Here is a 57,502-nt window from a genome sequence, read left to right as displayed (position 1 = left end):
CCGCGGGCGGGACGGCGGATCCGTGGCGCGCCACGGATCCGTCAGCCGGGGCCGTCCGGCCCCCGGAAGGTGGTGAGGACCGAGCCGGCGCACACATGCACCAGCCCTCCTCCCGCCGCGCTCCCGCACGGCTCGTCCCGGACCTCGAAGGGCACGGCCCACAGCAGTGCGCCGGTCGCCGGGTCGAGCGCGTGCAGCCCCCATCCCGGCCCGCCCAGGGCGAGCCGGTCGCTGCCCGGCTCCGGCCCGGTGACGTACAGCCGTCCCTCGCACAGCAGCGGCGGCACGTCGGCCCCCTCGCCGAGCCGCCGCACTTCGGTGCGCAGCCAGCGGGTGCGGCCGGTCGCCGCGTCCAGGGCGCTGACCTCAGCGGGCGAACCGGCGTGCACCAGGCCGCCGGTGGCCCGCGGGGTCACCGACACCGAGCCGGTCACGCCCCGGGACCACAGGGTGGTCCGGGTCGCCAGGTCCACGCTGCTGACCGCCTCGCCGAGCGCGAAGTAGCCCGTGCCGCTCGCCCCCGGGTGGGCGTCCGGCCTCAGCGCGCCGCCCGCCAGGGTCGTCTCCGGCCGTCCGTCGCGGGCCCGCAGCACATGGAGCGCCCCGCGCGCCCCGCGCTCTTCGGGCCCGTTCGGCGGGGCGGAGGCGGCGATCGCGAACCGGCCGCCCGCGTGCCGCACCGCCGTCGCCGCGGCGGCCGTCCCCTGGTGGTACCACAGGCCCTCGCCGGTCGCCGGGTCGTAGCCGTACGCGCGCCAGGGCCGCCCCCGCGCGGCGTCCCCGAGGGCGCCGTACGGCTCGTACGTGACCAGGCACGCGACCGTGTCGCCGAGCGCGAGCTGGGCCCGGGAGCCCTCCGGTCCGGCGTCGGCGGGCAGCGGCGAGGCGTGCGGGCGGAGCCCTTCCGCGCGCGGGTCGCGGGTCTCCCAGCGGATGTCGCCGGTGGCGGAGTCGAGCGCGGCCAGGACGGGGGCGGCGCCGGGCGCGGTCCGCACCATGTGCACGGTGCCGGTGCCGTGCGGCACGACCTGGCTGACGCCCTCGGCGTCCCGCCGCCAGCGGACGGAGCCGGTGGCGGGGTCGAGGCAGGTGAGGGAGGCGTCGTCGTGGACGTAGAGGGCGTCGCCGTGGCGCACGAGGGCGCCGTGGTGCGCGGTGGCGCCCAGGTCGCGGGTCCACAGGGCGCGCCCGCGGGGCCACGCGGTCCCTTCGCCGGGCGCCGCGCCTTCGGCGCCGTTCGCCCGGTGTGCGACGGCGGTGGAGATTCCGGCGGCGACGGCGCCGGAGGCGGACCACAGCAGGAAGCGCCGCCGCGAGGCCGGGGAGTCGGCGGGGGCGGGCGCCGCCTCGACCAGCTCGGCGGTGGCCTCCTCGTGCTGGCGTATCAGTCCGGTGACCGGCTCCCGCTCCCACCAGGGCTCGCGGGCGCCGCGCTCGGCGCACCAGGCCAGGGCCTGCTCGACGGTGGGCCGCTCGGCGGGCTCGCGGGACAGGCACCGCCCCAGGAACTCCCGCCAGTCGTCGTCCGGTACGCCGTCGAGGTCCGGCTCCTCGTGGAGCGTGCGGTGCAGGACCTTCCCGGCGCCGCCCGTGCCGAACGGGTTGCGGCCGGTGGCGCAGAGGGCGAGCAGCCCGCCGAGCGCGAACACGTCGGCGGCCGGGCCGGGTTCGCCTTCGCGGGCGAGCTGTTCGGGGGCGATGAAACCGGGGGAGCCGGCGGCGGCGCCGGTGCCTTCGTCCGCGGCCCCCGCGGCGATCCTGAGGCCGATGACCTTCGGCCCGTCGCGGGTCACGAGTACGTTGGCGGGCCTGAGGTCGCGGTGGAGGAGCTGCGCGGCGTGCACGGCGGCCAGCGCCTCGGCCAGCAGGGCGCCGAGGGCGGCGAGTTGCCGGGAGCCGAGGGGGCCGAGCGCGGAGACGGCCTCGGAGAGGGCGGGGCCCGCGGCGTACGCCGTGGCCAGCCACGGGGGTTCGGCGTCCGGGTCGGCCGCGAGCACCCCGGCGGTGTACGGGCCGTCCACCGCCTCGGCCGCCGCCACCTCGCGGCGGAAGCGCTCGCGGAAGAGGGGGTCGGCGGCGAGGCGCGGATGCACGGTCTTCAGGGCGACGAGCCGGCCGGAGGCGGTCCGGGCGAGGTGCACCTGGCCCGTGCCGTCGTCGCCGAGCAGGGCGACGAGCTGGTACCCGCCGATGTTCCGCACCGCGCCTCCCCGTCGTCCCTCTGACCTTATGGTCGTCAGGATGTGCGACGCGACGGGGCCCCGTCCGGTTGCGCCAGGAGGAGGTCCGCGGCTGGTCGGGAGGCCGCCGGTGCGGCTTCCCACGCCCCTCGGGCGCCCCTCCGGAAGCCGTGACTCCAGGAAATACCGGGCCCGGGGCCCCCGCCCGCGGACTCGGGGCGAAGGTCGGGGTGGGGAAAGTCACCCCACCGCCCCCGACCTCCGTACCGCCTCCAGGTCCCGCGCCGAGGCCAGCCCCCCGTGGTAGAGCCGCAACTCGGTCGCCCCGGCGGCCGAGGCGCGCACCGCGTCCTCCCGGAGGCTCCCGGGCCGGCCGCCCATCCCCGCCACCACCGTGAAGTTGGCCGCCACCACCGCCCCCTGGCGCGCGTGTTCCGCGAACGGCCGCAGCAGATCCACCCGGCCCCCCGCGCACGGAACCACCACCCCGTCCGCGAACCCCAGGACGGCCGCCGCGTCCACCCCCGCGTTCGCCCCGCACCGGTGCGGGGCGGGGTCCGCGTGCAGCAGCACCTCGAAGCCCGGTCCCGCCGCCCCGCGAACCGCCCGCACCACGTCCTCCTGGAACGAGCGCGCCACGCAGGCCCGGTAGCCGACGGTGGCGTCGAGGAGCTTCTCGCCGCCCGCGCACGGGCCCTGGGCCCACACCGGTTCCAGCGCGCCCCGCACCTGTGCCGCGAGGCGTTCCGCGTCCAGGCCCGTTTCCCCGTACCCCTGCCGGCAGACGTCGCAGAAGCACAGCGACATCAGATACTGGGCGATGTCGTCGAGCGGCACCCCCGCGATCTTGTCGTGGGCGTGCAGATGCGCCAGTCCGTACCAGCCGCACGACTCCAGTTCCGTCCCGCGCGCCCCGGGCCGCACCGCCGCCTCCGCCGCGAGCGCCACCAGATACGCGCGGACCTCGGGCCGCGCTATGCAGGGCGCCCAGGGGTAGCGGTCGCCGTACGCGTTGACCACCGACGTTCCGGGGTGCTCCGCGCCCAGGCGGGAGTTGTGGGCGAGGACGACCCAGGAGCGGACGTCGAGACCGGCCGCCGCCAGCGCCTCGGCGGCCTCGCCGTACGCGTCACCGGGCGCCCACCGGCCGGCCGGGTACGGCCGCAGCGCACGGCCGGACCAGCGCCGTTCGTCGACGGGGTACAGGACCGCCGCGTGCTCGGCGGTGACCACCCGGTGGCGCGGGTGGTGGGGGGTGAGCGCCCGGGTCGAGTGGTAGGCGGCGGCGAGCGTCACCCGGCGGGCCCCGAGGGCGGCGATGCGCGCGGGCGCGTCCGGGTCGCCGATCACGTCCCAGGGATAGAGGAAGACCGACGCCTTCACGCGCCCGCCCCGTCCCGTACGGGCCCGCCCTGCGCCAGCAGCGCCCGGCCGCGCTCGATCAGCGCGGCGAGCTGCTTGACGTGGGCCGCGTCGGGCTCGCTCAGCGGTGGCCGCACCTCGCCCACCTCCAGCCCGGACAGCCGTACGCCCGCCTTGACCAGCGAGACGGCGTACCCGCGGCCCTGGTTGCGCAGCTCGACGAGCGGCACGAAGAAGCCGTCCAGGAGGCGGTTCACGGTGGCGTCGTCACCGGCTTCGAGCGCCCCGTGGAAGGCGAGGGCGATGTCCGGGGCGAAGCAGAAGACCGCCGAGGAGTAGAGGGTGACGCCGATGCCCCGGTAGGCGGGGCCGGTGAGCTCGGCGGTCGGCAGCCCGTTGAAGTACAGGAACGTGCGCTCCGGAGCCTCACGGCGGACCGTGCTGACGATCCGCTGCATCAGATCGATGTCCCCGATGCCGTCCTTGAGGCCGATGACGCCGTCGGTGCGGGCCAGTTCGACGGCGGTGGCGGGCGTGAGGACCGCGTTGTCGCGCTGGTAGACGATGACGTCGAGGGAGGTGGCGGAGGCGAGGGCGGTGTAGTGGCGCAGCAGCCCCTCCTGGTCGGTGGCGACGAGGTAGGGCGGCAGCGCCAGCAGACCGTCGGCGCCCGCGTCCTCGGCGAGCCGGGCGTACTGGACCGCGAGCGCCGTCCCGTATCCGGCGCCCGCCACCACCGGGACGCGGCCGCCGGTTTCGGCCACGGCGGCGGCCACGCACGCGTGGAACTCCTCCGGGCTGAGCGCGTGGAACTCGCCCGTCCCGCAGCAGGCGAACACCGCGGCCGCGCCCGCGTCCACGCCGCTCCTCACATGGGCGCGGAAGGCGTCGAGGTCGAGGGCGCCGTCCGGGCCGAAGGGGGTGACCGGGAAGAAGAGCAGGCCGTCCAGGCGGGCGGCGAGCGGGGAAGGGTTCTCGGGCGTCACGGGCGCTCCCAGGACAAATGGCCGTCGGCACGGGCTGCCGGCGCACTCTGCAAGGCGCACCAGCGTGCACAATTCTGATTGGCGTCTATATTTCTGAACAAGACCACGCTAAGGCAGCCCGCCGACGGGGGTCAAGGCGCGCAGCCTCGGCGCGTGGGTGTTCCGGCTACAGGTGGCACTCCGGACCTTGGTGCCGCCCGGGGCTCCGCGCCACGCTTGACGGCCCGGGAGTCGCTCCCTAGCGTGTCCATACATATGAATGACATCCATAGTGATGTCCCTGCGGCCCGCTTCCGCGCACGGGCCGCAGGGCCGCCCGCCCCTCCCGCCGCACCGAGGAGATTCCCCATGCCCGCTGCCCCTACCGTCCTGCTCACCGGCGCCGCCGGGGGGCTCGGCACCCTGATGCGCGGGCTGCTCCCGGCGTACGGCCACGACCTGCGCCTCCTCGACTCGCGTGCCGTCCCGGGCGAGCCGGACGCGATCACCGCGGATCTCGCCGACCGGGACGCGCTGCGCGAGGCGGTCCGGGGCGTGGACGCGGTGCTGCACCTCGCGGGCATCTCGCTGGAATCCACCTTCGACAAGATCGTGCGGGCCAACATCGAGGGCACGTACAACCTCTACGAGGCCGCGCGCGAGGAGGGCGTCGCGCGCGTGGTCTTCGCCTCCTCCAACCACGCGGTCGGCTTCACCCCGCGCCCGCGCGGCGCGGCGCCGCTGGCGCGCGAGGCCCTGATCCCCGTCGACACCCCCCGCCGCCCCGACACCCTCTACGGCCTGTCCAAGTCGTTCGGTGAGGACCTGGCGCAGTTCTTCTGGGACAAGTACGGCCTGGAGAGCGTCTCGGTGCGGATCGGCTCCTGCTTCCCGGAGCCCACATCCGTACGGATGCTGTCGGTCTGGATGAGTCCCGGCGACGGCGCCCGCCTCTTCCACGCGGCCCTCACCGCCGAGAACGTCGGCCACACCGTGGTCTACGGCTCCTCCGCCAACACCCGGCTGTGGTGGGACCTCTCGTCCGCGCGGGCGCTCGGTTACGAGCCCGAGGACGACTCCGAGCGGTACGCCGAGAAGCTGATCGCCGAGCAGGGCGAGCTCGACCCCGACAACCCGGACCACGCCCGCCTCGGCGGCCACTTCACCACCAGTCCGCCGGTGTGGCCGTACTGAGTCGGGCGGGGCGCGGCCGGGAGGGGCAGGGCGGGGGCCGGGGAGCCGGCGGTGGTCCCGGAGGCGGTTTCCGGCGGGTCCCCGAATTGGCGGGACGTTCAAGGAACCGTAAAGCCGTGCCGCTCGTTTCCGGGACATGACCGCAATGACATCTGGCTCGAACCTTCCGCTCCCGACCGCCCGCGTGGCGGTGGACGTCTCCGCCCCGGTGCGGCTCGACGTGTCGGGCCTGTTGCTCACCGCCGACGGCAAGGTGCGCTCGGACGACGACTTCATCTTCTACAACCAGCCCTCGGGCCCCGGCGTCACCTACCGGTCCGGCGGCGGCACCGCGCCGGACGCGATCGTGGTGGACACCGCGGCGGTGCCGCCCGGCATCGAGAAGATCGTCGTCACCGCCAGCCCCGACGCCGCGGGCCAGACCTTCCAGGGCATCGAGCCCACCGCCACCCTGCGCAACGCCGACGACGGCAGCGTGATCGCCACCTTCGCGCCGCCGCAGCTCGGCAGCGAGACCGCGCTCGTCGTCATGGAGGTCTATCTGCGCGGCGGTGCCTGGAAGGCCCGCGCGGTGGGCCAGGGGTATGCGAACGGGCTGGCGGGCATCGCCACCGACTTCGGCGTCTCGGTCGAGGAGCCGCAGGCCGCCGCCGCGCCCGCCGCCCCGGCGGCCCCGGCCGCCCCCGTGGCCGCGCCCCCGATGCCCGCCGCTCCTCCGGCCCCGGCCCCTGCCGCGCCGGCCGCCGCGTCCAGTGGGAAGGTCAACCTGGACAAGGGCCGGGTCAGCCTCCAGAAGAACCAGACGGTCTCGCTGGTCAAGGGCGGCCGCCCGCTGCTCTCCCAGGTCAAGATGGGGCTCGGCTGGGAGCCCGCGTTCCGGGGCAAGAGCATCGACCTGGACGCGTCGGTGATCGCGTACGGACCGCAGCGCAACCATCTGGACAGCTGCTACTTCGGCAAGCTCTCCATCCTGGGCGGCGCGGTCAAGCACTCCGGCGACAACCTCACGGGCGAGGGCGCGGGTGACGACGAGGTGATCGTCGTCGACCTGGGCCGCATCCCGGCGGACGCGACGGGTCTGGTTTTCACGGTGAACTCGTTCTCCGGCCAGAAGTTCACCGACGTCGCCAAGGCGTACTGCCGGCTGATCGACGGGGCGACGGGCGAGGAGCTGGTCCGTTTCGACCTCACCACCGCCGAGCCGCAGACGGGCGTGATGATGGCGAAGCTGATCAAGCAGTTCTCCGGGGAGTGGGAGATGACTGCGTTGGGGAGTTTTGTGAAGGCACGGACGGTGCGGGGGATGGTGAAGCCTTCGGCCGAGGCGCTCTGAGGCCCCCGCGCCCCTGTTCCGCCCGGCCTTCGTGTGCGACCCGGTGGTGGGCTGGCCGCGCAGTTCCCCGCGCCCCTATTGGGCCGGGGGTTCGTGTGCGGGCGGGTGGTGGGTTGCTCGCGCAGTTCCCCGCGCCCCTGGCCGGGTTGGGGTTCGTCTGCGGGCCGGTGGGTGGCTGGTCGCGCAGTTCCCCGCGCCCCTCATAGGGCCGGAGCTTCGTGTGCAGGCCGTCTTGGGTTGCTCGCGCAGTTCCCCGCGCCCCTTCAGGGCTCGGGTGTTGTCCGCGGGTTGTCTGTGGCTGCTCGCGCGGTTCCCCGCGCCCCTGACTGCCTGGGGGCGCGGGGAACTGCGCGACCAGCCACCCACGGTCCGCAGGCGAAAGAAGGGCACAGGGGCGCAGCCCCGGGATGCTCGGGGGCGCGGGGAACTGCGCGGGCGACCCACCACCGGCCCACAGGTGGAAAAAAGGGGGCCGGGGCGTAGCCCTGGTGTGGGCGCGGGGCGTGCGGCCCGTGGGTCAGTTCGGGGTGGTCCGGGCTGGAGGCCGCAGCGTCAGGGAGGCCGCCAGAGCCATCGCCCCCACCAGCGGCAGCAAAACCCCCACCCCCACCACCCCCACCACCCCCGCCCCCACCCCCAACCCCACCGCGTTCGGCACGAACAGCAGCGTGTTCGCCGTCGCCGCCGTGCGGCCGAGCACCGCGTCCGGGACCGTCCGCTGGACCGCCGTCATCGACGCCACCAGCACGCACGGCAGCCCGAGCCCGATCCCCGCGCCGCACACCAGCACCACCGCGTCGTACGGAAGAACCCGCGCGCACACCGAGAGCGCGAACACCGCGATGCCGGCCGCGGCGTAGCGGTGGACGGGCAGGCGGCGCAGGAGCGGGCCCGCGAGCAGCCCGGACACCACCGAGCCCACGCCCTGCACCGCGTACAGCACGCCCACGAACGCCGCCGAGTGGCCGAGCCGTTCGTCGGTCACCGCGTAGATCGCCGCCCCGTTCAAACCGGCGCACAGCATCGCCGCCCCGCCCGCCAGCACAAGCGGCCGCAGCACCGGCGAGCGCCACACCGTACGCGTGCCCGCGGCCAGATCGGCCGCCCAGGGGCCACCCCGCACCGGCCGCGCCTCCCGTACCCGCAGCAGCGCGAAGATTCCCCCCGCCAGGAGAAACGTCACCGCGTCCAGCACCGCCACCGCCGGCCCGCCGTACCGCGTGTACAGCCCCGCCCCCACCAGCGGAGCGAGCAGCTTCATGCCCTCGTTGGCCGTCATCCGCAGGCCGTTGAAGTCGCCCAGCAGGTCGCGGTCGACGGCGGCGGCCACCAGGGCGGTCTCGGCCGCGTCCTGGACGACGCCGTTCACGCCGTACAGCACGAGCACCGCGAACAGGATCCAGATCCGGTCCGTCGAGTCCAGCGCGAGCAGGGACGTCAGCAGGGCCGCCATCGCGAGGTTGAGTCCCACCAGGAGGGGGCGCCGGCGCACCCGGTCCGCGACCGTGCCGAGCAGGGGGCCCACCAGGGTCGGCGCCCACATGGCGAAGACGGTGAGCGCCGCCAACGCGTCGGATCCGGTCAGTGATTTGGTCCAGATCCCGGCCGTCAGCCACATCGCCGACGTCCCGAACCCGGACACCACCACCCCGGTCAGATACAGCCCCGCATCGCGGTCGGTCAGGACCCGCCGCAGCGGGCCGCCCCGGACCGCGCCGTTCATCCCTGTCGTGTTCACAGGGGAAATCTCGCCGCTGAGGCGGCCCCGGCGGATCCGGCCGACGCCTTGTTCCCGGCCGCCCCGATGCCCTAGGACGCCCGTAGCGCCGCCCGCATCATCTTCTGCGCCACCGGCGCCGCCAGGCCGTTGCCGCTCACCTCCGAGCGGGCCGCGCCCGAGTCCTCGACGAGCACGGCCACCGCGACCTGCTTGCCGGTGGCGGAGTCCTTGGCGTACGAGGTGAACCAGGCATACGGCGTCTTGGAGTTGCCCACGCCGTGCTGGGCCGTGCCCGTCTTGCCGCCGACCTCCGCGCCGCTCACCCTGGCGTTGGAGCCGGTGCCCTCCTCGACGACCGTCACCATCGCGGAGCGCAACTGCCGTGCCGTCTGCGCGGAGACGATCCGTTCGCCGTCGCCGTCCGCGTACGACTGAAGGGTGGTGCCCTCCGCGTCCGTCACCTGGGAGACCATATGCGGCGCTGCCATGACACCGTCGTTCGCTATGGCGGCGGACACCATGGCCATCTGGAGCGGTGTCGCCGTCACCTCGAACTGGCCGATGCCGGTCAGCGCGGTCTGCGCCCGGTCCATTTTCGCGGAGGCCTTCGGATACACACTCGCCGAGGCCCGCACCGGTACGTCCTGCTTGACGTCGTTGAAGCCGAACTTCTCCGCCGTCGCCCGGACCTTGTCCTGGCCCAGCCGGTCCGCCAGCCTCGCGAAGACGTTGTTGCACGAGTACTGGAGCGCCGTGCGGATCGTGGCGTTCTCGCACGGGGCGGACGGGTTCTCGTTGGGCAGCACCGTCCGGGTGCCGGGCAGGGTGTACGGGCTGGGGCTGTCGGTCCTGGTGTCCACCGACGGGTAGAGGCCGTTCTCCAGCGCCGCCGCGGCCACCACCAGCTTGAACGTCGAACCCGGCGGCAGCGGCTGGCGCAGCGCCCGGTTGACCATCGGTTTGTCCGGGTCCTCCGACAGCGCCTTCCAGGCGGCCCCGTCCCCCGAACCGGCGATCTTCGAGGGGTCGTACGAAGGCGTCGAGACCATGCCGAGGATGCGGCCGGTCTTCGGGTCGATGGCGACGGCCGCGCCCTTCTTGCCGCCGAGCGCCTCGTAACCGGCCTTCTGCACCGCCGGATCGATGGTGGTCAGCACGTCGCCGCCGGGTGCCCGCTCGCCGGTGAGCGCCGAGAGCGGGTCCTTCATCCGGGTGTCGGTGCCGTCCAGCACCTTGCCGTAGATCCCCTCCAGCTGGGTCGCCCCATACACCTGCGAGCTGTAGCCGGTCACCGCCGCGTACAGCTCGCCGTTGCGGTACGCGCGTTTGTACGCGAGATCACCTGTCGTCCGCACCGATCCGGTGACCGGCGAACCGGCCACGATGATGTCCCCGAGCGGGTTCGCGTAGCGCGCGATGGTGTTCCGCCGGTTCAGCTTGTCGTCCGCGAGCGCCTGGCCTTGGTAGAACTGCACATAGGTCGCCCGGCCCAGGAGGGCCAGCACCATGAGCAGACAGAAGACCGCACTGCGCCTGATCGTCTTGTTCATCCCACTCGCAGGACGAGCCGGGTGCCGTGAGTCGTTCCCTTCGGCCGCCTTTCTCAGAAAGCTCTCATGACCCGGCGGGCCGGTGCTGCCCGTGCGGGATCAGAGCCGGCGGGTGGCCAGCGTCAGCCGGTCGCGGGCGTCGAACAGGGCGTCCTTCACCATCTGCTCGTGTGCCGGAGTCAGCCGCGCCACCGGGACCGAGCAGCTGATCGCGTCGCGCGCGGGGGTCCGGTAGGGGATCGCGACGCCGAAGCAGCGCAGCCCCAGCGTGTTCTCCTCGCGGTCCACCGCGTACCCCTGCTCCCGGATCTGGTGCAGCTCCTCGATGAGCTTCTCGCGGTCGGTGATGGTGTTCTCGGTCAGCTGCTGGAGGGTCTCCGGTAGCAGCTTGCGCACCTGCTCGTCGCTGTGGGTGGCCAGCAGCGCCTTGCCCAGCGAGGTCGAGTGCGCGGGCAGCCGGCGGCCGACGCGGGTGAAGGGCCGCAGATAGTGCTGGGACTGGCGGGTGGCGAGGTAGACCACATTGGTGCCGTCGAGGCGGGCGAGGTGGATGGTCTCCGTGGTGTCGTCGGAGAGCCGGTCCAGCGTCGGCCGGGCGGCCGCGACGACCTCGTCGCCGTCGATGTACGAGGTGCCCACCAGCAGGGCCCGCACCCCGATCCCGTACCGCGTGCCGGTGGCGTCGGTCTCCACCCAGCCGAGCTCCACCAGGGTGCGCAGGAGCATGTAGAGGCTGGACTTGGGGTAGCCGACCGCCTCCTGGACCGCCGCGAGGGAGTGCATTCCGGGGCGCCCCGCGAAGTACTCCAGCAACTCCACCGTGCGCACGGCGGACTTGACCTGGGCCCCACCTGTCTCGACAGCCGACATCCGACCTCGCCCCTTCTTGCCTGCGTGTCTTGCCAACGCAGAACGCCCGTCAATAGAGTCCAGCTTATTCATCAGCGGGAACTCTGTTCAGAATACCGAACAACCCGGGTGGGCGGCGCAGGACCAGCGGAACGACCGCCCAGGGACCTCGGGCAGGACCGGAAGCCGGAAGGACGTAGCGGTGAGCACAGCACCAGTCTGGAGTGTCGACCCCCGTACCGGGAAGCCGCGGGAGCAAGTCGCGGCGGAGGCGTCCGAGCGTGAGGTCGACGAGGCGGTGCGGGCCGCGTGGTCGGCGCGGGACGCGCTCGCCGACCGGGGCGTACGGGCCGCCCTCCTGCGGACCGCCGCCGAGCTGCTCGACGAGGCCGCGGAGCACGTGGTGGAGGCCGCCGACGCCGAGACCGCCCTCGGGCCGGTCCGGCTCACCGGGGAACTCGCCCGGACCACAGCCCAGTTGCGGGCCTTCGCGGACGTGGCGGACGAGGGCGCCTTCCTCGACGTGCGCATCGACCACGCCGACGCGAGCCGTACGCCGCCGTGGCCGGACCTGCGGCGGATGAAGATCCCGCTGGGCGTGGTCGCCGTGTACTCGGCGTCCAACTTCCCACTCGCCTTCTCCGTCCCCGGCGGGGACACGGCGAGCGCCCTCGCGGCCGGGTGCCCGGTCGTGGTCAAGGCCCACCCGGACCACCCGGCCACCTCCGAGCTGTGCGTCTCGCTGCTGCGGCGGGCGGCGGTACGGGTCGGGCTGCCCCAGGAGGTGGTGACGCTCGTCCACGGCTTCGACGCCGGGATCGCGCTGGTGCGCCACCCGCTGGTCGCGGCGGCCGGCTTCACCGGGTCGGTACGCGGCGGACGCGCCCTCTTCGACGCGGCGGCGGCCCGGCCGGTGCCGATCCCCTTCCACGGCGAGCTGGGGTCGCTCAACCCGGTCGTGGTCACCGAGGCCGCGGCGCAGGAGCGGGGCGAGTCGATCGGGGCGGGCCTGGGCGCCTCGATGGCGCTGGGGGTCGGTCAGTTCTGCACCAAGCCGGGCTTCGTGCTCGCGCCGGCCGGGGCTGCCGGGGACGTGCTACTGAAGGCGCTGACCGCGACGGTGAGCGACGCGGAGGCGGGGGTGATGCTGGACCACCGGATGCGGGAGGCGTTCGTGGCCGGGGTCGCCTCGCGGGCCACACTGGAGGGGGTCGACGCGCCGGTGACGCCCGGGTCCGGCGGGGAGCACACGGTCAGCGCGGGGTTCCTGACGGTCGCGGCGTCGGCGCTGGCCGCGGAGGGTCCGCACGATCTGCTCCTGGAGGAGTGCTTCGGGCCGGTGACGGTGGTGGCGAGGTATGAGCACCCGTCCGAGATCGGAGCGGTGCTCTCGCGGCTGCCGGGGAACCTGACGGCGACGCTGCACCTGTCGGCGGGCGAGGGGGCGGGGCAGGACGGCGGCCGGGCCGCGTCGCTCCTCGCCACCCTGACGGGGCTCGCGGGGCGGGTCCTGGTGAACGGCTGGCCGACGGGGGTGGCGGTGGCGCCCGCCCAGCACCACGGCGGTCCCTACCCGGCGACGACGTCGACGTCCACGTCGGTGGGGGCGACGGCGGTGGAGCGGTGGTTGCGGCCGGTGACGTATCAGGACGTGCCGGAGGGGTTGCTGCCGGGGGAGTTGCGGGAGGGGGGTGGGGTGGGGGTGCCTCGCTGGGTGGACGGCTGCTGGGAGGCGCCCGCCCCGCCCGCTCCCTGAACTCTCCGGGGGTGAGCCGGGGGTGAACGCGCTCCCCCGCGGCTCCGCCCCGGCCCCCTGCCCCACACACGGGGCTCCGCCCCGGCCCCCTGGCGGGACTCGAGGCCCCGGCACTCCACCTCCGGGGCTGGGGCCCCGACTCCCCGATGGGGCCCGACCCCTTCGGGGCTGGGCCGCCCCGGCCCTCTCGTTCTGGCCCGCGGGCCCGGTGGGGGCCGGCCGCGCAGTTCCCCGCGCCCCTGGGCGGGCCTGCGGCCCGGGGGTGGGCCGGGTGCCGGGATTTGTCTGCGGACCGTGGTGGGCTGGTCGCGCGGTTCCCCGCGCCCCTGAGGGGGCTTGCGGCCCCCGGGGTGGGTTGCTTCGGGTGGGGTGTTGGTCTGCGGACCGTGGTGGGCTGGTCGCGCAGTTCCCCGCGCCCCTAGGTGGCCAGGGGCGCGGGGAACTGCGCGCCAAGCCACAGATGGCCCGCAGACACATCCCGCACCCGGCCCGCCTCGCAGGCGCATGCCGGGCTGCTCCCAACCCCTCAAGGGGCGCGGGGAACTGCGCGAGCAACCCCCACCGGCCCGCAGGTGAACCTCGGGCCACGGTGCGAGCGGCCACAGACGGCCCCCGCACAAAACACCCCCCGCACCCCCTACCCCCTCCGCCCCCACACCCCCAAAACCACCACCCCCATCAACCCCGCCACAACCCCCATCCCCACCCGCATCCCGGACACGAACCCCGCCCCGTCCCCGGACACCAGCGCCCCGCAGCCCGCCACGCTCAGTGCCCCGGCCACCTGGCGGGCCGCGTTCAGGACGCCCGCTGCCAGGCCTGCCCGGTCCTGCGGGAGGGACTCCATCATGGTCGCCGTCAGGGCCGGGACCGCCAGGGCGCAGCCCAGGGCCAGGGGGATCAGGAGGAAGGACACCAGCAGCGGAGGCGTCCCGGCGTCGGGGACCAGGAGCAGGAGCAGGCCCGCCAGGGCCAGGAGCAGGCCGAGCAGCATCGGGCGGCGCGGCCCGTAGCGCGCGGAGAGCTTGCCCGACAGGACGTTGGTCACCGGGATCAGCGCCGTCATCGGCAGGAACATCAGCCCGGCCACCAGCGCCGACTCCCCCCGTACCCGCTGGAAGTACAGACTGAAGACGAAGATCACGCCGTAGAACGCGGCGCTCGCCGCCACCCCCGCCGCGACGGCCCCCGCCACCGCGGGCGTACGGAACAGACCCAGCGGCACGACCGGATGCGCCACGCGCGACTCGATCACCCAGAAGGCAGCCCCGGCGAGCAGCGCCACCACCCCCGCCACCACCCGTACCGGCCCGGACTCGATCACCGCGAAGGCGAGCGCGGCCAGCGCCACCACCGCCGTCAGCTGCCCGGGCAGGTCGAGTGGTGCGGGACGGCGCCGCGAGCGCGGGGCGCGGGCCGTCAGGACCAGGGCCGCGAGGCCCAGGGGGAGGTTGATGAAGAAAATGCCGCGCCAGTTCCACGCCGTGGTGAGCGCCCCGCCCGCGACCGGCCCGAGCGCCACCGCCACCGATCCGCCCGCCGCCCACAGCGCCACCGCGCGGGCCCGGCGCGCCGGATCCGCGTACGCCTGCCGCACCAGCGCCAGCGAGGCGGGCAGCACCACGGCCGCGGCCGTGCCCTGCACCACCCGGGCCCCGATGAGCACCCCGAGCCCGGGGGCGAACCCGCAGGCGGCAGAGGCGAGGACGAAGACGACGGTGCCGAGCGCGTACGCCCGGGCCGATCCGATCCGGTCCGCGAACGCGCCGGTGGACAGCATCAGCGCCGCGAACGCGAGCGTGTACGCGTCGACCACCCATTGCAGCCCCGACATCCCGCCGCCCAGCTCCGAGCCGATCGCGGGCAGCGCCACGTTCACCACGGACGCGTCCAGCGTGATCAGCGCGAACCCGAGGAGGGCGGCGGCCAGGGTGAGCCCGGGGGAGGAGCGACGGCCCCGCTTCGCCGCCGCCGCCCCGCCGCCGGTGGGTGCCAAGCGATCGGTGGACGCCGAGGGGTCGGTGGACATCTGCCGGGCGGTCGGCGTCAACGGCCCGCTCGGCCCGAGCCGGTCCGGCAGCGTCGGCATTTCGGGCAACGGGCTTGTGGCGGGCTCGGGTTGGCGTATGGCTTCGCGTGACATGCCCTCAGCCTGGCGATCCCCGGCCGGTTACAGTAGTGGCCCGAACGCCATGCAACCGGAGGTTCTGGCCATGAAGTCCGACCGGCGGACCCACCCGCGGCGGCCCCACCGGATCGTCGTCGTCGCGCCCTCCCCGGTGTCGATGTTCAACCTCGCCATCCCCGAACTGCTCTTCGCCAAGGTGGAGATCGACGGCGCCCCGGGGTACGAGCTGACCGTCTGCACCCCCGAGCCCGGCCCGGTCGTCACCACCGGCGGGCTCGACCTGTACGTGGCCCGGGGCCTGGACGCCGTGGCGGAGGCCGACACCGTCCTGGTCGCGGGGACCGGGCAGCGCTACGCCCCCGATCCCCGCACGGTGGACGCCGTCCGCGCGGCCGCCGCCGACGGGCGCCGGATCACCTCCATCTGCAGCGGCGCCTTCGTCCTCGCCGAGGCCGGACTCCTCGACGGGCGCAGCGCCACCACGTACTGGGAGCTGGCCGAGGAGCTGCGCCGGCGCTATCCGACGCTCGACCTCAAGGGCGACGTCCTCTATGTGGAGGACGGGGACGTCATGACCTCGTCCGGATACGCGGCCGGGATCGACATGTGCCTGCACATCATCCGTACCGACTACGGCGCCGCCGTCGCCAACCAGGTGGCCAGGGCCGCGCTGGTCGCCCCGGTGCGGCCCGGCGGGCAGACCCAGTTCACCCAGACCCCGCTGCCCGCCGAGCGGGGCGTGGTCTGCGCCGACACCCGCGGCTGGGCGATGCGCAACCTGGACAGGCCGCTCACCCTCACCGACCTGGCCCGGCACGCGGGGGTGAGCGTGCGCACCCTGACCCGCCGCTTCCACGCAGAGAGCGGGGTCAGCCCCTTGCAGTGGCTGCTGCACCAGCGCATCGAGCGGGCGAAGGAGCTCCTGGAGACCACCACGCTCCCCATGGACCGGGTCGCCGAGGCCAGCGGCCTGGGCAGCGCCGACTCGCTCCGCGCCCATCTGGTCCGGCGCACCGGCCTGACCCCGAGCGCGTACCGGGCCACGTTCAGCAGGCTGGAGCAGGCGGCCTGACCAGGGAGCGCGCGACGGGAGCGGGCGCTGGGGAATGTGGTGGAGATCCCGTACGTTGGCTTGCTTGAAAGTGATACAAACTAGGTGAGAGAAGTGACATGCGCGTCGAGATCTGGAGCGACATCGCCTGCCCGTGGTGCTACATCGGCAAGGCCCGGTTCGAGAAGGGCCTGGCCGAGTTCGCGCACCGCGACGACATCGAGGTCGTCCACCGCTCCTTCGAGCTCGACCCGAACCGCCCCAAGGGCGCGGTCGGCCCGGTGATCCCGATGCTGGCCGAGAAGTACGGCCGGACGCTGGAGGAGGCCCGGGGCATGGAGGAGCACGTCGCCTCCGCCGCGCACGCCGAGGGCCTGGGCTACCTCACCGAGGGCCGCGACCACGGCAACACCTTCGACCTCCACCGGCTGCTCCACCTGGCCAGGGCCCGGGGCCGCCAGGAGGCGCTGCTCGACCTCGCCTACCGGGCCAACTTCGCCGAGGAACGCTCGGTCTTCGACGACGGCGTGCTGCTGGAGCTGGCGGTCGAGGCCGGTCTGGACGCCGAGGAGGTACGGGCGGTGCTCGCCGACGAGAGCGCGTACGCCGACGAGGTGCGCGCGGACGAGGCCGAGGCGGCGGCCCTCGGCGCGAACGCGGTGCCCTTCTTCGTGGTCGACCGCAAGTACGGGATCTCCGGCGGCCAGCCCGCGGAGGTGTTCACGCGGGCCCTGGAGCAGGCGTGGCAGGAGCGTACGCCGGTCCTCACCCCGCTCGGCGCGGCCGGTGCCGGTGGTGACGGTGAGGCGTGCGGGCCGGACGGGTGCGCGGTTCCGGGCGCCTGACCCCCGGCCCTCGTACGGCCGCCCCGGGACGGGCACGCATCCGCGTGGCCCAACCCCGCGGCGACCGTTGGCGGTTCCTCCGGCCCTCTGCCGATTGACCCCGGCCGCGGGGGACCGCAGGGTGGGATCATGGAGATCCTGGAGCCCCTGTCGGGCGACGCGTTCGCGCCCGAGACGACGTATCTGAACACTTCGAGCTGCGGGCTGCTGCCCCGGCGCGCGGTGGACGCCATCACGCGGCTCGCCGGGGAGAACGCGGCGGGCACCCGCCTGGGCGCGGGCGGCTTCGACGCGCTCGCCGCCGCCCGCGAGTCGTTCGCCCGGCTCGTCGGGGTCGGCGCCGGCCGGGTCGCGCTCGGCTCGTCGGTCTCGGTGCACGTCGCCCTCGTCGCCCACTCGCTCCCCGCCGGGGCCGAAGTCCTCGCCCCCGAGGGCGAGTTCAGCTCGGTGGTGCAGCCCTTCGCCGTACGGGGCGACCTCAGGATGCGGTACGTGCCGCTGGAGTCGCTGGCCGAGGAGGTGCGCCCGGACACCGCGCTGGTCGCCTTCTCGGCCGTGCAGTCAGTGGACGGGCGGGTCGCGGATCTCGCGGCCGTACGGGCCGCGGCGGCCGCGCACGGGGCTCGTACGCTCCTCGACGCCAGCCAGTCGGCGGGGTGGCTGCCGTTGGACGCGGGCGCGTACGACTACACGGTCACCGCCGGGTTCAAGTTCCTCACCTGCCCGCGCGGTACGTCGTTCCTGACGGTGACCGAGGAGGCGCAGGAGGAGCTGGCCGCGCTGCACTCGGGGTGGTTCGCGGCGGAGGACCTGGGTGACAACTACGGCCCGGTCCGCGCGCTCGCGGGGAGCGCGCGGAGGTACGACGAGCCCGGCTCGTTCCTGTCGTACCACGCGGCCGCGGAGTCGCTGGCGATGCTGGAGTCCGTGGGCATCCCGGCCGTGCACGCACACGCCGTGGCGCTCGCCGGACGGCTGCGGGACGGGCTCGCCGCCCTCGGCCACCGGGCCGTGGCACAGGACTCGGCGATCGTCGCGGTGCCCGGACTCGGCGGGGCCCAGCCTGAGTTGCTGCGGGCGGGGGTGTACGCGTCCGAGCGGGGCGGCAACCTGCGGCTCGCCGTCCACCTCTACAACTCGTCCGCCGACGTGGACCGCGCACTGGAGGTGCTGGGCGCGGTGCGCTGAGTGGGGTGGGGCGTGGGTTTCGGGCGTGGGCTGCGGGCGGCTGGTCGCGCCACTGCCCGCGCTCCTTGGGGGGGGCTGCCCCCCTGCGCCATGGAAAACCCGTGGTCACGGCCGGTTCGGGGGGGAGATGATCAGGTCGTGACCATGGACACCGAGCAGGACATACGGGTGCGCGCCGCCGCCCGCAACAACGCCGAGTGGTGCGAGGCGCTCTGCCGCGCCCACGGCGTCACGGGTGCATGGGGCCCCCACGCCTGGACCAGCGCCCGGCGCACCCCGCCGTACTACCCCGACGCGGTGACCCTCGACCCGGGCGCCGGACCGCGCGAGATCGTGGAGCGGATCGACGCCTCGCCGGGCGCCTCCGTCAAGGACTGCTTCGCCGCCCTCGACCTGAGCGGCGAGGGCTTCGAGGTGCTCTTCGACGCCCAGTGGATCCACCGTCCCGCCCCCGAGCCGGGCGAAAGGGAGGGGGAGGAGTGGGAAGCGGTGCGTACGGAGGCGGAGTTGGCGCTGTGGGAGCGGGCCTGGTCGGACGGGGACGATGACGGGCTCTTCCCGCCCGCGCTCCTCGCCCGGGGCGCCCACACCTTCCTCGCCGCGCGGGACACGGCGGGCCGGATCGTCGCGGGAGCCGTCGCGAGTACGAGCCCGTCTGCGGCGGGCGCGTCGGTGGCGGGCCCTTCGGTGGTCGGTGTCTCCAACCTCTTCGCGGCCGACGGCGACCTCGACGCCGCCTGGGCCGGCTGCCTGGGCACGCTGGCCCGGCAGCGGCCCGGTCTCGACGTGGTCGGCTACGAGAGCGGCGACGACCTCGCGGCCGCCGTCCGCGCCGGGTTCACCCCGGTCGGCGGGCTCAGGATCTGGCTGCGTCACTGAGCGGTTCGCCGTACCAGCGCCAGGACTCCTGACGCGGCAGGTCCGCCAGTTCGGCCCGGCCGGTGGCCCACAGCAGTACGCGCCACCGGTCCGGGTCGTCCGGGACCTCACGGAACAGCCGGGCCAGCACCCGGTCGCACAGCCCGCCGGGCGGCGCCCAGGTGACCCCGAGGCCCTGGGCCACGTCATGGGTGTGCAGCAGCGTCTCGACGATCCCCATCGCCGCGAAGCCCTCCGGGTCCGAGACGCCGAAGGTGTGGTGGGCGCGGACCTCGGGGGAGACGACGCGCACCATCGCGGTCAGCAGGGCGCCGCACGCCTCCAGGGTCATCAGGAGCCCGGCGGGCCCGGCCGCGCGGTCCGCGTGGACGGCGTTGCGCGGTCCGCCGGGACGCCTCGCCTCCCACAGGAAGGGCACCTCGCCGCCGAGCGGCGGCTGCTGCGGGCCGAGCTGCACGGCGTACGCGAAGAGGTCGTCCGAGAGATGCTCGACGGTCTCCCAGCAGTCCCACTCCAGGGATCCGGCCCTCGCGCCCCAGTCCGCGCCGAGCCCGGCCCGCAGCGCGGTGACCGAGAGCCGTACGGCGTGTTCGACGTCGGCCGCGGTGACGGGAGTCCGTGAGGATGCATCAGCCATGCGCCCGACCGTACCAACGATCACCGTACGGCCGGACACGGCCCTTTGGCCGTACGGTCCGCTCAGCGCACCGGTGTGAAGTCCCTGGCACCGATGAACTCCGGACGGCGGACGGGGGCCGCGAACGGCTCGACCGCCGCGTTCTCCACGCTGTTGAAGACGATGAAGACGTTGCTGCGCGGATACGGGGTGATGTTGTCCCCGGAGCCGTGCATGCAGTTGCAGTCGAACCAGGTCGCCGAGCCCGCGCGGCCGGTGAAGAGCCGGATCCCGTGCCGGTCCGCCATCTTCGTGAGCGCCTCGTCGGACGGCGTGCCCGCGTCCTGCATCTGGAGCGACTTCTTGTAGTTGTCCTTGGGCGTGGCCCCGGCGCACCCGAGGAAGTCCCGGTGCGAACCGGGCATGATCATCAGACCGCCGTTGGTGTCGTGGTTCTCGGTGAGCGCGATCGACACGGAGACGGTCCGCATGTTCGGCAGGCCGTCCTCGGCGTGCCAGGTCTCGAAGTCCGAGTGCCAGTAGAAGCCCGACGCGCCGAACCCCGGCTTCACGTTGATGCGCGACTGGTGGACGTACACGTCCGAGCCCAGGATCCGCCGGGCGGTGCCGACCACGCGCTCGTCGCGCACCAGGCCCGCGAAGACCTCGCTCAGCTTGTGCACCTCGAAGACCGAGCGCACGGACTGGGACTGGGGCTCCACGATGGACCGCTCGTCGGCGCGGATCGCCGGGTCGGCGATCATCCGCTCCAGCTCGCGCCGGTAGAAGGCCACCTCGTCGTCGGCGAGGAGCTGGTCGACGGTGAGGAAGCCGTCCTTCTCGTACGACTCGAAGCCCTCGGACGGCCCCCAGACGACGGGGTCCCGACGGGGGGTCAGCACCTCGGTGGCGCCGCGGGTGGGATACAGGTCCTGCATGATGATCAGCCCTCCTCGGGTTCGGTCAACAGGGGGTAGACGCCGTTCTCGTCGTGGTCCTCCCGCCCGGTGACGGGCGGGTTGAAGACGCAGACGCAACGGAAGTCGGTCTTGGGGCGCAGGGTGTGGCGCTCATGGCCGTTCAGCAGGTACATCGTGCCGGGCTCGATCCAGTGGGTCTCGCCGGTCTCGTGGTCGGTGAGCTCGGCCTCGCCCTCCACGCACAGCACCGCCTCGATGTGGTTGGCGTACCACATCGACGTCTCGGTGCCCGCGTACAGGACCGTCTCGTGGAGGGAGAAGCCGACCTTCTCCTTGGCGAGGACGATCCGCTTGCTCTCCCAGGTGCCGGAGGCGGCGCGGACGTGGCGTTCGGTGTTCTCGATGTCCTTCAACGAGCGGACGATCACAGGGGGTTGCTCCCTTTCCTCGTACGTGCGGCGTTTTCCTCGTACGCGCGGCGGTCAGGCGGCCGTCTCACGGACGGCGCGGGCCAGGGTGCGCAGCCCCTCGTCGAGCTCGTCCTCGGTGATGGTCAGCGGCGGCAGCAGCTTGGTGACCTCGCTCTGCGGGCCCGACGTCTCGACCAGCAGGCCGAGCTCGAAGGCGCGCCGCGCCACCTTGCCCGCCCGCTCCTTGTCGTGGAACTCCAGGCCCCAGACCAGGCCGTGGCCGCGGTACTCCTTGACGTCGACCAGGTTCTCCTCGGTGATGGAGATCAGCGCCTGCTCGACCTGCTCGCCGCGGGCCCGGGTCTGCTTCTCCAGGGCGCCGGCGTCCGACCAGTACGCCTGAAGGGCCGCGGTCGCGGTGACGAAGGCCGGGTTGTTGCCGCGGAAGGTGCCGTTGTGCTCACCCGGCTCCCACACGTCCAGCTCCGGCCGGAACAGGCAGAGCGACATGGGCAGTCCGTAGCCGCTGATCGACTTGGACAGGGTGACGATGTCCGGGGTGATGCCCGCCTCCTCGAACGAGAAGAACGCGCCGGTGCGCCCGCACCCCATCTGGATGTCGTCGACGATCAGGAGCATGTCCTGGCGGCGGCAGAGGTCGGCGAGCGCGCGCAGCCACTCGGGGCGCGCCACGTTGATGCCGCCCTCGCCCTGCACGGTCTCCACGATCACGGCGGCGGGCTTGTTGAGCCCGGAGCCCTGGTCCTCCAGGAGCCGCTCGAACCACAGGAAGTCGGGGACCTGCCCGTCCAGGTAGTTGTCGAACGGCATCGGTGTGCCGTGGACCAGCGGGATGCCGGCCCCGGCCCGCTTGAAGGCGTTGCCGGTGACGGCGAGCGAGCCCAGCGACATGCCGTGGAAGGCGTTGGTGAAGGAGACGATCGACTCGCGGCCCTTCACCTTGCGGGCCAGCTTCAGCGCCGCCTCGACCGCGTTGGTACCGGTCGGGCCGGGGAACATCACCTTGTACGGCAGGTCGCGCGGGCGCAGGATCACGTTCTGGAAGGTCTCCAGGAACGCGCGTTTGGACGTGGTCGCCATGTCCAGGCCGTGGGTGATGCCGTCGCGTTCGAGGTAGTCGAGCAGCGCGCGTTTGAGCACCGGGTTGTTGTGCCCGTAGTTGAGTGAGCCGGCCCCGGCGAAGAAGTCGAGGTACTCGTGGCCGTCCTCGTCGGTGAGCCGGGCGCCCTGGGCGCGGTCGAAGACGGCGGGCCAGCCGCGGCAGTAGCTGCGGACCTCCGACTCGACGGTCTCGAAGACGCTCAGCGCGGGCGGGGTGATGGTCACAGTCGTACTCCCAGGTCGATCCGGTAGAGGACTTCCGCCTGGTGCCCCTCGTCGGGGAACAGGCCGCTGTCGAAGAGCACTTCGCGGCGGGGCGCGGTGCCGCGCCGCTCGGCGAAGGAGGTGAACAGCCGGTCGGAGGCGGTGTTGTCGGGGGTCACGGTCGTCTCGACCGAGCGGACGCCGTGCGAGTCGGTGACCTTCGCGGTCAGCGCTTCGAGCAGGGTCCCGGCCAGGCCGCGGCCCCGGTGCTCGCGATCGACGGCCACCTGCCAGACGACGAGCGTCTCGGGGCGGTCCGGCCGGACGTAGCCGGTGACGAAGGCGATGGGCTCCCCGGTGGCGTCGCGCGCCACCAGGGAGGTCGCGGCGAAGTCACGGCACCAGAGGAGATAGCTGTACGAGGAGTTGAGGTCCAGGACTTGGGAGTCGCGGGCGATACGCCAGATCGCGGCGCCGTCCTCGACGCGTGGGGTGTCGATATGGACAACGGTCTGTGCGGCGGTCATGCGGAGGGAATTTACCCAGCGGAAATTGAAATCGCATTCCCGTCAGGGGGTGTGTGCGGCGACGATCTGTGTTATCACGCAGGTGTATGCGCGAGGCGTTTTGTCCGGTAATTACCGGACAAAACGGAGCCGCTGTGGAGTCGATCACACCTGATCAGGCCCCGAAAAACCTTCTTGAGTTCGTGTGTTTGAGATCAACCGGATGGGGCAGAAGAAAACGGGAAGCTACTCGGTATAAAGCAGCTTCCCGTTTAGCGGAATTCATTGGCTATTTGTCTGCGGTAAAGGTGTCACCAGGTTTGGGAAACGGCCTTGAGGGCAGCTTCCGTATCGACCGCCACGCCCCGCGCGCCCAGCGCCGCCCCCAGCGCCGCGAGCGAGCGCCGGACCGTCTCCTCCGTGGCGTCGGCCCCGTAGTGATTGACCCGGACCATCTCCTTCGCCAGCGCCCCGCCGCCCGCGATCAGCGGCAGCGAAGGATCGGCCGCCAGCGCGTGCGCGACCAGCTCCGAGGCGTCGACGTCCTCGGGCACGCGCAGTGTCGTGGCCACCGGTGCCGCGTCCCGCGCGTCGTGCACATACGGCCGCAGCCCGCCGCCGAGCGCCGAGGCGCCGGCCCGGGTCGCGGCGGCGGCGCGGGCGTGCCGTGCCATCACCGCCTCCAGGCCCTCCGCCTCGATCCGCTCCACACACGCCTCCAGGGCCAGCATCTCCAGCTGGGCCGGGGCGTGCAGCAGTGCCTTGCGGCCGCCGTCGATCCAGCGCTCCTTCCAGTCCAGGAGCGAGAGGTAGGAGCGGCGCGGGGCCTTCGGGTTGGCGGCGATGCGCGCCCAGGCGCGCTCGCTCACCGACACCGCCGAGACGCCCGCCGGGCCGCCCATCGCCTTCTGCGCGCCGATCACACACAGATCCACGCCCCACGCGTCCGGCAGCAGCGGCTCGGCGGCCACCGACGCCACCGCGTCCAGCATGAACAGCGCGCCGTGCCGGCGGACCACCTCACCGATCTCCGCCACCGGGTTGGTGTTCCCGGTCGCCGCCTCCGCGTGCACCAGGGAGACGAAGTCGATCTCCGGGTGCTCGGTGAGGGCCCGGTCGATCTGCTCGGCGGAGACCGCCGTGTGGAAGGGGACCGCCAGGTCGACGACGTGCGCGCCGCAGTCGCGCAGCCAGTCGCCGAAGGTCTGCCCGTACGGGCCGGTCACCACGTTCAGCGCGGTGGAGCCCGGGTGCGCGGCGCCCCGGATGCAGCCCTCCAGCGGCAGCAGCGCCTCGCCCTGTGTGATCACCACGTCCTGCTCGGTGGCGAGCAGCGCCGCCACCCGCCGCTCGATGGCCGCGAAACGGGCGGCGGTCAGCGGGGGCAGGTCGAGGAACGGGTGCGTCACAGCGGTGCCTTCTTCACATCAGCGGGTGCTCGGTGCCCGGGTGGGTGTACCCGGTCGAGGGTACCCAGCGCCTCGTACAGTGCTGACCATGAGCGATCACGTGGTGCTGCATGTGAAGGGGCGGGTGCTCGTCGGGCCGCAGGAGGTGCGGGACGAACTGTGGGCGGTGGACGGCCGGATCACCTACGAGCGCCCGCCGGGCGCGGTGGAGGCCGTCACGGTCACCGGCTGGGCGCTGCCCGGCCTGGTCGACGCGCACTGCCACGTCGGGCTCGACCGGCACGGCCCGGTCGACGACGAGACCAGCGAGAAGCAGGCGCTGACGGACCGGGAGGCGGGCACCCTGCTCCTGCGGGACGCGGGCTCGCCGTCCGACACCCGCTGGATCGACGACCGCGAGGACCTGCCGAAGATCATCAGGGCGGGCCGCCACATCGCGCGCACCCGCCGCTACATCCGCAACTACGCCCATGAGATCGAGCCCGGCGACCTCGTCGCGTACGTGGCCCGCGAGGCGCGGCGCGGCGACGGCTGGGTGAAGCTGGTCGGCGACTGGATCGACCGCGAGGCGGGCGACCTCGCGCCGTGCTGGCCGCGCGGGGAGGTGGAGGCGGCGATCGCCGAGGCCCACCGGCTCGGCGCCCGGGTGACGGCCCACTGCTTCGCCGAGGACTCCCTGCGCGACCTGGTGGAGGCGGGCATCGACTGCGTCGAGCACGCCACGGGCCTGACCGAGGAGACGGTCCCGCTCTTCGCCGAGCGCGGCGTCGCCATCGTGCCGACCCTGGTCAACATCGCCACGTTCCCGCACCTCGCGGACGGCGGGGAGGCCAAGTTCCCCCGGTGGTCGGCCCATATGCGCCGGCTGCACGCCCGCCGCTACGACACCGTCCGCTCGGCCCACGACGCCGGTATCCCGGTCTTCGTCGGCACCGACGCGGGCGGCTCTATGGCGCACGGCCTGGTCGCGGCGGAGGTCGCGGAGCTGGTCAAGGCCGGTATCCCGCCGGTCGAGGCCCTCTCCGCCACCGCCTGGGGCGCCCGCGCGTGGCTGGGCCGCCCGGCCCTGGAGGAGGGCGCTCCGGCGGACCTCGTGGTGTACGAGGGGGACCCGCGTGCGGACGTACGGGTGCTGGCGGCGCCGAGCCGGATCGTGCTGAACGGGCGGATCGTGGGGTGACGGGGGCCGGGGGCTGAGGGCCGGGGTCGGGGTCGGGGCGGGAGGTTGACGCGGAGGGTGACGGTCCGGGGGAGTGGCTCGTTGTAGCCGTTTCGACTGTGGTGGCGCGTACGCCGGGGCAGGCCACCGGCGTACGCCGCCGGAGGGACGAGGGGGCCCGTGGCTGGGAACGGATGCGCGACGAACATCGAACGGATGGCCGGTACGACCCCCCTTGGGGTGAACTGACCGCGCGTAGGCGCAGTTTCACTCTCCGTGCGTAAAGATTCCGGTGTCTCCAGTCACCGGAGCGCCCCTGGCTCACACGAGCCCACGAGTCCCCGTGGTGGGCGCGCGCCGGGTGACGGCTCATGTCTCCTGTGGGGGTTCCACCACCGTGAACACGATCAACTTCCGCCTGCCCGCACGCACCTCGGCCGCGCTGGCCCTGACCCTCGGCTCCCTGGCCCTCGCGACGCCCGTCCCGGCGTACGCGACGGGGCCGGGCGCCGGTACGGGCACGGTCGCGGTGACGGGCGGCGGCCAGGGGCGGGCGAGCGCGGTGGTGCTGCGCACCGCCCTGGACGTCTCGCTCCTCAACAGGACGATCGACGTCCCCCTGAAGGCCACGCTCAACGAGGTCCAGGCACCGGCCGGTTCGGGCACGGCGGGCAGGACGGCGCTGGACGTCAGGCTCGACGGCGTCGAGAAGGGCCGGCCGGTGAACGTCCTCAAGGCGGACGTGGCGACCGCGACGGCGACCGTGGGGGCGGGCAGGGCCGAGGCCACCGCCCGCCTCCTCCACGCCCGGCTGCACGTCCCCGGTCTGCCGCTGCTGTCCCTGGTCGAGATCGAGGACGTGACCTCCAAGGCGGTCTGCGAGGCGGGCGCGCGCCCGGTGGCGTCCTCCAACCCGCTGGGCGCGGTGACGGTCCTGGGCCGGAGGCTGAACCTGACGACGGCCGGGACGACGCGGGTGGCGGTGCCGGGGGTGGGCGAGGTGCGCCTGGACCTGTCGTCGACGCACACGACGTCGCGGACGGCGGCGGCGACGGCGCTGCGGCTGCGGGTGTCGGTGAATCCGCTGAAGCTGAATGTGGCGGAGGTGGAGGGGGAGGTGACGCTCGGGGAGGCCCGCTGCGAGTCCCCGTCCCCGGCACCGTCTTCCGGCCCGGTTGCGCGTACGTCGAGTACGGGGGCGGGTGCGCGGACACAGACGGTGGCGGAGCCCAGGCTGGCGGAGACGGGCGGGGGTTCGGCGGCGGGCTATGTGGTGGGCGGGGCGGTTGTGCTGGTGGCGCTGGGCGGGGCGGGGGTGGTGCGGGCGCGGCGGGGCTGAGGGGGGTTGCCCGCACCGTGCCCTTTCCCCGGATGCCCAGAGCCGACCACCGGCGGGCGGGGTGCCACAGGCCCCACCGGTCCACGGCGCACGCGGAGTTCGGGGCGGCGGGCTAGTGGCTCGTCCACCAGGCGGCCCCGGTGCCTGTGGCTGTGGTCACAAGCGTGATGAGCCAAGCGGGTACGCGCTGAAGTGTCATGCGAAATCCACCGATACGGATGTCCAGCGCCGGTGGCGTGCGGTTTGGCCGCATCAGCTGATCCTCCAGCAGGTTGGTGTCTGACAGGGGCGTTTGGGGCCGGTCCCATGTCTTCACCATCCCCGAAATCGCACCGGAGAGTGCACTCGGGGCTCACCATTGGGCTTAAAGGCGGCACTCAGTGTCACTGCGATATGACCCATTTACCCATTGATATCGCCTTTGGGTAATGACTCGGGGACCCCTCGCTCTGTCACGCCGTGACGGTGCGGTGCGCGTGAGGCCGCGCCCCGTCCGAACGGAAGGCCCTCCATTCCCCGACGACCCCGCCTCCCGTGCTCTGTCACCGGCTGCCCCGAGCTGACCCGCGGTGCCCGACATGAGCGAGAAGCGAATGCTCTGCGTGTGACACCGGGAACCAGCTTGTACGGTCCTCCGTGGCCGTCCCATACCGCCGAGACCGGTCAAGCGGTCTTTCGCGCTGCGCGGCACGGTGGCGAGCCCCACGGACGAGCAAGGGGGCCTCCCTGAACCCTCCGGGGGATCGCGCCGCGTCCGCCGGCCGGTGCGGGCCGTCGCGGCTTGCTCGCGCGGTTCCCCGCGCCCCAGGTACTCAGGGGCGCGGGGAACCGCGCGCTCAGCCACTGACGGTCACCAGGCGAAATCCGTACCTCCCCCGGGTCGAGCCCGGACCCCCAGGGCGGCGGGGGTCGGCTCAGGGAAGGTGGGGGCCAGGGCCTGGGCCCCCGCTGGGGGACGCCAGCGTCAACGCCTGGTCCAGGGCCTGGAGGAAACGATTCGTCGTCGCGCGGTCCCGGATCGCCAGCCGCAGCCACTCCGGGCCGAGGCCCGGGAACGTGTCGCCCCGGCGGGCCAGGAACCCCAGGCCCCGCAGCCGCGCCCGCACCTCCACCGCCGCCTCCATCCGTACCAGGACGAACGGCCCCTCGGCCGCCCCCACCACCCGTACCTCCTCGAACTCCCCGAGCCCGGCCACCAGGTGCGCCCGGTCCGCGGCGAGGCGGTGGGCCGCCTCCTCCGCCTCCGCCAGCGCCCGCGGCGACACGCACGCCTGCGCTGCCACCAGGGCGGGCGTGGAGACGGGCCACAGCGGCTGGGCCCGGGAGAGCGCGGCCACCACGGACGGTTCGGCCAGGACGTAGCCGATCCGCAGGCCCGCCAGGCCCCACGTCTTGGTGAGGCTGCGCAGGACCACCAGGCCCGGCACGTCCGTACGCCCCGCCAGCGCCTCCCGCTCGCCCGGCACCGCGTCCATGAACGCCTCGTCCACCACCAGCGTCCGCCCGGGCCGGGCGAGCGCGGCGAGGACCCCGCCGGGGTGCAGCACCGACGTGGGGTTGGTGGGGTTGCCCACCACCACCAGGTCCGCCTCCTCGGGGACGGCCGCCGGGTCGAGCCGGAAGCCGTCCTCCGGGCGCAGCAGGACCCGCCGGACCTCGTGCCCGGCGTCCCGCAGCGCCGCCTCGGGCTCGGTGAACTGCGGATGCACCACCACGGGGTGGCGGACCGGGAGCGCCCGCGCGAGCAGCACGAACGCCTCCGCCGCCCCCGCCGTCAGCAGCACCCGCTCCACCGGCAGCCCGTGCCGCTCCGCGACCGCCGCCCGGGCCGCCCGCCCGTCGGGGTAGGCGGCGAGCCCGGTCAGGGACGCGGCGATCCGCTCCCGCAGCCACTCCGGAGGAGTGTCCGCCCGTACGTTGACCGCGAGGTCGGTGAGACCCGCGCCGGCGTCACGGACCTCGGCGTCCCCGTGGTGGCGCAGATCGTGCTCAGTGATGTGCGTGCGCATGGCTGCCATGGTGGTGATGATGGTGGCCGTCGTCGTCCGGGTGGAAGTGGGGCTGCTGGGGCATTCCCACCTTGTCCTCGAATCCGGGCAGCGCGATCCGGTAGACGCAGGAGTCGCAGTTCATCCGCAGATCCCCCTTCACCGCCTCCTCGTACCGCTCCATGACCAGCGTGTGCAGCTCCTCGGCCGCGCCGATGACCTCGGCGGACCGCACGTCCAGAGCGGGGTGCGCCGCCGCCCACTCCTCGGTCTGCTGCCGCACCCGGTCCGGCAGGATGCCGGTGAAGAGGAAGTACGGCAGGACGACGACCGTCCGCGCGCCCAGCCTCTCGCAGCGGTCCAGACCGGCCGGGACGTCCGGCGCCGCGAGCGAGACGAACGCCGTCTCCACGCCCGCGTAACCGCGCCCCTCCCAGAACAGCCGGGCCGCCTTGTGCACCTCGGAGTTGGCGTCGGGGTCGGTGGAGCCCCGGCCGACGAGGAGGACCGTCACCTCGGAGCGGTCGAGGTCGCCGATGACCTCGTCCACCCGGCGCTCCAGGACCGCGAGCAGCGAGGGGTGCGGCCCGAGCGGGCGGCCGTAGGTGTAGGAGATGCCGGGGTGGCGCTCCTTCTCGCGGGTGAGCGCGGCCGGGATGTCGCCCTTGGCGTGTCCGGCCGACACCAGCATCAGGGGCACCGCGGCGAACCGCTTCACCCCCCGCTCGACGAGCGAGGTCACCGCGTCGCCCAGCGGGGGCGGCGAAAGCTCGATGAAGCCGCCCGCGACGGGCAGTTCGGGGTGGCGGCGGCCGAGCTCCTCGACGAACGCGCGGAACGCCTCGGCCCCGGCGTCGTCCCGGGTGCCGTGCCCGGCGATGAGCAGGGCGGGCTTGGTCTGGGGGGTGGTCACTGCTTCTCCTTGGCGAGGGGGTGGTACAGAAGGGCGTTGAGCGCGGCGGAGGCCACCGCCGAGCCGCCCTTCTCGGAAACGTTGCTGACTGCGGGCAGGCCGCTCTCGCGCAGCGCCTGCTTGGACTCCACGGCTCCGACGAAGCCGACCGGCAGGCCGATCACCAGCGCGGGCGCGGCGTCGAGGGTGAGGAGCTCCTCCAGGGCGGTGGGCGCGTTGCCGATCACCCAGAGCGCGCCGGGGCCCACCTGCTCGTATGCGAGCCGGATGGCGTGCGCCGAACGCGTGAGCCCGGGACCGGACTCGGCGTCCCGGAGGCGGCAGACCGTCTCGCGCCGGGTGATCCCGGCCGCGACCATCTCCACGTCGGTGACGACCGGCGCCCCCGCGTGCAGCGCGGCATGGGCCTTGACCAGGGCGTCCTCGTCCATGACGAGGTCCGTGGCGTAGCCGAGGTCGGCGGCGGAGTGGACGACCCGCTCCACCACGGCCCTCGTCAGCGGCGCGAGGTGCGAGGTGTCCAGGCGGGCACGCATCCGCCGGTAGGACTCCACCTCGATGGGGTGGACCGTACGCTCCCAGGGCCTGCTCACCTGGCCTCCCCGGGGGCGGAGTTCTGCCAGCGGTAGCCGCGCGGGGTCACCATGCGGCCCGCGATCTCCCGGGTGGCCGTGTTGCCGACGGTCACCACCGTCATCATGTCCACGGTCGCCGGGTCCAGCGCGCCGAGCGTGGTGAGCCGGCTGCTCTCGTCGGGACGCGAGGCGTTGCGCACCACGCCGACCGGGGTGTGCGGGGCGCGGTGCCCGGCGAGGATGCCGAGCGCCTTGGGCAGCTGCCAGTCGCGGCCCCGGCTGCGCGGGTTGTAGAAGGTGACCACGATGTCCGCCTCGGCCGCCGCCCGTACGCGGCGCTCGATGACCTCCCACGGCGTGTGCAGGTCCGAGAGCGAGATGGAGACGTGGTCGTGGCCCAGCGGCGCGCCCAGGATCGCGGCGGCGGCCAGCGCGGCCGTCACGCCCGGCACGCCCACCACCTCGATGTCGTCGGCGGCCTCGGCGAGCGCGGGCGACGCCATCGCGTACACCCCCGCGTCGCCGGAGCCGATCAGCGCGACCGCGTGCCCGGCGCGCGCCTGGGCGACGGCGGTACGGGCCCGCTCCTCCTCGGCGCCGAGCCCCGACTCCAGGACCGTGGTGCCCGGCCGCAGCAGATCGCGGATCTGGTCCACGTACTGGTCGAGCCCGACGAGCACCGAGGCCCGGCGCAGCTCGTCCTTGGCGCGCGGGGTGAGCAGGTCCCGGGCGCCGGGGCCGAGCCCGACGACCGCGAGCCGTCCGCGCGGAGCGCGCCGCACCACCGCGCAGGTGGCCATCGCGGCACGCCCCTCGGGGCTCGACTTCCGCTTGGGCACCAGCAGTTCGCCCCCGCCCGCGAGCGCGGCGGCCTCCGCGACGCTCGGCGTCCCGACGGCCTCCAGCGGCGCGTCGGACGGGTTCGGCACGGTGATCCCGGCGAGCTCTTCGGCGCTGTACGTGGTGAGCGGCACCCCGAGACGGGAGGCGGCCTCCACGATCCCCGGCTCCTCGCGCTTCGCGTCCACGGTGGCCAGCGCGGCCACACTCAGCGCGCTGAGACCGGCGCCCGCGAGGGTGTCCTCGATCAGGCCGAGCACCTCCTCGACGGGGGCGCCCCTGGACGCGCCGACGCCGACGACCAGGGACTTGGGCCGCAGTACGGCCTCGTCCGGGCCCAATTCCAGCAGCCGGTCGGTGAGGTGGAGGGTGGCGGGGCCCCCGGCGTCGGGGCGCACGTTCGGCGGGAGGGCGGGCAGCGGCCACACCCCGTCCGCCCGCAGCGCCACCGGCGAGCCGTCCAGGACCGCGCGCGAGACCGCCGCGACCGCGCCCTCCACCGGCAGACCGAGGGTGTCCAGGCCCGGCACGCCCACCGCGTCCGTCGCCGTGGTCACCACCGGCGTACAGCCGAGGACCTCGGCGACCTCGGCGGCCAGCGCGTTGGCACCGCCCCCGTGGCCCCCGAGCAGGGAGACCGCGAAGCGCCCGGCCTCGTCCACGCAGACCACACCCGGGTCGGACGCCTTGTCCGCGAGGAGCGGGGCGAGCAGCCGGACCGTGGCACCGGTGGCGAGGAAGCACACCAGCGCCTCGCACTCGGCGAAGGCCCGCTCGACGGCCTCCCGCACGGGTCCTTCGTACACCCGGACCCGGCCGGGCCAGGCCGCGGCCAACCGGTCGCGGGCGGTGGCGCCCGCCGCGGTGGCGGAGATCAGGCCGATCACTGAACAGCTCCTTCGACAACCGATACGGCAGAGGGTGCGGGGCGGTCGCCCCACAGGAGGAAGACGGGGTTGGCGGCGGCGAGGCGGGTCACATCGCCCGGCAGCGGCGCGAGCCGCGAGGCCTGGAGCAGCACCCCGTCGGTCTCCAGACCGGCACCGGCCAGTGCCGCCCGCACCGCCGGGACACGGTCGAGCGCGGCCAGCGCCACCACCACCGTGCGCCGGGCGCGACGGGCGCACGCGGTGACGATCGCGGGCAGCTCGCGGCCGCCCCCGCCGATGAACACCGCGTCCGGGTCGGTGAGGTCCGACAGGACCGTGGGCGCCGCGCCGTGCACCACCCGCACGTCCACGTGGTGCGCCGCCGCGTTGGCCCGGACGTGCTCGCAGCCCTCGGCGGTCTTCTCGACCGCGACCGCCGCCGCCCCGAACCGGGCGCACTCCACGGCCACCGAGCCCGATCCGGCCCCTATGTCCCAGACGAGATCGCCCAGGCGCGGGCCGATACGGGCGAGCGCGAGGGCCCGGACCTCGGCCTTGGTGATCATCGAGTCGCGGTGGGCGAACGCGCTCTCCTCCAGCGCCCAGCGGTCGGGCGTGGCCCGCCCGCCAGCGACCGTCCGCAGCGGCGAGAGCGCCTGCTCCTCGTCCAGGCAGATGATCACGCTGACCGCGTCCCACTCGCGGGCCGCGGCCTCGGCCGGGGTCACCTTCACCAGCCGCTCCCGCCGCGGGTCGCCCAGGGCGGAGGCGACCACCAGGACGCGTTCGGGCGCCCGGCGGGCGAGCTCCGCGCCGAGCTCGGCGGGCCCGGCGCCGGGCCCGGTGAGCACGGCGGTCTTGGGGTGCGCCCGGCACACATTGGCGGCCGTGCGCAGGTCCCGCCCGTGCGCGCTCACCACCAGCGCGTCGTCCCAGGGGAGCCCCAGCCGGGCGAAGGCGACGGCCACCGAGGCGGTCCCCGGCCGTACGTCCAGCTCACGCGGGCCGAACCGCTCGCCCAGCGCCCGGACGATCCCGAAGAAGCCGGGGTCGCCCGAGGCCAGCACCACGACCCGGCCGCCCCGCTCGCGGTGCTCGGCGATGGCGTCGAGGGCGGGCGCCAGCGGACCGAGCACCACCTGCTCGGCGCCCGGCGGGATCTCGGCCGCCGCGAGATGCCGGGCCGCCCCGGTGACCAGCGTGGCCTCGGCGAGCGCCGCCAGGGCGTCCGGGGCCAGCGGTGCGCCCGTCCCCGTACCGATGACGGTGATCATGACGGGGAGCGCTCCGTCTTCTGGGCGTTCTCGGCCTTCAGCGCGCGCCGGGCCGCCGGATCGGCCCGGCGGAAGCCGTGGAAGTGGCCCGGGTGGTACAGGTGCGAGCGGGTGCCGGACGCCGACAGGGCGGGGCCGACCAGGAAGAGCGTGTGCTTCCAGAGTTTGTGCTCCTTGACCGTCTCCTCCAGCGTGCCGATCGTGCAGCGCAGCACCAGCTCCTCGGGCCAGGTCGCCTGGTACGCCACGACGACCGGGGTCGACGTCGGGTAGCCGCCCTCCAGCAGCTCCTCGACCAGCTGCCCGGAGCGGGCGGCGGACAGGAAGACGGCCATGGTCGTGCCGTGCCGGGCGAACTCGCGCACCTCCTCGCCGGGCGGCATCGGCGTCTTGCCGCCGCCCAGCCGGGTGAGGATCACGGACTGGGCCACCTCCGGGATGGTCAGCTCGCGCTGGGCGATCGCCGCGACCGCGGAGAACGAGGAGACACCCGGGACGATCTCGACCTCCAGGCCGAGCCCCGCCACCCGGTCGAGCTGCTCCTGGGTGCCGCCCCACAGTGCCGGGTCGCCGGAGTGGATCCGGGCGACCTTCAGACCCTCGCGGGCGGCCCGCTCGTACACGCCGACGACGTCCTCCAGGGACATCGCCGCCGAGTCCAGGATCTCGGCGTCTTCGCGCGCGTGGTCCAGGACCTCGGCCTGCACCAGGCTCGCGGCCCAGATGACCACATCGGCCTCGGCGATCGCCCGGGCGGCGCGGAACGTCAGCAGGTCGGCGGCGCCGGGGCCGGCGCCGACGACGGTCAGCCTGCCGGTGGGGGCATCGGCCATGGGAGGGGTCCTCTCGTACGTCACACAGTCGGTAAAGCGAAATGCGCGGGGGTGGGTCAGTCGGTTAGCAAGGGCGCATGGTGGTGATCGTGGCGCTCGGCGCCTTCCTGATGACACTGGTCGGCGGCTGGACGGCCCAGCGCGTCACCGACCGGCGCCATCTGGTGCTGGGACTGGCGGGCGGCCTGATGCTCGGCGTGGTCGGACTCGACCTCCTGCCGGAGGCGCTGGACGCGGCGGGCGACGACGTCTTCGGCGTACCGGCCGCGCTGCTTCTGTTCGTGGGCGGCTTCCTCCTCGCCCACTTGGTGGAACGCCTGCTGGCCGTACGCCGGGCCGCCCACGGGGCGGACGAGAGGGCACCGCAGGTGGGGCTGACGGCCGCCGCGGCGATGGTCGGGCACAGCCTCATGGACGGCATCGCGATCGGCGCCGCGTTCCAGGTGGGCGGCGGCATGGGCGCGGCCGTGGCGGTCGCGGTGATCACCCATGACTTCGCCGACGGCTTCAACACCTACACGATCACCAGCCTGTACGGGAACGACAGGCGCAGGGCCGTGGCCATGCTCGTCGCCGACGCGCTCGCTCCGATGGCGGGCGCCGCCTCCACCCTGCTGTTCACCCTTCCGGCCGAGCTGCTCGGTGGCTATCTGGGTTTCTTCAGCGGAGTGCTCCTGTATCTGGCCGCCGCCGAGATCCTGCCCGAGGCGCACCACGACCACCCGGCCCGCTCGACCCTGCTGTGCACGGTCGCGGGCGTGGCCTTCATCTGGCTGGTGGTGGGCATCGCGGGATGAGCCCCGCGGCGCCCGGGGCGGGGGCGGCGGCGGGGTCACAGCTTGCCGCCGCGTCCGCCCTCGCGCCGCGCGGGCGCGATGAGCGTCGAGAGGTAGGGCAGCGCGCGGCCGTCCAGCTCGGCGGCCGGGCTGATGAACTCCTCGTCCAGGCCCAGCGCCGAGCCCCACACCGCGTCCTCGATCCGCCCGGTCGCGCGCAGCGCCGCCGCCACCTCACCGGCCTGGCGGCCGAACTTGTACGCCACGACCGTGCCCGGCCCCTCCAGCGCGTCCTTCAGGACGGTCGCCCCGGCGGTGACGGGGACCAGCGTGAGCGGCTCGGTGCCCTCGGTGAGCACGGCTCCCGAACGCGCGGCGAGGTCCTGCATGGCGGTGATCCCGGGCACGGTGACGATCTCCGTGCCCGGCACCAGCTCGGTGATGGTCTGGGCGAGGTAGGTGAACGTCGAGTACACATTGGGGTCGCCGATGGTCGCGAAGGCGACGCGCTCGTGGGCGCGCAGCAACGCGGCGACCGTCTCGCCCGCCGCGTCCCACGCCGCCTCGCGCCGGCCGCGGTCGGTGCGCTCGTTGAGCGCGAAGACGACCCGGACGATTCTGGCGCCGTCCACGTAGTGGAGTACGGTCGCCTCGGCGCGGCCGCGCTCCCCGGTGTCCATGACGGGCACCACGACCACATCGGCGGCCTGGAGCGCCTTGACGCCCTTGACGGTCACCAACTCCGGGTCGCCGGGCCCCACTCCGACTCCGACCAGCTTGCTCATTGCGGGCACCTCTCGACGAACCGACGGGCGATGGCGGGCCTGGCGGCCCAGTGCGTGTGCAGATAGCTCGCGTGCACGCCCTGCTGTACGAACCCTTCGACCCGGCGCTCCGGGTGCACCAGACCCCACGCGGGCGCGGGTCCCGCCCCCGGGTCCAGGACGGTCCGGTGGAACTCGTGGCCGCGCAGCCGGGTTCCGGCGTCGGCCAGGCAACTGTCGCCCACGGCCACGGCTTCGCGGTACCCGAGTGTCAGCCGTTCCGACATCCGGGCGTCGGCGTCCAGGACGCCGCACATCGGCTGCCCGTCGAGCGAACGCGCCAGATAGAGCAGCCCGGCGCACTCGGCGGCGACGGGCGCCCCCGACCGCGCGAGATCGCCGACGGCCTCGCGCAGCGGCTCGTTGGCGCTGAGCTCGGCCGCGTAGACCTCGGGGAAGCCGCCGCCGATGACGAGCCCGGCGGTGCCGTCGGGCAGCGCCTCGTCCCTGAGCGGATCGAACACGACGACGTCCGCCCCGGCGGCGGCCAGGAGTTCGCCGTGCTCGGCGTACGAGAAGGTGAAGGCGGGGCCGCCGGCGAGGGCGACGACGGGGCGGGGACCTTTGCCGTCCACGGGCCGGGGCGCGGCCCCGCCGGGGGCGGAGCCCCCGCCCGAGAGGTCCGGGGGCGTAACCCCCGGGAAACCGCCTTCTCCCACCCCTGCCCCCGGAGGGTTCAGGGAAGGGGCGGGGTGGGGGAGCAGCGCCGTCGCCGCGTCCCACGGCTCGCACCCGAGGTGCGGCGCCGAGCGCGCCAGTGCCACCAGCGCGGCCAGATCGCACCCCTGCCGCACCTGCTCCGCCATCGCCGCCACCGCGGCCACCGCGTCCGCCCGCCGCTCGGCCACCGGCACCAGGCCCAGATGGCGCGACGGCGTCGACAGCGGGGCCGCGCGCCGCAGGGCGCCGAGGACCGGGACACCGGACTCGTCCAGCGCCTCCCGCAGCAGCGCCTCGTGCCGGTCCGAGGCCACCTTGTTGAGGATCACCCCGCCGATCCGCACCCCCGGATCCCAGGACGCGAAGCCGTGCACCAGCGCCGCCACCGACCGCGACTGCGAGGACGCGTCGACCACCAGCACCACCGGCGCCCGCAGCAGCTTCGCCACCTGGGCGGTGGAGGCCTGCTCACCGAGCCCGGCCGCTCCGTCGTACAGCCCCATCACGCCCTCGACCACCGCGACGTCGCACCCCCGCGCCCCGTGCGCGAACAGCGGGGCCACCAGCGCCTCCCCGTACAGGTACGCGTCGAGGTTGCGCCCCTGGCGCCCCGTGGCCAGGGCGTGGTAGCCGGGATCGATGTAGTCGGGGCCGACCTTGTGCGGGGACACGGTCAGCCCGGTCGCGGCGAGCGCGGCCATCAGGCCCGTCGCGACCGTGGTCTTCCCGCTGCCCGACGAGGGGGCCGCGATGACGAGACGTGCTACCACTCGATGCCCCGCTGCCCCTTCTGGCCGGCGTCCATCGGATGCTTGACCTTGGACATGTCGGTCACCAGGTCCGCGAAGTCCACCAGCTTCTCCGGGGCGTTGCGCCCCGTGATCACCACGTGCTGGGTGCCGGGACGGTCCCGCAGCACCGCGACGACCTCGTCCGTGTCGATCCAGCCCCAGTGCATCGGGTAGGCGAACTCGTCGAGCACGTACAGCTTGTACGTCTCGGCCGCCAGGTCCCGCTTGACCTGCTCCCAGCCCTCGCGGGCCTTGTCCTCGTTGGAGAGTTCGCCCTCCGAGGGGGCGCGCTGGATCCACGACCAGCCCTCGCCCATCTTGTGCCAGGCCACGCTGCCGCCCTCGCCGGAGGCGCCCAGCACCTTCAGCGCGTTCTCCTCGCCGACCTTCCACTTCGCCGACTTGACGAACTGGAACACCCCGATCGGCCAGCCCTGGTTCCAGGCCCGCAGCGCCAGCCCGAACGCGGCCGTCGACTTGCCCTTGCCGATGCCCGTGTGCACCACGACCAGCGGCCGGTTGCGCCGCTGACGGGTCGTCAGGCCGTCCTCCGGCACCACACTCGGCTGTCCCTGCGGCATCAGGCGGCCCTCCTGTTCGTCCCCTGCACGTCCTTGACCAGACCCGCGATCGAGTCGGCCCGCAGCTCGTCGAGCGTCACCGCCGGGCCGCCCAGCTCGCGCGCCAGCTCCGCCGCGAGCCCCAGGCGCACCGCGCCCGCCTCGCAGTCCACGACCACCGACGCGACCCCTTCGGCCGCCAGCAGCCGGGCCGAGCGGCCCGCCAGCGCCACCGGGTCCACGCCGCCGGTTGCCCGCCCGTCCGTCACCACCACGAGCAGCGGCCGCCGCGAAGGATCGCGCATCCGCTCCACCCGCAGCACGTCGTGCGCCTTCAGCAGCCCCGCCGCCAGCGGGGTGCGCCCGCCCGTCGGCAGCGTCTCCAGACGGACCGCCGCCGCGTCCACGGACGACGTCGGCGGCAGCGCCACCTCCGCCTCCTTGCCGCGGAAGGTGATCAGACCGACCTTGTCCCGCCGCTGATAGGCGTCGAGCAGCAGTGACAGCACCGCGCCCTTGACCGCGCCCATCCGCTGCCGGGCCGCCATCGAGCCGGAGGCGTCGACGACGAAGAGCACCAGATTGCCCTCGCGGCCCTCCCGGGTCGCCTGGCGCAGATCGTCGCGCCGCACGACCAGTCCGCGCCCGGAACGCCCCCGCGCCCGCTGGTGCGGCGCGGCCGCCTGGACCGTCGCCGCCAGGTGCAGCTTGGTGAGGGCGCCCTGGGGGCGACGGGCCCCGGTGGTGCGCCCGTGGGCCGTACGCGCCCGCGAGCGGCGCCCGGCCGCGCCCTCGCCGAGGCCCGGCACGCTCAGCATCTTCGTACGGAACGGCTCGCCCGCCCGGACGGCCTGCTGCTCGCCCGCGCCGGACGGCTGCGGTTCGCCGCCCTCGCCCGCCTCGGGGCGCGCGGGGGTGTCCCCGGCGCCCGCGTCCGGCGTCGGGCCACCGTCCTGCGGGGGCTGGCCGCCTCCGCCGCCCGGCCCGTCCGGATCCGGGTCGTCGTCCTCGCCCTGGTCCCCGAACTCCTGGAGCGTGTCGTCGAGCTTGTCCTCGTCGAGGCCCGGGGCATCGAAGGGGTTGCGTCGGCGCCGGTGGGGCAGCGCGAGCAGAGCCGCCTGCCGCACGTCCTCGGCGAGCACCTCCGTACGCCCCGCCCAGGCGGCCAGCGCCGTCGCGGTGCGCGCCATCACGATGTCGGCGCGCATCCCGTCGACCTCGAAGGCCGCGCAGGTCGCGGCGATCTGCCGGAGCGCGGCGTCGCCGAGGCGCACCTGGGGCAGCAGGGCCCGCGCGGCGATGATCCGCGCCCGGACCGCGCTCTCCTCGTCGGCCCAGCGCGCGGCGAACGCGGCGGGCTGGTCGTCGTACGCGAGTCGGCGGCGGACCACCTCGACCCGCTGGTCCGGCTCCCGCGAGGCCTTCACCTCGACGGTCAGCCCGAACCGGTCGAGCAACTGCGGCCGCAACTCGCCCTCTTCGGGGTTCATGGTCCCCACCAGCAGGAACCGCGCGGCGTGCCGTACGGAGACGCCCTCGCGCTCCACATACGAGGCACCCATCGCGGCGGCGTCGAGCAGCAGGTCCACCAGGTGGTCGTGGAGGAGGTTGACCTCGTCCACGTAGAGGATGCCCCGGTGGGCGTGGGCCAGCAGGCCCGGCTCGAAGGCCTTCACGCCCTCGGCGAGCGCCCGCTCGATGTCGAGCGCGCCCACCAGACGGTCCTCGGAGGCGCCCACCGGCAGCTCCACCATCCGCGCGGGACGGGCGGCCCCGGTCCCGGCCTCGTGCGGCCCGTCGGGGCACGCCGGATCGGGCGCGGCCGGGTCACAGGAGAACCGGCAGCCCGTGACCACCTCGACCTCGGGCAGCAGTGCCGAGAGCGCCCGCACGGCGGTCGACTTGGCGGTGCCCTTCTCACCCCGGACGAGCACGCCGCCGACCGCCGGTGACACCGCGTTCAGCAACAGCGCGAGACGTAGATCGTCCTGACCGACGATCGCGGTGAACGGATAAGGCGTGCTCATGCGTCGTCACCCTCCAGGTCGCCCTCGAGCTGCAGATAGGTCGCGCGGAGCTGCTCCAGCGTCTCCGCGTCCGGTTCGGCCCACAGGCCCCGGTCGGCCGCCTCCAGCAGCCGCTCGGTGATGCCGCGCAAGGCCCAGGGGTTGGACTTCTTCATGAAGTCCCGGTTCGTCTCGTCGAACACGTACTCCGCGCTGAGCTTCTCGTACATCCAGTCGTCCACCACGCCGGCCGTCGCGTCGTACCCGAACAGGTAGTCCACGGTCGCGGCCATCTCGAAGGCGCCCTTGTAGCCGTGGCGCCGCATCGCCGCCATCCAGCGCGGGTTGACCACGCGCGCGCGGAAGACGCGGTGGGTCTCCTCGCCCAGGGTGCGGGTCTTGATCTGATCGGGGGTGGCCGAGTCGCCCACATACGCCTCGGGGGATTCGCCCGTCAGATGGCGGACCATGGCGACCATGCCGCCGTGGTACTGGAAGTAGTCGTCGGCGTCGACCAGGTCGTGCTCGCGGGTGTCGACGTTCTTCGCCGCCACCGCGATCCGCCGGAACGCCGTCTCCATGTCGCCGCGCGCCGCCCGCCCGTCCAGGCCGCGTCCGTACGCGTAGCCGCCCCACACCGCGTACACCTCGGCGAGGTCTGCGTCGCTGCGCCAGTTGCGCGCGTCGATCAGGGGGAGCAGGCCCGCCCCGTACGCCCCCGGCTTGGAGCCGAAAATACGGGCCGTGGCGCGGCGGCGGTCGCCGTGCTCGGCGGTGTCCTCGTCGGCGTGCGCCCGTACGTAGTTGGACTCGGCCGGCTCGTCCAGCTCCGCCACCGTCCGCACCGCGTCGTCGAGCAGCCCGACGACGTGCGGGAACGCGTCCCGGAAGAAGCCGGAGATGCGGACCGTCACATCGATGCGGGGACGGCCCAGCTCGGCGACCGGGACCACCTCGAAGCCGGTGACGCGGCGGGACGCCTCGTCCCACACCGGACGGCAGCCGAGCAGCGCCAGGATCTCGGCGATGTCGTCGCCCTGGGTGCGCATCGCGGAGGTGCCCCACACGGTCAGGCCCACCGACTTCGGGTACGCGCCGGTGTCCGCCAGATAGCGCGCGACCAGCGAGTCGGCGAGCGCCTGGCCGACCTCCCAGGACAGCCGGGACGGGATGGCCTTGGGGTCCACCGAGTAGAAGTTGCGGCCGGTCGGCAGGACGTTGACCAGGCCCCGGGTGGGGGAGCCGGACGGGCCCGCCGGGACGTATCCGCCGTCCAGCGCCCGCAGGATGTGGGTGATCTCGTCGGTCGTGCGCGCCAGGCGCGGCACCACCTCGCGGCAGGCGAACTCCAGGACCGCCACCGCGTCCGGCAGCTCGGTGCCCACGACCTCGGCGACCAGCGGGCGGCAGGCCGGTACCGCCCAGTCGCGCTCCTCCATGCCCTGCGCCAGGCGGCGGCACAGGTGCTCCAGCAGGTCGATCGTGTCGGCCGCCGTACGGGCCGGGCCCTCGACCAGGTCGGTGAGCTCCACCGGGACCTTCACCGGCGCGCCCGGCTCGGCCAGCAGCTCCTTCTCCACCAGGCCGAAGTGCTCGGCGAGCGAGGCGCGCAGTCCGGGCAGCGCGTTGGCCTGCCCGCCCCACACCTGGGAGGCGCGCAGCACCGCGAGCACCAGGTTGACCCGGGGCTCGGCCTCGGGGCCGCCGCCCAGGATGTGCAGGCCGTCGCGGATCTGGACGTCCTTGATCTCGCAGAGGTAGCCGTCGATGTGCATGACGAACTCGTCGAAGTCGCCGTCGTCGGGCTGTTCGTCGACGTGCAGGTCGTGGTGGAGCTCGGCGGCCTTGACCAGCGTCCAGATCTGGGCCCGCACCGCCGGGGCCTTCGTCGGGTCGAGGTCGCTCACCAGCGCGTACTCGTCGAGGAGCTGCTCCAGTTTGGCCAGGTCGCCATAGGTGTCGGCGCGGGCCATCGGCGGGACGAGGTGGTCCACGACCGTGGCGTGGCCGCGCCGCTTGGCCTGGGTGCCCTCGCCCGGGTCGTTGACGATGAACGGGTAGACCAGCGGCAGGTCGCCCAGGACCGCGTCCGGGCCGCAGCCCGAGGACAGCCCGAGGCCCTTGCCGGGCAGCCACTCCATGGTGCCGTGCTTGCCCATGTGGACGATCGCGTCGGCGCCGAAGCTGTTCTCCAGCCAGCGGTAGGCCGCCATGTAGTGGTGCGAGGGCGGCATGTCCGGGTCGTGGTAGATCGCGATGGGGTTCTCGCCGAAGCCGCGCGGCGGCTGGATCATCACCACGACGTTGCCGAACCGCAGGGAGGCGAGCACGATCTCGTCGCCGTCCACGTACAGCCCGCCCGGGGGCTCGCCCCAGTGCTCCAGCATGCCCTCGCGCAGCTCCGGGTCCAGCTTCTCGAACCAGGCGCGGTAGTCCGCGAGCGGCACGCGCGCGGGGGCCGCCGCGAGCTGCTCCTCGGTGAGCCACTCCACGTCGTGGCCGCCCGCGTTGATCAGCCGGTGGATCAGCTCGTCGCCGTTGTCCGGGTGGCCCTCCACCGCGTAACCGGCGTCCCGCAGCGCGTCCAGGACCCGGACCGCGGAGGCGGGGGTGTCCAGACCCACCGCGTTGCCCACCCGGGAGTGCTTGGTGGGGTAGGCGGTGAAGACCAGGGCCAGCTTCTTCTCCGCGTTCGGCTTGTGCTTCAGACGGGCGTGGCGCACCGCGATCCCGGCGACCCGGGAGGCCCGCTCGGGGTCGGCGACATAGACCGGAACCTCGTCGGGGCCCTGCTCCTTGAAGGAGAACGGGACGGTGATCAGCCGGCCGTCGAACTCGGGGATGGCGACCTGCATCGCCGCGTCCATGGGGGAGAGGGCGGCGTCCGACGCCTCCCAGGCGGCCTTGGACGAGGTGAGGCAGAGCCCTTGCAGCACCGGCACGTTCAGGTCGGCCAGGGCGCCGATGTCCCACGCCTCCTCGTCGCCGCCCGCGCTCGCCTGCGAGGCGGTGGTGCCGCCCGCCGCGAGGACGGTGGCGATCAGCGCGTCCGCCCGGCCCAGCGTCTCGTAGAGCGCCGGGTCCGCGCCGCGCAGCGACCCCACGTACACCGCGAGCGCGTTGGCGCCCTGGGCCTCGATGCGGTCGCAGAGCACGTCGACGAAGGAGGTGTTGCCCGAGAGCTGGTGGGCGCGGTAGAAGAGCACGCCCACCGTGGGGCGGCCCTCCACGTACGCGCGCGTGCCGTGCACGCCCCACTCCGGCATCTTCTGCGGCTCAGCGAAGCCGACGCCGGTGAGCAGCACGGTGTCGGAGAGGAAGCGCGACAGCTCCACGAGGTTGCCGGGGCCGCCCTCGACCAGATAGCGCAGGGCCTCGGCGACCACGCCCGCGGGGGCCGACGACTCGGCCATCAGCTCCGCGTCCGGCACGGACTCGCCGCCCAGCAGCACCGTGGGGATCCCGGACGCCTTCAGCGCGGCCAGACCGTCCTCCCAGGCGCGTTTGCCGCCCAGCAGGCGCACGACGGCCACCGACGCGCCCTCGATCAGCGCGGGCAGCTCCTCCGCCACGTCGATACGGGTCGGGTTGCCGATCCGGAAGGGCGCCCCGGAGGCCCGGGCCGCCAGCAGATCCGTGTCGGCGGTCGACAACAACAGCACAGTGCTCATGCGGGTGCTCCAGGTGCGATGAAGGGAAGTCCTGCGGGCGCGCCCTGCTCGATGAGCCGCAGCAGCGCGTCCGTGTCCGCGTGTTCTTCGATGAGGTCGCCGAGGCGGTCCAGCTGCTCCTCGCGCAGCACGCCGAACGACGTGTCCGGGGCGGGCACGAAACGCCGTCCCGTGGCGCTCGCGACCAGCTCCAAAAACCGTCGTCTGAATCCGTCGCTCTCAAGTGACCCGTGCCAGTGCGTCCCCCAGACCGCACCGACCCGGCATCCGTCCAAGAAGGCTTCCCCGCCCAGCACTTCGGCGACGCCGTGGTGGATCTCGTATCCCTCCACGGGCTCGCCCAGCGCCTCGCCGGTCGGCCGTGCAAGTGTCTTCTCGGCCGCGAACCGCACCCGCACGGGCAGCAGTCCAAGACCCGTCACGGAGCCCGTCCGTGACTCGACCTCGTCCTCGATGTGCTCGCCGAGCACCTGGAACCCGCCGCAGATCCCCAGCACCGGACGCCCCTCGGCCGCCCTGCGCGCCAGCTCCCGCGCCAGCCCCCGTTCCCTCAGCCACTCCAACGCCCGGACCGTGCCCCGGGTTCCCGGCACGACGACCAGATCCGCGTCGGCCAGCTCCTCGGGCCGGTCCACGAACCGTACGATCACGCCCGGTTCGGCGGCGAGCGCGTCCACATCCGTGAAGTTGGACATCAGCGGCACCGCGCACACCGCGACCCGCAGCACGTCCTCGCCGACCGGCGGCGCCACCACGGACTCGCGCACCGCGCCGCGCAGCGAGACGCGAAGGCCGTCCTCCTCGTCGATGCCGAGTCCGTGCGCGAACGGCAGGATCCCGTACGTGTGGCGCCCGGTGAGGCCGCGCAGCATGTCGATGCCGGGTTCGAGCAGCGAGACGTCGCCGCGGAACTTGTTGACGATGTACCCGGCGACCAGCGCCTGGTCCTCGCGGCTCAGCAGCGCCGTGGTCCCGAAGAACGAGGCGAACACCCCGCCCCGGTCGATGTCGCCGACCACCACCACCGGCAGCTTCGCGGCGCGCGCGATACCCATGTTGACGATGTCGGTGCGCCGCAGGTTGATCTCGGCCGGGCTGCCCGCCCCCTCGCAGATCACGGCGTCATATGTGCCCCGCAGGCGCTCCAGGCAGTCCACGACCGTGCCCAGAAGCGCCTCCTGGCGCCCGCCGTGGTAGCCGCGGGCGCTCAGTTCGCCCACCGGCCTGCCCATCAGCACGACCTGGCTCGAACGGTCGCTCCCCGGCTTGAGCAGCACGGGGTTCATCAGCGCGGACGGCTCCACGCGCGCCGCCTGCGCCTGCATCGCCTGCGCGCGCCCGATCTCCGCGCCCTCGCGGGTGACGAAGGAGTTCAGGGACATGTTCTGTCCCTTGAAGGGCGCGACCTTCACGCCCCGGCGCACCAGCCACCGGCAGATCCCGGCGGTGACGACGCTCTTGCCGGCGTCCGACGTGGTGCCCGCGATCAGCAGTCCGCCGCTCATGTCCGTACCTTCCTCACCGCGATCGCCACGCCCAGCGCCAGCCAGCCCACCCGGCGCGACAGCCGCACCGCCCGCTCGATGTCCGCCACTTCCACCGCCCGGCCGTCCCCGTTCAGCACCGGCCGGTGCTCGACGCGGCCGCCGTAGGAGAGGGTGCCGCCGAGCCGTACGCCCAGCGCCCCCGCGAACGAGGCCTCCACGGGCCCGGCGTTGGGGCTCGGGTGCCTGCCCGCTTCGGAGCGCCACGCGCGCGTGGCGGCGCGCGGCGCGCCTGAGGCCACGGCCGCGAGCGCGGCGGTGAGCCGGGCGCCCGGCCAGCCCGCCACGTCGTCCAGGCGCGCCGAGGCCCACCCGTACCGCAGATGGCGCGGCGAGCGGTGGCCGACCATCGCGTCCAGGGTGTTGACCGCGCGGAACGCCACCAGGCCCGGCACGCCCGCGAGCGCCCCCCACACCAGCGCGCCCACCACGGCGTCGGAGGTGTTCTCGGCGACGGACTCGACGACCGCGCGCGCGATGCCGGGCGAGTCCAGGGACTGCGGGTCGCGCCCGCACAGGTGCGGCAGCCGCGCGCGGGCCGCCTCGACGTCGCCCGCTTCGAGGGCCGCGCCGATCGCGCGGGCCTCCCGGCCCAGCGAAGTGCCGCCCACCACGGCCCAGGTGGCGGCGGCGGTCAGGGCGACGGAGGCGGCGGGGCGACGGCGTACGGCACGGGTGGCGAGCAGCGCGGCGCCCGCGGCGCCTCCGGCGCACACAGCTGTGTGCAGCGCGCCCCAGCCACGGTGGTCGCGCCACAGCGCGCGCTCCACGGCCGCCGCGGCACGGCCGAACGCGGCGACCGGGTGTCCGCGGCGGGGGTCGCCGAGGAGGAGGTCGCCGAGGAGACCGGCGGTGGCGCCGTACGCGAAAGTGCGATCGGCACGCATGGGGTCAGCCCGCCGCAACGCCGCGGGGAGCTCCGGTACGTCCGGGGGGTGCCGGCAACAGGCAGGCGCGCATGGCGGTATGTCCTCACTCAGGGTGTCCGCGCCCTGGTACGACGTCGACCGGCGGTGAGAGTTCCTGGCTCACGGGGATGCATTCCCCGATGACAGTGGCGGGACCGCGCCGGATTCGCACCGGCTTCCTCTTCTGCCGCCGTAAATGGCTCGGGCAGTCCACCATGCCCGGGAACGCCCGTCAACTCGCTGCTGACCTGCGACGGGAGAGTGTGCGCAGGCACACAGGAAACCGCCCCCCGGCAGGGCCGGAGGGCGGTTGTGGAGGGTGCGGCGCGGCTCGTCGGCCTACTTGGCGACGATCAGGTTGATGCCGTACGCGACGGCTGCCGCGCAGAGCGCGAAGCAGAGGTAGGCGGTGGTGCGGGCGACGGCGATGTTGCCCTTGCCGGCCGCCGCCGACTGCTGCTTGGCGAGACCGACGATCCCGACGGTGAACAGGCCCACCAGGCCGACGGTGACGATGAGGCTGACACCGAAGACGGTGCCGAGAGCTGCCCAGTCGATGTGCATGACGATTCCTTCGGGGAGCGCGGCCGGGTCAGACGACGGCCGGGCGGGCCGGGTCGGCGGGGGACGGCGCCGGGATGGTGGCCGTCAGGTCGACGGTCACGGCGGCGGCGGTGGGCGGCGGGGTGACCGCGGCGATCGCGGTGGTGACGACACCGGCGGGCTCGGCCGGGATGGCGGCCGGGGCGTTGGTGACGTCGTTGTGGTCGACCGGCTGGCGGCGCGACAGCTTCCAGATGAAGCCGGAGCCCCCGACCAGCAGGACCGCCACGAGGACGATGCCCCAGGTGCCCTGTCCGGCGAAGAACTCGGCGCCGGCGCCGACCAGGCCCGCGGCGGGCAGGGTCAGGCCCCAGGCGATGAACATCCGGGTCGCGGTGGACCAGCGGACCACTCCGCCCTTGCGGCCGAGGCCGGCGCCCATGACGGAGCCGGAGCAGACCTGGGTGGTGGAGAGCGAGAAGCCGATGTGCGAGGAGGCCAGGATGACGGTCGCGGCACCGGACTGGGCGGCGAAGCCCTGCGGCGGAGCCAGCTCGGTCAGGCCCTTGCCCATGGTGCGGATGATGCGCCAGCCGCCGAGGTAGGTGCCCATGGCGATGGCCATGCCGGCCGAGACGATGACCCACAGCGGGGGGTTGGCGCCCGGGTGCAGCACGCCGCCGGTGACCAGGGCGAGGGTGATGATGCCCATGGTCTTCTGCGCGTCGTTGGTGCCGTGGGCGAGCGAGACGAGACCGGCGGAGGCGATCTGTCCGGCCCGGTAGCCCTTGGCGGTGGCCTTCTCGGCCGCCGGGTCGGCGTTCCGGTTGATCCGGTACGTCAGCCGGGTGGCCAGCATGGAGGCGACGCCCGCGACGATCGGGGCGGCGACGGCGGGGAGCAGCACCTTGGTGACGACGGTCGAGCCGTTCACGGAGGACCAGCCGGCCGACATCACGGCCGCGCCGATCAGACCGCCGAACAGGGCGTGGGAGGAGCTGGACGGCAGCCCGAGCAGCCAGGTCACCAGGTTCCACAGGATGGCGCCGACGAGCGCCGCGAAGATGACCTCTGTTCGGAGGCCCTTCTCGTTGATGATGCCGCCGGAGATCGTCTTGGCGACCTCCACCGACAGGAACGCGCCGACCAGGTTGAGCGCGGCCGACATGGCGACCGCGGCTTTGGGCTTCAGGGCGCCGGTCGAGATGGTCGTGGCCATCGCGTTGGCGGTGTCATGGAAACCGTTCGTGAAATCGAACACTAGAGCTGTCACGACCACAATGGCGAGCAGCAGCGTGATGTGTTCCATTTACCCAGGCAATCGTTCGACGTCAGTGGCGCGACGAACGTAAGCAACCTGGATGAACGGAAGGTGAACTGGGCCGGACCGCACGGTGTATCCATCCTCTTCTTGGCCGGGATTTGGGGCGGGCGGTTACGGATGAAGCGCACATATCGGCCATAGAGCCCATGAGCGAGATTCCGCTCACCCCTCCGCCCCCGGCCCGGACCCTGCGAGGATCACTGCCATGGGAGAGCCGAACGACTCCGCCGCGACCGCCGAGGCCTGGGCCGAGCTGACCGCGACCGCACGCCGCACCGCCGAGGCGGGACTGGTGGTCGGAACCTCGGGCAACGTCTCCGTGCGCGTCGGGGACCTGGTGCTCGTCACCCCCAGCGGGGTGCCGTACGAGCGCCTCGGCCCCGATGACACCGTCGCCGTCGACCTCACCGGCCGCCAGGTCGCCGGCGCCCTGCGGCCCACCAGCGAACTCCCCATGCACCTCGCCGTCTACCGGAACACCGGCGCCCGGGCCGTCGTCCACACCCACGCCGTCCACGCCACGGCCGTCTCCACCCTGGTCACCGAGCTCCCACCGGTCCACTACATGACCGCGGCCCTCGGCGGCCCGGTCCGTGTCGCGCCCTACGCGCTGTACGGGACCGAGGAGCTGGCCGGGAACATGCTCAGCGCCCTCGACGGCCGCACCGGCTGTCTCCTTCAGAACCATGGCACGGTCACCTACGGAGCCACCCTTTCCCAGGCATACGACCGCACCGCTCAGCTGGAATGGATGTGCCGGCTCTGGCTCACCGCCTCCTCCGTGCCCGGCCGCACCCCTTCCCTGCTCTCCGCCGCCGACCTCGGCCGGGCCGCCGAGCAGTTCCGCGGGTACGGGCAGCGCTGACGTCCGGTACGCCACACGTGTCCCCCTGAGCCCCGCCCACTGGCCGTGGCGCCGCTTACTGCCGACACTGGAACCGTGCGCCCGGCTACAGCGACGGCAGCGGCCGTCACCACACTCATCGGCGTCGGCGCGGCAGCGGTGGCCGCCGGACGGTACGCGAGCGACGCGGCCCTCAAGGCGCCGCCGGGCCGCCCGCTGCCCGCCGACCCCGAGCTCACCGTGCACGCCACGGCGCCCGGACGGATCACCCTGACCCGCTGCCTGGCCTCGCTGCGGCCCGGTCTCTACGGCATCGAGGGCCCCGGCGTCCACGCGGTGATCGGCGAGGTCGTCGACGTGCCGCACGCCGCGGACACCGTGGTGCGCCGCCTGGAGCGGGTCACCCGGGGCAGCCCGCAGCCGGGTGACCGCGTCCGGCTCACCCCGCAGGTCCACCACGGCACCCCGGCCGAGGCACTGGGTCTGCGCCACGAGGACGTCGAGATCCCCGCGGAGCTCGGCGTGCTGCCCGCCTGGCTGGTGCCGGGCGTCCGCAGCACCTGGGTGATCACCGTGCACGGTCTGGGCACCACCCGGGAGCACCCGCTCAACGTCATGGGGTTCCTGCACCGCCACCGGCTGCCGGTGCTCGACCTCGCCTACCGGGGCGACGCCGGCGCCCCCCGCCCCCCGGGCGGCCTCGGCCACCTCGGCGACTCGGAGTGGCGCGACCTCGACGCCGCGATCCGCTACGCCGTACGCTCCGGCGCCCGGCACGTCATCCTGTACGGCTGGTCCACCGGCGCCACCATGGCGCTGCTCGCCGCCGCGAACTCCGGGATGCGCGAGCGCGTCCGCGGCGTCGTCCTGGACTCGCCGGTGCTCGACTGGGAGGGCACCGTGCGCGCCCTCGCCGTCGCCCACGGCGCCCCGAGCGCGCTGCTGCCGCTCGCCGTCCGGGCCGCGCAGGGCCGCACCGGCCCGCACGCCGGCCGGCTGCGCGGGGCGGCCGACCCGGCCGCCCTGAGCGTGCCGACGCTGGTCTTCCACGGCCCCGGCGACACCCTGGCCTCCTGGCCCCTCACCCGCCGACTCGCGGAACGCCGACCCGACCTGGTGACCCTTCACACAGTGCCGGACGCCCCGCACGCCGCGATGTGGAACGCCGACCCCGGCCGCTACGAGGAGGCCCTGCGGCGCTTTCTGACCCCGCTGATGTGACAGGCGGTGCCGAACGGCCCGTCAGTGACGCACGGGGCCCGCGGCGCCGCGCCGGCGATCAGGGCGCGTGTTCCGCTTCGGTTTTCGGGACGTCACCGCGAGGCGCGCTCCCGGGGCCCGCCGCCGCGTACGCCGCCGTGCCGGGCCCGCGCCGAAGGCAGGCGTCCGCCATTCCGTTTGGGCTTTCCGGCCGTCAACGGGAAGACTGCATCCGTGACGTCCCGGAAGCCTGAAGAGAAGTTGCCGCGAGACTCCAGACTGCGGCTTGTCCGCACACCGCACGCGAAGGACGCCCGGCCGCTCGCCAGCGCCCGCCGCGCCGTGAGCGACCGCCGCTCGCGGGCGTCCCGGCCGCCCGAGGGCACCCCGGCCCCCGCCGAACTGGCCCGCCAGGCCAGAGCGGTGCTCGCCGACGCCGTACGCGTCGCCCGCTGGGCCGACGCCGAACGCGCCCGGGGCAGCGCGCCCCGCCCCGCCCCGACGGGCACCCTCTCCGGCGCCGCCGCCGAACAGGCCGCCGTCACCCTGGGCCTGACACCCGCCCAGGTGCGGGCCGGCTGGGACCGCGCCCGGCTCGCCGGACTCGTCGAACTGCACGGCGGCACCGCCCGCCCCGGCTGGCGGCTGCGCGCCTGGGACCGTGACGACGCCGCCGTGCTGCGCGGCTGGGTCGCCCTCTTCGACGCCTGGTCGATCGTCCACCCCGCCCCGGCCGCCATCGCGCCCGCCGCCGTGGCCGAGGTCGTCGAAGCCGTCCCCCAGGTGCTCTCCCTCCTCCAGCTCTCGGCCGGACCCGTCGTCGTCCCCGCCCTGCTCGACCTGCTCGGCCAGCGCGTCGCCGAACTGCGCGACGAGCGCTGCGAAGTGCCCGGCGCCGCCGACGCGGACGCCGCCGGCGGGGACCACCCCGCCTCCCTCGCCTTCCTCTCCCTCCTCCTCGACTGGGCCCTCGCCGGGCTCGCCGCCGTCGGTGCGCTCACCCTCGGCGGGGGCTCGGCCACCCTCACCCCGCTCGGCAACTGGGCGGTGTGGGTCAAGCTGGAGCAGATCTGCGTCGCCGCGCAGAGCCCGGCCGGCAACATCGAGCAGTCCGCCGAGGACATGCTGCGCGGCTGCGCCCGGCTCACCCCCGGCCCCGCCCGCGCCGAGTACCGCGCCTGGCTCGCGGCCCGGCCAGTCGGCAGCGCGGTGACCGAGCTGCTGGACGCCGCCCGGGGCGAGGACGCCCTGGTGCGCGGGCTCGCCTTCGAGGCCCTCCGGGTCGTCGGCGCGCCCGCCGAGCCCGAGGTGCGCGCCGCCACCGACGAGATCTTCCTGCGCCCCTACGCCCTGCTGTGGCTCGCCGAGCACGAGGGCACCGACCCCGAGGACGCCACCGCCGTCCTGACCCGCGAGGAGTCCACCTGGCTGTGGGTCGACACCGCCGCGGCCGTCGCCGACCACGGCGAGGTCGACCTGATGGTGCGCCACCTCGACTCCGCCGTGCAGGGCACCGTTCCCGCGCTGCTCGACGAGGTCAGGGCGGTCGGCCACCCCCGGACCGTGCAGGTCCTGGTCGCCCTGGCGGCCGCCCACCCGGACCCGGCCCTCGCCAAGGCCGTGCGCCGCGCGGCCTTCCAGGTCCATACGGGCGGGGTGTAGCCGGGGTCAGCCGGCCGCGCCGGGGGCATACGTACCGAAGCTCCACACGTTGCCCTCGGCGTCGCGCGCCATGTAGTCGCGCGAGCCGTAGTCCTGGTCGGTGGGCTCCATGAGGATCTCCACGCCGTGCTCCACCGCCCGCTTGTGGTGCGCGTCCACGTCGTCCACCACCACATAGACGCCCACCGGGCCGGCGTCGCGCATGGCGTCGGCGAAGACGCCGCCCCGGCCCTTGGAGCCGAGCATCACCATGCCGGTGCCGCTGGCCAGTTCGGCGTGGAGCACCTGGCCCTCCGCGTCCTCGAACACCGCCGTCCCGGTGAACCCGAAGGCGTCCTTCAGCAGCCGGATCGCGGCCTTCGCGTCCGTGTACAGAATCGTCGGATACACACTCATGACGTACTCCCGTCCCAGTCGTCGAACCGCTCCGATGTGACCTGGATCTCAGTCTCGCACCCGGCGCTGACAACGCCCCACGACCACGGGCGGCCCGGTGCCCCGGCGGCTCAGCGCGCGAAGGTGTCGCAGCGGGCCGTGTCGCCCGTGCGGAAGCCGGTGCGGAACCACTGCTGACGCTGCTGGGACGAGCCGTGCGTCCAGGACTCGGGGGTGACCCGGCCCTGGAACTTCTCCTGGATCCGGTCGTCGCCCACGGCCGCCGCCGCGTCCAGGCCGTCATCGATGTCCTGGTCGCTCAGCCGGGTCAGCAGCGGCCTGCCGGTCCTCGGGTCCGGGGTGGTCGTCGCGTGGTGCGCCCACACCCCGGCGTAGCAGTCGGCCTGGAGCTCCACCTTGACCGAGCCGCTGTCCGCGCCCTGCCGCCCGTCCTGGGAGCGGGCGAGGGTGCCCCGCAGGTTCTGGACGTGGTGGCCGTACTCGTGCGCCACCACGTACGCCTGGGCGAACGGCCCGCCCGTGGAGCCGAACTTGGTCCGCAGGTCGTCGAAGAACCCCAGGTCCAGATAGACCTTCCGGTCGCCCGGGCAGTAGAACGGCCCCACCGCCGACGTCGCCGTCCCGCACGCGGTGGGGACGCGGCCGGTGAAGAAGACGGTCTGCGCGGACGTGTAGCGCCCGCCCCGGCGCGGCAGCTCCTGCGACCAGTAGTCCTGCACGCTGTTGACCACCGCGAGGACGCGGCAGTCCTCCTTGGTGTTGGCGTCGCGCCCCTTGCGGCAGTTCTCCTGAACCTGCCCCTGGGCCGACACCGAGGACGACGGGGCGGAGTCGCCCGAGGAGAGCCCGAGCTGGTCGGGGCCGACCCCGAAGAGCAGGCCGAGGACGAGCGCGATGATCCCGACGAGGCCACCGCCGATGGTGGCTCTGCCGCCGGGGACCCGGCTGCCCCGGACGTCCTGGACCTCGGACGTGTCCAGATCGGCGTCGTCGTCGAACTGCACGGGCCACCACCCTCCGTCACGCGGTACCACGCAAGAGTATGGAACAGGTCATGGCGTTGCGCCCGTTTCGCCGCGACGGCCGATACGCTCGGCGCCTCATGGACCGGAACCGTCTCGCGCTGGCCGCCGTCGCCGCCGTACTGGCCCTTCCCCTCGTCACCGCCGCCCAGCAGGCCAGGCCGGCCCCCTACGGCGACCGCCTCACCGTGCTGCCCGCCGCCGCGCCGGGCCGCCCCGCGGTACGGGTGCGGGGCGCGGCCGTCGAGGCGTACGACCTCAGGAGCGGGGCGCGCAGCTGGACCTACCGCCGCGAGGGGCGCCGCCCGCTCGCGGTGCGCAGCGCGCCCGGGCACGCCTTCGCCCTGTGGAGCGACGGCATGGTCACCGACACCGCGCGCGTGCTCTCCGTCGACGCCGTCCGCTGGCACCGGGCCGTCCCCGGCCTCGCGGGCTGGCTCGCCGGGCGCCCCGGCCGGGCCGCGGGCGTCCTCCAGCAGTTCGCCCCCGCCGCCCGGGGTGACGGGATGCTGGCCGTCGTCACCCCCGGGCGCATCGCCGCGTACCGCGCCGCCGACGGGGATCTGCGCTGGACGCTGGCCGCGCGGAGGGAGTGCGCCTTCGACCCCGGCCGCGTCGCGCGCGTGGCGGGCGTGCTGATCGTCGCCCAGCCCTGCGCCGACCGGGACGTGTGGACCCAGGAGCTGGTGGCGGTGGACACCCTCGGGCCCGTCGCACCCGGCCGCACCCCGCTGGGCAACGAGCTCCCCGCGCGCGTGGGCGTCGCACGGGGCGTGTGACGGCGCCCCCGGCGGGCCGCCGCCGGGCCCCGCGGACGACCTTGCCCAAGGGATCACCGCACGTAAAAGCAGTTGCACGCCCCCGCTAGAATTGGCCCATGGCAATTCTCCTTGTGCATTAGACGGCGTCGACACTCCTTCGACCCCCGTCCACCCCGCCGTCCATACCCGCCCTGGAGTATTTCCGTGATCACCGCCACCGGCATCGAGCTGCGCGCCGGCGCCCGCATCCTCATCGAGAACGCTTCCTTCCGTGTCGCCAAGGGTGACCGCATCGGTCTCGTCGGCCGCAACGGAGCCGGCAAGACCACCCTCACCAAGTGCCTCGCCGGTGAGGGCATCCCGGCCGCCGGCACCATCACCCGCTCCGGTGAGGTCGGCTATCTCCCGCAGGACCCCCGTACCGGCGACCTCGACGTCCTCGCGCGCGACCGTGTGCTCTCCGCGCGCGGCCTCGACGAGGTGCTGCGCAAGATGCGCGAGAACGAGGAGCGCATGGCGAACGGCAAGGGCGCCACGCGCGAGAAGGCGATGAAGAAGTACGAGCGCCTGGAGACGGAGTTCCTCACCCGCGGCGGGTACGCCGCGGAGGCCGAGGCCGCCACCATCGCCGCCGCGCTCGGCCTGCCCGACCGGGTGCTCGGCCAGCCGCTGCACACCCTCTCCGGTGGTCAGCGCCGCCGCGTCGAGCTCGCCCGCATCCTGTTCTCGGACGCCGACACCTTGCTCCTCGACGAGCCGACCAACCACCTCGACGCCGACTCGATCGTCTGGCTGCGCGACTACCTCAAGTCCTACCGGGGCGGCTTCATCGTGATCTCCCACGATGTGGACCTGGTCGAGACGGTCGTCAACAAGGTGTTCTACCTGGACGCCAACCGCTCCCAGATCGATGTCTACAACATGGGCTGGAAGCTCTACCAGCAGCAGCGCGAGGCGGACGAGAAGCGCCGTAAGCGCGAGCGCCAGAACGCCGAGAAGAAGGCCGCCGCCCTCAATTCCCAGGCCGACAAGATGCGCGCCAAGGCGACCAAGACGGTGGCCGCGCAGAACATGGCCAAGCGCGCCGAGCGGCTCCTCTCGGGCCTGGACGCGGTCCGGGTCTCGGACAAGGTCGCCAAGCTGCGCTTCCCCGACCCCGCGCCCTGTGGCAAGACCCCGCTGACCGCCGAGGGCCTGTCCAAGTCGTACGGCTCGCTGGAGATCTTCACCGACGTCGACCTGGCCATCGACAAGGGCTCCCGGGTCGTCATCCTCGGCCTCAACGGCGCCGGCAAGACGACCCTGCTGCGGCTGCTCGCGGGCGCCGAGAAGGCGGACACCGGCCAGGTCACGCCGGGCCACGGCCTCAAGCTCGGCTACTACGCCCAGGAGCACGAGACGCTCGACCCGGACCGCACGGTCCTGGAGAACATGCGCTCCTCCGCCCCCGACCTCGATCTGGTCGAGGTCCGCAAGACGCTGGGCTCGTTCCTGTTCTCCGGCGACGACGTGGACAAGCCCGCGGGTGTGCTCTCCGGCGGCGAGAAGACCCGGCTGGCCCTGGCCACGCTGGTGGTCTCCTCCGCCAACGTCCTGCTCCTGGACGAGCCGACCAACAACCTGGACCCGGCCAGCCGCGAGGAGATCCTGGGCGCGCTGCGCACGTACAAGGGCGCGGTCGTTCTAGTGACGCACGACGAGGGCGCGGTCGAGGCTCTACAGCCCGAGCGCATCATTCTGCTGCCCGACGGGGTCGAGGACCTGTGGGGTCCGGACTACGCGGACCTCGTCGCCCTCGCGTGACGCTGGGCGACTGATCCACTCCGTATGGATCATTCGGCTTACGCGTGATCCTCAATCTGAGTGAGTGCGTCTCGTACCCCGGCGTGTCATGCACGGGATCAAGATCCGGCGAGTACGGGACGGGCTCATTCCGGAGTGTGACCCCGAGCACACCCCTGACCAGCGAGTTCTCGGCCCGCTGTGATCCGGGGTGGTTCCGCGGCCGTGCGGAATTCTTGATTCCGGCCCTCTCTGGAGCCGTCCTGCGCCGAAACCCGCTTGCACCGACCTTGCCGAATGGGTGGCCAGGAAGCCCGGGAGGGGTGATCATGAGAAGTCCAGAGCGCACTTCCCATGAGGAGGCACGGGTGGCCGAGACTCTGAAGAAGGGCAGCCGGGTGACCGGCGCCGCGCGCGACAAGCTCGCGGCAGACCTGAAGAAGAAGTACGACTCCGGTGCGAGCATCCGGGCGTTGGCCGAAGAGACCGGCCGCTCCTACGGATTCGTCCACCGGATGCTCAGCGAGTCCGGGGTGGTACTGCGCGGACGCGGCGGAGCAACACGCGGCAAGAAGACCGCCTCGGCCTGACCGGGGCCCGGGCGGATCCGGGGCCGGCTCCTTCAGGGGCCCGGCTCCGGGGTCCGTCGGGTCGGGTTGCCACCCGGTCGGCCGCGCGGTCGGCCGGGTGGTTACTGTGCAGTCACTTATTTTGACCGCACGACCGCACCCGACCCGGAGGCGCCCCATGGCTTCGCCCGACCCCGTACTCGACAAGGACGGCGTCCGGCTCACCGTCGACGACGCTGTCGCCACGGTGACCCTGACCAATCCGGACAAGCGCAACGCCCAGTCTCCCGCTCTGTGGCGGGCGTTGGCGGCGGCCGGTCAGGAGCTGCCCGGCACCGTCCGGGTCGTCGTCCTGCGGGGAGAGGGCAAGTCCTTCTCCGCCGGGCTCGACCGTCAGGCCTTCACTCCCGAGGGCTTCGACGGCGAGCCGTCCTTCCTCGACCTCGCGCGCGGCTCCGACGAGGAGCTCGACGGGGTCATCGCCGAGTACCAGGAGGCGTTCACCTGGTGGCGCCGCAACGACATCGTGTCGGTCGCGGCGGTCCAGGGGCATGCGATCGGAGCGGGCTTCCAGCTCGCGCTCGCCTGTGACCTGCGCGTCGTGGCGGACGACGTGCAGTTCGCCATGCGCGAGACCAGCCTGGGTCTGGTGCCGGACCTGACGGGTACCCACCCCCTGGTGAACCTGGTGGGCTACGCCCGCGCCCTGGAGATCTGTGTGACCGGCCGATTCGTCGGAGCGCAGGAGGCGGAGCGGACCGGGCTGGCGAACCTCGCGGTGCCGGGGGCCGAACTCGACACGGCCGTACGGGACTTGACTGCTGCGCTGGTCGCGGCGCCGCGGGATGCGGTGATCGAGACGAAGGCGTTGTTGCGGGGGGTTTCCGGGCGGTCGTACGAGGAGCAGCGGGTGGCTGAGCGGGGGGCTCAGGGGAGGCGCCTGCGGGACCTGGCCGGGCTGGCGGAGTAGGTTTTCCCCACCCCGCCCGTTCCCTTGACTCTCCGAGGACGGGCGGGGGTTGAGACGTACTGCCCGGGGATCGCAACTCCGCTCGGGCCTGCACCCCCGGAACCCCGCTCGGGCCTGCGCCCCTGGACCCCCGCAGTGGGGCTCCGTCCCTGCACCCCACTCGGGGCTACGCCCCGGGGTCCTTTTGCCTGCGGGCCGGTGGGGGCTGGTCGCGCGGTTCCTCGCGCCCCTGGGGTGGGCGGGGCCTTCGGCCGCTGTGGGGCTTGTTTTGGTGTGCGAGCCGGTGGGGGCTGGTCGCGCAGTTCCCCGCGCCCCTGAACGGCGGGGCCTTCGGCCGCCGCCTCGGGGGTCGGTTGAGCAGCTTGGTCGTGGGGGGCCTGGGGTCCGGAGCGCAACTACGTGCCCGCCCCCTCAGGGGCGCGGGGAACTGCGCGACCAGCCCCCACCCACCCGCGGGTGACCGTGAACCAGCCCCCCGGCGAGGGGTTTCGGGGAGGGGTGGGGTGGGGGGGGCCGTGCACATGCCTCAGCCCACCCACGTCACCAGCACCCCCCCCCCCCCCCCCCCCCCCCCCCCCACCCCCCCCCCCCCCACCCCCCCCCCCACCCCCCCCCCCCCCCCCCCCCCCCCCCCCCCCCCGCCCGCCCCCCCCCCCCCCCCCCCCCGCCCGGCGCCGCGGGGGGCGCGGCCCCCGGCCCCCCCCCCCCCCCC

General features: G+C 73.9%; 47 protein-coding genes and 1 riboswitch. Of the genes, 17 read left to right on the top strand and 30 right to left on the bottom strand.

Features of this window, described 5'->3' with window-relative positions:
* Positions 1-41 precede the first annotated feature (41 nt).
* The 3 genes from ACZ4MU_RS10595 to ACZ4MU_RS10585 all read right to left on the bottom strand — a co-directional run bounded on the left by ACZ4MU_RS10595 (position 42) and on the right by ACZ4MU_RS10585 (position 4,528).
* The gene (locus tag ACZ4MU_RS10595) at positions 42-2,201 is read right to left on the bottom strand and encodes a protein kinase domain-containing protein (protein WP_467873731.1); all 2,160 of its coding nucleotides are present in this window, start codon (positions 2,199-2,201) and stop codon (positions 42-44) included.
* 219 nt (positions 2,202-2,420) lie between these two features.
* Entirely contained in the window at positions 2,421-3,563 is a 1,143-nt protein-coding gene (locus ACZ4MU_RS10590; RefSeq protein WP_467873728.1) for a hypothetical protein, read from the bottom strand.
* Positions 3,560-4,528: a 5-dehydro-4-deoxyglucarate dehydratase gene (locus tag ACZ4MU_RS10585; protein ID WP_467873726.1), complete on the bottom strand. Its 969-nt coding sequence runs from the start codon at positions 4,526-4,528 to the stop codon at positions 3,560-3,562. The genes ACZ4MU_RS10590 and ACZ4MU_RS10585 overlap by 4 nt, the downstream gene beginning before the upstream one ends.
* Before the next feature lie 348 nt (positions 4,529-4,876).
* Between ACZ4MU_RS10585 and ACZ4MU_RS10580 the strand changes: the two genes are divergently transcribed.
* Positions 4,877-5,701 (top strand): NAD-dependent epimerase/dehydratase family protein, encoded by an 825-nt coding sequence (locus ACZ4MU_RS10580; protein WP_467873724.1) that lies wholly within the window; start codon positions 4,877-4,879, stop codon positions 5,699-5,701.
* Positions 5,702-5,837: 136 nt separating this feature from the next.
* Positions 5,838-7,034 (top strand): TerD family protein, encoded by a 1,197-nt coding sequence (locus ACZ4MU_RS10575; protein WP_467873722.1) that lies wholly within the window; start codon positions 5,838-5,840, stop codon positions 7,032-7,034.
* Positions 7,035-7,551: 517 nt separating this feature from the next.
* Here the strand turns inward: ACZ4MU_RS10575 and ACZ4MU_RS10570 are convergent.
* The 3 genes from ACZ4MU_RS10570 to ACZ4MU_RS10560 form a co-directional block, all read right to left on the bottom strand.
* Positions 7,552-8,757, bottom strand: coding sequence for an MFS transporter (locus ACZ4MU_RS10570; protein ID WP_467874617.1), 1,206 nt, complete (start codon positions 8,755-8,757; stop codon positions 7,552-7,554).
* A gap of 86 nt (positions 8,758-8,843) precedes the next feature.
* A complete protein-coding gene (locus tag ACZ4MU_RS10565; RefSeq protein ID WP_467873719.1) occupies positions 8,844-10,304 on the bottom strand; it encodes a peptidoglycan D,D-transpeptidase FtsI family protein in 1,461 nt (486 codons plus the stop codon).
* A gap of 99 nt (positions 10,305-10,403) precedes the next feature.
* A complete protein-coding gene (locus ACZ4MU_RS10560; RefSeq protein ID WP_358837307.1) occupies positions 10,404-11,174 on the bottom strand; it encodes an IclR family transcriptional regulator in 771 nt (256 codons plus the stop codon).
* Positions 11,175-11,355: 181 nt separating this feature from the next.
* Between ACZ4MU_RS10560 and ACZ4MU_RS10555 the strand changes: the two genes are divergently transcribed.
* Positions 11,356-12,909: an aldehyde dehydrogenase (NADP(+)) gene (locus tag ACZ4MU_RS10555; protein ID WP_467873716.1), complete on the top strand. Its 1,554-nt coding sequence runs from the start codon at positions 11,356-11,358 to the stop codon at positions 12,907-12,909.
* Positions 12,910-13,546: 637 nt separating this feature from the next.
* Here the strand turns inward: ACZ4MU_RS10555 and ACZ4MU_RS10550 are convergent.
* A complete protein-coding gene (locus tag ACZ4MU_RS10550; protein WP_467874614.1) occupies positions 13,547-14,938 on the bottom strand; it encodes an MFS transporter in 1,392 nt (463 codons plus the stop codon).
* 184 nt (positions 14,939-15,122) lie between these two features.
* Here ACZ4MU_RS10550 and ACZ4MU_RS10545 point away from each other — a divergent pair, with 184 nt between their 5' ends.
* From ACZ4MU_RS10545 to ACZ4MU_RS10530, 4 genes are all read left to right on the top strand, one after another.
* On the top strand, positions 15,123-16,109 hold the full coding sequence (locus tag ACZ4MU_RS10545) for a GlxA family transcriptional regulator (protein WP_467873713.1): 987 nt from the start codon (positions 15,123-15,125) through the stop codon (positions 16,107-16,109).
* A 98-nt stretch (positions 16,110-16,207) separates the two neighbouring features.
* Positions 16,208-16,933 (top strand): DsbA family oxidoreductase, encoded by a 726-nt coding sequence (locus tag ACZ4MU_RS10540; protein ID WP_467873710.1) that lies wholly within the window; start codon positions 16,208-16,210, stop codon positions 16,931-16,933.
* A 129-nt stretch (positions 16,934-17,062) separates the two neighbouring features.
* A complete protein-coding gene (locus ACZ4MU_RS10535; protein ID WP_467873708.1) occupies positions 17,063-18,121 on the top strand; it encodes an aminotransferase class V-fold PLP-dependent enzyme in 1,059 nt (352 codons plus the stop codon).
* Positions 18,122-18,265: 144 nt separating this feature from the next.
* Complete coding sequence (locus tag ACZ4MU_RS10530) at positions 18,266-19,000, top strand: hypothetical protein (RefSeq protein WP_467874612.1); 735 nt, start codon at positions 18,266-18,268, stop codon at positions 18,998-19,000.
* Here ACZ4MU_RS10530 and ACZ4MU_RS10525 read toward each other — a convergent pair.
* The 6 genes from ACZ4MU_RS10525 to ACZ4MU_RS10500 all read right to left on the bottom strand — a co-directional run bounded on the left by ACZ4MU_RS10525 (position 18,978) and on the right by ACZ4MU_RS10500 (position 24,187).
* Positions 18,978-19,637 carry a hypothetical protein gene (locus tag ACZ4MU_RS10525; RefSeq protein WP_467873705.1) on the bottom strand — a complete coding sequence of 220 codons (660 nt, stop codon included), beginning with the start codon at positions 19,635-19,637 and terminating at the stop codon, positions 18,978-18,980. The genes ACZ4MU_RS10530 and ACZ4MU_RS10525 overlap by 23 nt on opposite strands.
* Before the next feature lie 62 nt (positions 19,638-19,699).
* On the bottom strand, positions 19,700-20,554 hold the full coding sequence (thpD, locus tag ACZ4MU_RS10520; RefSeq protein ID WP_467873702.1) for an ectoine hydroxylase: 855 nt from the start codon (positions 20,552-20,554) through the stop codon (positions 19,700-19,702).
* A 5-nt stretch (positions 20,555-20,559) separates the two neighbouring features.
* Complete coding sequence (locus ACZ4MU_RS10515) at positions 20,560-20,964, bottom strand: ectoine synthase (protein WP_358836155.1); 405 nt, start codon at positions 20,962-20,964, stop codon at positions 20,560-20,562.
* A gap of 54 nt (positions 20,965-21,018) precedes the next feature.
* Complete coding sequence (ectB, locus tag ACZ4MU_RS10510) at positions 21,019-22,293, bottom strand: diaminobutyrate--2-oxoglutarate transaminase (protein ID WP_467873700.1); 1,275 nt, start codon at positions 22,291-22,293, stop codon at positions 21,019-21,021.
* Positions 22,290-22,799 carry a diaminobutyrate acetyltransferase gene (ectA, locus tag ACZ4MU_RS10505; protein WP_467873698.1) on the bottom strand — a complete coding sequence of 170 codons (510 nt, stop codon included), beginning with the start codon at positions 22,797-22,799 and terminating at the stop codon, positions 22,290-22,292. The genes ectB and ectA overlap by 4 nt, the downstream gene beginning before the upstream one ends.
* Before the next feature lie 290 nt (positions 22,800-23,089).
* Positions 23,090-24,187, bottom strand: coding sequence for a pyridoxal-phosphate-dependent aminotransferase family protein (locus ACZ4MU_RS10500; protein WP_467873696.1), 1,098 nt, complete (start codon positions 24,185-24,187; stop codon positions 23,090-23,092).
* Positions 24,188-24,275: 88 nt separating this feature from the next.
* Here ACZ4MU_RS10500 and ACZ4MU_RS10495 point away from each other — a divergent pair, with 88 nt between their 5' ends.
* Complete coding sequence (locus tag ACZ4MU_RS10495) at positions 24,276-25,367, top strand: amidohydrolase family protein (protein ID WP_467873693.1); 1,092 nt, start codon at positions 24,276-24,278, stop codon at positions 25,365-25,367.
* A gap of 376 nt (positions 25,368-25,743) precedes the next feature.
* On the top strand, positions 25,744-26,685 hold the full coding sequence (locus ACZ4MU_RS10490) for an SCO1860 family LAETG-anchored protein (RefSeq protein ID WP_467873690.1): 942 nt from the start codon (positions 25,744-25,746) through the stop codon (positions 26,683-26,685).
* 914 nt (positions 26,686-27,599) lie between these two features.
* Here ACZ4MU_RS10490 and cobC read toward each other — a convergent pair.
* Genes cobC through cobM form a run of 6 tightly spaced genes read right to left on the bottom strand, consistent with a single transcriptional unit; the run spans position 27,600 to position 33,977 of the window.
* Entirely contained in the window at positions 27,600-28,703 is a 1,104-nt protein-coding gene (gene cobC / locus ACZ4MU_RS10485; protein WP_467873688.1) for an Rv2231c family pyridoxal phosphate-dependent protein CobC, read from the bottom strand.
* Entirely contained in the window at positions 28,675-29,586 is a 912-nt protein-coding gene (locus tag ACZ4MU_RS10480; RefSeq protein ID WP_467873685.1) for a sirohydrochlorin chelatase, read from the bottom strand. The genes cobC and ACZ4MU_RS10480 overlap by 29 nt, the downstream gene beginning before the upstream one ends.
* Positions 29,583-30,179, bottom strand: coding sequence for a precorrin-8X methylmutase (locus tag ACZ4MU_RS10475; protein ID WP_467873682.1), 597 nt, complete (start codon positions 30,177-30,179; stop codon positions 29,583-29,585). The genes ACZ4MU_RS10480 and ACZ4MU_RS10475 overlap by 4 nt, the downstream gene beginning before the upstream one ends.
* Positions 30,176-31,888: a precorrin-3B C(17)-methyltransferase gene (cobJ, locus tag ACZ4MU_RS10470; protein ID WP_467873680.1), complete on the bottom strand. Its 1,713-nt coding sequence runs from the start codon at positions 31,886-31,888 to the stop codon at positions 30,176-30,178. The genes ACZ4MU_RS10475 and cobJ overlap by 4 nt, the downstream gene beginning before the upstream one ends.
* On the bottom strand, positions 31,885-33,144 hold the full coding sequence (cbiE, locus tag ACZ4MU_RS10465) for a precorrin-6y C5,15-methyltransferase (decarboxylating) subunit CbiE (protein WP_467873677.1): 1,260 nt from the start codon (positions 33,142-33,144) through the stop codon (positions 31,885-31,887). Before cbiE ends, cobJ begins: the two co-directional genes overlap by 4 nt.
* Positions 33,141-33,977 (bottom strand): precorrin-4 C(11)-methyltransferase, encoded by an 837-nt coding sequence (cobM, locus tag ACZ4MU_RS10460; RefSeq protein WP_467873675.1) that lies wholly within the window; start codon positions 33,975-33,977, stop codon positions 33,141-33,143. The genes cbiE and cobM overlap by 4 nt, the downstream gene beginning before the upstream one ends.
* A gap of 77 nt (positions 33,978-34,054) precedes the next feature.
* On the opposite strand from cobM, the gene ACZ4MU_RS10455 reads away from it, so the two are divergent.
* The gene (locus ACZ4MU_RS10455; protein ID WP_467873672.1) at positions 34,055-34,774 is read left to right on the top strand and encodes a ZIP family metal transporter; all 720 of its coding nucleotides are present in this window, start codon (positions 34,055-34,057) and stop codon (positions 34,772-34,774) included.
* A gap of 35 nt (positions 34,775-34,809) precedes the next feature.
* Here ACZ4MU_RS10455 and cobI read toward each other — a convergent pair whose 3' ends face one another.
* The 9 genes from cobI to ACZ4MU_RS10410 all read right to left on the bottom strand — a co-directional run bounded on the left by cobI (position 34,810) and on the right by ACZ4MU_RS10410 (position 47,569).
* Positions 34,810-35,538 carry a precorrin-2 C(20)-methyltransferase gene (gene cobI, locus ACZ4MU_RS10450; protein ID WP_467873669.1) on the bottom strand — a complete coding sequence of 243 codons (729 nt, stop codon included), beginning with the start codon at positions 35,536-35,538 and terminating at the stop codon, positions 34,810-34,812.
* Positions 35,535-37,007 (bottom strand): cobyrinate a,c-diamide synthase, encoded by a 1,473-nt coding sequence (locus tag ACZ4MU_RS10445; protein WP_467873666.1) that lies wholly within the window; start codon positions 37,005-37,007, stop codon positions 35,535-35,537. The genes cobI and ACZ4MU_RS10445 overlap by 4 nt, the downstream gene beginning before the upstream one ends.
* The gene (cobO, locus tag ACZ4MU_RS10440; protein WP_467873663.1) at positions 37,001-37,609 is read right to left on the bottom strand and encodes a cob(I)yrinic acid a,c-diamide adenosyltransferase; all 609 of its coding nucleotides are present in this window, start codon (positions 37,607-37,609) and stop codon (positions 37,001-37,003) included. Before cobO ends, ACZ4MU_RS10445 begins: the two co-directional genes overlap by 7 nt.
* Positions 37,609-39,615: a putative cobaltochelatase gene (locus ACZ4MU_RS10435; RefSeq protein WP_467873661.1), complete on the bottom strand. Its 2,007-nt coding sequence runs from the start codon at positions 39,613-39,615 to the stop codon at positions 37,609-37,611. The genes cobO and ACZ4MU_RS10435 overlap by 1 nt, the downstream gene beginning before the upstream one ends.
* Positions 39,612-43,265: a cobaltochelatase subunit CobN gene (gene cobN / locus ACZ4MU_RS10430; RefSeq protein ID WP_467873658.1), complete on the bottom strand. Its 3,654-nt coding sequence runs from the start codon at positions 43,263-43,265 to the stop codon at positions 39,612-39,614. Before cobN ends, ACZ4MU_RS10435 begins: the two co-directional genes overlap by 4 nt.
* Positions 43,262-44,770, bottom strand: a complete 1,509-nt coding sequence (locus tag ACZ4MU_RS10425) for a cobyric acid synthase (protein ID WP_467873656.1) — start codon at positions 44,768-44,770, stop codon at positions 43,262-43,264. The genes cobN and ACZ4MU_RS10425 overlap by 4 nt, the downstream gene beginning before the upstream one ends.
* Positions 44,767-45,696, bottom strand: a complete 930-nt coding sequence (locus tag ACZ4MU_RS10420; protein ID WP_467873653.1) for a cobalamin biosynthesis protein — start codon at positions 45,694-45,696, stop codon at positions 44,767-44,769. Before ACZ4MU_RS10420 ends, ACZ4MU_RS10425 begins: the two co-directional genes overlap by 4 nt.
* A 56-nt stretch (positions 45,697-45,752) precedes the next feature.
* A riboswitch (cobalamin riboswitch) is annotated at positions 45,753-45,950 on the bottom strand.
* A gap of 106 nt (positions 45,951-46,056) precedes the next feature.
* Positions 46,057-46,281: a hypothetical protein gene (locus ACZ4MU_RS10415; RefSeq protein ID WP_467873650.1), complete on the bottom strand. Its 225-nt coding sequence runs from the start codon at positions 46,279-46,281 to the stop codon at positions 46,057-46,059.
* 28 nt (positions 46,282-46,309) lie between these two features.
* Positions 46,310-47,569: an inorganic phosphate transporter gene (locus tag ACZ4MU_RS10410; RefSeq protein WP_467873648.1), complete on the bottom strand. Its 1,260-nt coding sequence runs from the start codon at positions 47,567-47,569 to the stop codon at positions 46,310-46,312.
* A gap of 220 nt (positions 47,570-47,789) precedes the next feature.
* On the opposite strand from ACZ4MU_RS10410, the gene ACZ4MU_RS10405 reads away from it, so the two are divergent.
* The 3 genes from ACZ4MU_RS10405 (at position 47,790) to ACZ4MU_RS10395 (ending at position 51,290) form a co-directional block, all read left to right on the top strand.
* Positions 47,790-48,449: a class II aldolase/adducin family protein gene (locus ACZ4MU_RS10405; RefSeq protein ID WP_467873645.1), complete on the top strand. Its 660-nt coding sequence runs from the start codon at positions 47,790-47,792 to the stop codon at positions 48,447-48,449.
* Positions 48,450-48,524: 75 nt separating this feature from the next.
* On the top strand, positions 48,525-49,649 hold the full coding sequence (locus ACZ4MU_RS10400) for an alpha/beta hydrolase (RefSeq protein ID WP_467873643.1): 1,125 nt from the start codon (positions 48,525-48,527) through the stop codon (positions 49,647-49,649).
* Between the two features lie 321 nt (positions 49,650-49,970).
* Positions 49,971-51,290: a hypothetical protein gene (locus ACZ4MU_RS10395; RefSeq protein ID WP_467874610.1), complete on the top strand. Its 1,320-nt coding sequence runs from the start codon at positions 49,971-49,973 to the stop codon at positions 51,288-51,290.
* Positions 51,291-51,296: 6 nt separating this feature from the next.
* Here ACZ4MU_RS10395 and ACZ4MU_RS10390 read toward each other — a convergent pair whose 3' ends face one another.
* Positions 51,297-51,686: a VOC family protein gene (locus ACZ4MU_RS10390; protein ID WP_467873640.1), complete on the bottom strand. Its 390-nt coding sequence runs from the start codon at positions 51,684-51,686 to the stop codon at positions 51,297-51,299.
* A 110-nt stretch (positions 51,687-51,796) separates the two neighbouring features.
* Complete coding sequence (ypfJ, locus tag ACZ4MU_RS10385) at positions 51,797-52,690, bottom strand: KPN_02809 family neutral zinc metallopeptidase (protein WP_467873638.1); 894 nt, start codon at positions 52,688-52,690, stop codon at positions 51,797-51,799.
* Between the two features lie 98 nt (positions 52,691-52,788).
* Here ypfJ and ACZ4MU_RS10380 point away from each other — a divergent pair, with 98 nt between their 5' ends.
* From ACZ4MU_RS10380 to ACZ4MU_RS10365, 4 genes are all read left to right on the top strand, one after another.
* Positions 52,789-53,487, top strand: a complete 699-nt coding sequence (locus ACZ4MU_RS10380) for an outer membrane protein assembly factor BamB family protein (protein ID WP_467873636.1) — start codon at positions 52,789-52,791, stop codon at positions 53,485-53,487.
* Positions 53,488-53,673: 186 nt separating this feature from the next.
* Complete coding sequence (locus ACZ4MU_RS10375; protein ID WP_358831987.1) at positions 53,674-55,272, top strand: ABC-F family ATP-binding cassette domain-containing protein; 1,599 nt, start codon at positions 53,674-53,676, stop codon at positions 55,270-55,272.
* A 347-nt stretch (positions 55,273-55,619) separates the two neighbouring features.
* Complete coding sequence (locus ACZ4MU_RS10370; RefSeq protein ID WP_067157635.1) at positions 55,620-55,841, top strand: helix-turn-helix domain-containing protein; 222 nt, start codon at positions 55,620-55,622, stop codon at positions 55,839-55,841.
* 157 nt (positions 55,842-55,998) lie between these two features.
* The gene (locus ACZ4MU_RS10365) at positions 55,999-56,790 is read left to right on the top strand and encodes an enoyl-CoA hydratase/isomerase family protein (RefSeq protein WP_467873633.1); all 792 of its coding nucleotides are present in this window, start codon (positions 55,999-56,001) and stop codon (positions 56,788-56,790) included.
* The last annotated feature ends 712 nt before the right edge of the window (positions 56,791-57,502 follow it).

The sequence above is a fragment of the Streptomyces sp. NPDC026377 genome, assembly GCF_055567715.1.
This window is presented reverse-complemented; position numbering and strand designations above follow the sequence as displayed.

Coding starts and splice junctions, on each gene's coding strand:
- ACZ4MU_RS10580 (WP_467873724.1), top strand. CDS start 4,877: ATGCCCGCTGCCCCTACCGTCCTGCTCACCGGCGCCGCCGGGGGGCTC.
- ACZ4MU_RS10575 (WP_467873722.1), top strand. CDS start 5,838: ATGACCGCAATGACATCTGGCTCGAACCTTCCGCTCCCGACCGCCCGC.
- ACZ4MU_RS10570 (WP_467874617.1), bottom strand. CDS start 8,757: ATGAACGGCGCGGTCCGGGGCGGCCCGCTGCGGCGGGTCCTGACCGAC.
- ACZ4MU_RS10565 (WP_467873719.1), bottom strand. CDS start 10,304: ATGAACAAGACGATCAGGCGCAGTGCGGTCTTCTGTCTGCTCATGGTG.
- ACZ4MU_RS10560 (WP_358837307.1), bottom strand. CDS start 11,174: ATGTCGGCTGTCGAGACAGGTGGGGCCCAGGTCAAGTCCGCCGTGCGC.
- ACZ4MU_RS10550 (WP_467874614.1), bottom strand. CDS start 14,938: ATGTCCACCGACCCCTCGGCGTCCACCGATCGCTTGGCACCCACCGGC.
- ACZ4MU_RS10545 (WP_467873713.1), top strand. CDS start 15,123: ATGAAGTCCGACCGGCGGACCCACCCGCGGCGGCCCCACCGGATCGTC.
- ACZ4MU_RS10540 (WP_467873710.1), top strand. CDS start 16,208: ATGCGCGTCGAGATCTGGAGCGACATCGCCTGCCCGTGGTGCTACATC.
- ACZ4MU_RS10535 (WP_467873708.1), top strand. CDS start 17,063: ATGGAGATCCTGGAGCCCCTGTCGGGCGACGCGTTCGCGCCCGAGACG.
- ACZ4MU_RS10530 (WP_467874612.1), top strand. CDS start 18,266: ATGGACACCGAGCAGGACATACGGGTGCGCGCCGCCGCCCGCAACAAC.
- ACZ4MU_RS10525 (WP_467873705.1), bottom strand. CDS start 19,637: ATGGCTGATGCATCCTCACGGACTCCCGTCACCGCGGCCGACGTCGAA.
- thpD (WP_467873702.1), bottom strand. CDS start 20,554: ATGCAGGACCTGTATCCCACCCGCGGCGCCACCGAGGTGCTGACCCCC.
- ectA (WP_467873698.1), bottom strand. CDS start 22,799: ATGACCGCCGCACAGACCGTTGTCCATATCGACACCCCACGCGTCGAG.
- ACZ4MU_RS10495 (WP_467873693.1), top strand. CDS start 24,276: ATGAGCGATCACGTGGTGCTGCATGTGAAGGGGCGGGTGCTCGTCGGG.
- cobC (WP_467873688.1), bottom strand. CDS start 28,703: ATGGCAGCCATGCGCACGCACATCACTGAGCACGATCTGCGCCACCAC.
- cbiE (WP_467873677.1), bottom strand. CDS start 33,144: ATGATCACCGTCATCGGTACGGGGACGGGCGCACCGCTGGCCCCGGAC.
- cobM (WP_467873675.1), bottom strand. CDS start 33,977: ATGGCCGATGCCCCCACCGGCAGGCTGACCGTCGTCGGCGCCGGCCCC.
- ACZ4MU_RS10455 (WP_467873672.1), top strand. CDS start 34,055: ATGGTGGTGATCGTGGCGCTCGGCGCCTTCCTGATGACACTGGTCGGC.
- cobI (WP_467873669.1), bottom strand. CDS start 35,538: ATGAGCAAGCTGGTCGGAGTCGGAGTGGGGCCCGGCGACCCGGAGTTG.
- cobO (WP_467873663.1), bottom strand. CDS start 37,609: ATGCCGCAGGGACAGCCGAGTGTGGTGCCGGAGGACGGCCTGACGACC.
- ACZ4MU_RS10435 (WP_467873661.1), bottom strand. CDS start 39,615: ATGAGCACGCCTTATCCGTTCACCGCGATCGTCGGTCAGGACGATCTA.
- cobN (WP_467873658.1), bottom strand. CDS start 43,265: ATGAGCACTGTGCTGTTGTTGTCGACCGCCGACACGGATCTGCTGGCG.
- ACZ4MU_RS10425 (WP_467873656.1), bottom strand. CDS start 44,770: ATGAGCGGCGGACTGCTGATCGCGGGCACCACGTCGGACGCCGGCAAG.
- ACZ4MU_RS10420 (WP_467873653.1), bottom strand. CDS start 45,696: ATGCGTGCCGATCGCACTTTCGCGTACGGCGCCACCGCCGGTCTCCTC.
- ACZ4MU_RS10415 (WP_467873650.1), bottom strand. CDS start 46,281: ATGCACATCGACTGGGCAGCTCTCGGCACCGTCTTCGGTGTCAGCCTC.
- ACZ4MU_RS10410 (WP_467873648.1), bottom strand. CDS start 47,569: ATGGAACACATCACGCTGCTGCTCGCCATTGTGGTCGTGACAGCTCTA.
- ACZ4MU_RS10405 (WP_467873645.1), top strand. CDS start 47,790: ATGGGAGAGCCGAACGACTCCGCCGCGACCGCCGAGGCCTGGGCCGAG.
- ACZ4MU_RS10390 (WP_467873640.1), bottom strand. CDS start 51,686: ATGAGTGTGTATCCGACGATTCTGTACACGGACGCGAAGGCCGCGATC.
- ACZ4MU_RS10380 (WP_467873636.1), top strand. CDS start 52,789: ATGGACCGGAACCGTCTCGCGCTGGCCGCCGTCGCCGCCGTACTGGCC.
- ACZ4MU_RS10365 (WP_467873633.1), top strand. CDS start 55,999: ATGGCTTCGCCCGACCCCGTACTCGACAAGGACGGCGTCCGGCTCACC.